General features: G+C 42.3%; 58 protein-coding genes (1 of these 58 running past the window's edge). 28 read left to right on the top strand and 30 right to left on the bottom strand.

What is annotated here, in order from left to right:
* A protein-coding gene (locus tag ACO1R6_RS11135) for a DUF3109 family protein (protein WP_486264760.1) crosses the window boundary here: on the top strand, positions 1–375 show its 3' portion. Its footprint begins 204 nt before the window's first position; the window shows 375 of its 579 coding nt (coding positions 205–579); its start codon lies beyond the left edge, outside the window; it ends in the stop codon at positions 373–375.
* Positions 376–459: 84 nt separating this feature from the next.
* On the opposite strand, the gene accC is transcribed toward ACO1R6_RS11135, so the two are convergent.
* The 9 genes from accC to ACO1R6_RS11090 form a co-directional block, all read right to left on the bottom strand.
* A complete protein-coding gene (gene accC / locus ACO1R6_RS11130) occupies positions 460–1,803 on the bottom strand; it encodes an acetyl-CoA carboxylase biotin carboxylase subunit (RefSeq protein ID WP_486264758.1) in 1,344 nt (447 codons plus the stop codon).
* Between the two features lie 104 nt (positions 1,804–1,907).
* A complete protein-coding gene (gene accB, locus ACO1R6_RS11125; RefSeq protein WP_486264756.1) occupies positions 1,908–2,411 on the bottom strand; it encodes an acetyl-CoA carboxylase biotin carboxyl carrier protein in 504 nt (167 codons plus the stop codon).
* Between the two features lie 3 nt (positions 2,412–2,414).
* Positions 2,415–2,978, bottom strand: coding sequence for an elongation factor P (gene efp, locus ACO1R6_RS11120; protein ID WP_486264754.1), 564 nt, complete (start codon positions 2,976–2,978; stop codon positions 2,415–2,417).
* Positions 2,979–3,124: 146 nt separating this feature from the next.
* A complete protein-coding gene (locus ACO1R6_RS11115) occupies positions 3,125–4,129 on the bottom strand; it encodes a beta-ketoacyl-ACP synthase III (protein ID WP_486264752.1) in 1,005 nt (334 codons plus the stop codon).
* A gap of 29 nt (positions 4,130–4,158) precedes the next feature.
* Positions 4,159–5,100, bottom strand: a complete 942-nt coding sequence (plsX, locus tag ACO1R6_RS11110; protein WP_486264750.1) for a phosphate acyltransferase PlsX — start codon at positions 5,098–5,100, stop codon at positions 4,159–4,161.
* Positions 5,101–5,157: 57 nt separating this feature from the next.
* Positions 5,158–5,352: a 50S ribosomal protein L32 gene (rpmF, locus tag ACO1R6_RS11105; RefSeq protein WP_486264749.1), complete on the bottom strand. Its 195-nt coding sequence runs from the start codon at positions 5,350–5,352 to the stop codon at positions 5,158–5,160.
* Positions 5,353–5,383: 31 nt separating this feature from the next.
* Positions 5,384–5,929 (bottom strand): YceD family protein, encoded by a 546-nt coding sequence (locus ACO1R6_RS11100; RefSeq protein WP_486264747.1) that lies wholly within the window; start codon positions 5,927–5,929, stop codon positions 5,384–5,386.
* A 69-nt stretch (positions 5,930–5,998) separates the two neighbouring features.
* Positions 5,999–7,021 (bottom strand): 4-hydroxythreonine-4-phosphate dehydrogenase PdxA, encoded by a 1,023-nt coding sequence (gene pdxA, locus ACO1R6_RS11095; protein WP_486264745.1) that lies wholly within the window; start codon positions 7,019–7,021, stop codon positions 5,999–6,001.
* 50 nt (positions 7,022–7,071) lie between these two features.
* Complete coding sequence (locus ACO1R6_RS11090) at positions 7,072–8,433, bottom strand: leucyl aminopeptidase family protein (RefSeq protein ID WP_486264743.1); 1,362 nt, start codon at positions 8,431–8,433, stop codon at positions 7,072–7,074.
* A 402-nt stretch (positions 8,434–8,835) separates the two neighbouring features.
* On the opposite strand from ACO1R6_RS11090, the gene rsmA reads away from it, so the two are divergent.
* The 6 genes from rsmA to ACO1R6_RS11060 all read left to right on the top strand — a co-directional run bounded on the left by rsmA (position 8,836) and on the right by ACO1R6_RS11060 (position 14,418).
* Positions 8,836–9,615 carry a 16S rRNA (adenine(1518)-N(6)/adenine(1519)-N(6))-dimethyltransferase RsmA gene (gene rsmA / locus ACO1R6_RS11085; protein ID WP_486264741.1) on the top strand — a complete coding sequence of 260 codons (780 nt, stop codon included), beginning with the start codon at positions 8,836–8,838 and terminating at the stop codon, positions 9,613–9,615.
* Between the two features lie 4 nt (positions 9,616–9,619).
* On the top strand, positions 9,620–10,972 hold the full coding sequence (mgtE, locus tag ACO1R6_RS11080; protein WP_486264739.1) for a magnesium transporter: 1,353 nt from the start codon (positions 9,620–9,622) through the stop codon (positions 10,970–10,972).
* Positions 10,973–10,986: 14 nt separating this feature from the next.
* Positions 10,987–11,982: an NAD(P)-dependent oxidoreductase gene (locus ACO1R6_RS11075; protein WP_486264737.1), complete on the top strand. Its 996-nt coding sequence runs from the start codon at positions 10,987–10,989 to the stop codon at positions 11,980–11,982.
* 309 nt (positions 11,983–12,291) lie between these two features.
* A complete protein-coding gene (gene greA / locus ACO1R6_RS11070) occupies positions 12,292–12,765 on the top strand; it encodes a transcription elongation factor GreA (protein ID WP_486264735.1) in 474 nt (157 codons plus the stop codon).
* Positions 12,766–12,770: 5 nt separating this feature from the next.
* Positions 12,771–13,163, top strand: a complete 393-nt coding sequence (locus tag ACO1R6_RS11065) for an HIT family protein (protein WP_486264734.1) — start codon at positions 12,771–12,773, stop codon at positions 13,161–13,163.
* A 112-nt stretch (positions 13,164–13,275) separates the two neighbouring features.
* The gene (locus ACO1R6_RS11060; RefSeq protein WP_486264732.1) at positions 13,276–14,418 is read left to right on the top strand and encodes a sugar phosphate isomerase/epimerase family protein; all 1,143 of its coding nucleotides are present in this window, start codon (positions 13,276–13,278) and stop codon (positions 14,416–14,418) included.
* A 38-nt stretch (positions 14,419–14,456) separates the two neighbouring features.
* On the opposite strand, the gene ruvC is transcribed toward ACO1R6_RS11060, so the two are convergent.
* Positions 14,457–15,026, bottom strand: a complete 570-nt coding sequence (gene ruvC, locus ACO1R6_RS11055) for a crossover junction endodeoxyribonuclease RuvC (RefSeq protein WP_486264730.1) — start codon at positions 15,024–15,026, stop codon at positions 14,457–14,459.
* Between the two features lie 180 nt (positions 15,027–15,206).
* Between ruvC and ACO1R6_RS11050 the strand changes: the two genes are divergently transcribed.
* From ACO1R6_RS11050 to ACO1R6_RS11040, 3 genes are read left to right on the top strand one after another with little or no spacing between them, the layout of a single operon-like run.
* Positions 15,207–15,797: a DUF4202 domain-containing protein gene (locus ACO1R6_RS11050; protein ID WP_486264729.1), complete on the top strand. Its 591-nt coding sequence runs from the start codon at positions 15,207–15,209 to the stop codon at positions 15,795–15,797.
* A gap of 18 nt (positions 15,798–15,815) precedes the next feature.
* The gene (locus ACO1R6_RS11045; protein WP_486264727.1) at positions 15,816–16,913 is read left to right on the top strand and encodes a ComEC/Rec2 family competence protein; all 1,098 of its coding nucleotides are present in this window, start codon (positions 15,816–15,818) and stop codon (positions 16,911–16,913) included.
* Positions 16,914–16,936: 23 nt separating this feature from the next.
* Positions 16,937–17,374 (top strand): Dabb family protein, encoded by a 438-nt coding sequence (locus tag ACO1R6_RS11040; protein WP_486264725.1) that lies wholly within the window; start codon positions 16,937–16,939, stop codon positions 17,372–17,374.
* 211 nt (positions 17,375–17,585) lie between these two features.
* On the opposite strand, the gene cobA is transcribed toward ACO1R6_RS11040, so the two are convergent.
* Positions 17,586–18,311 carry a uroporphyrinogen-III C-methyltransferase gene (cobA, locus tag ACO1R6_RS11035; RefSeq protein WP_486264723.1) on the bottom strand — a complete coding sequence of 242 codons (726 nt, stop codon included), beginning with the start codon at positions 18,309–18,311 and terminating at the stop codon, positions 17,586–17,588.
* A 97-nt stretch (positions 18,312–18,408) separates the two neighbouring features.
* Positions 18,409–19,212 carry a hypothetical protein gene (locus tag ACO1R6_RS11030; protein ID WP_486264722.1) on the bottom strand — a complete coding sequence of 268 codons (804 nt, stop codon included), beginning with the start codon at positions 19,210–19,212 and terminating at the stop codon, positions 18,409–18,411.
* Between the two features lie 497 nt (positions 19,213–19,709).
* Between ACO1R6_RS11030 and ACO1R6_RS11025 the strand changes: the two genes are divergently transcribed.
* Entirely contained in the window at positions 19,710–20,708 is a 999-nt protein-coding gene (locus ACO1R6_RS11025; protein WP_486264720.1) for a lysylphosphatidylglycerol synthase domain-containing protein, read from the top strand.
* A 76-nt stretch (positions 20,709–20,784) separates the two neighbouring features.
* On the opposite strand, the gene ACO1R6_RS11020 is transcribed toward ACO1R6_RS11025, so the two are convergent.
* Positions 20,785–22,284 carry a Gfo/Idh/MocA family protein gene (locus ACO1R6_RS11020; RefSeq protein WP_486264718.1) on the bottom strand — a complete coding sequence of 500 codons (1,500 nt, stop codon included), beginning with the start codon at positions 22,282–22,284 and terminating at the stop codon, positions 20,785–20,787.
* Between the two features lie 241 nt (positions 22,285–22,525).
* Here ACO1R6_RS11020 and ACO1R6_RS11015 point away from each other — a divergent pair, with 241 nt between their 5' ends.
* From ACO1R6_RS11015 to ACO1R6_RS10995, 5 genes are all read left to right on the top strand, one after another.
* On the top strand, positions 22,526–23,659 hold the full coding sequence (locus ACO1R6_RS11015) for a glycosyltransferase (RefSeq protein ID WP_486264715.1): 1,134 nt from the start codon (positions 22,526–22,528) through the stop codon (positions 23,657–23,659).
* Positions 23,660–23,748: 89 nt separating this feature from the next.
* A complete protein-coding gene (locus tag ACO1R6_RS11010; RefSeq protein ID WP_486264713.1) occupies positions 23,749–24,006 on the top strand; it encodes a hypothetical protein in 258 nt (85 codons plus the stop codon).
* Positions 24,007–25,179, top strand: a complete 1,173-nt coding sequence (locus ACO1R6_RS11005; RefSeq protein ID WP_486264711.1) for an ABC transporter permease — start codon at positions 24,007–24,009, stop codon at positions 25,177–25,179.
* Positions 25,172–26,395 (top strand): PP2C family protein-serine/threonine phosphatase, encoded by a 1,224-nt coding sequence (locus ACO1R6_RS11000; RefSeq protein ID WP_486264709.1) that lies wholly within the window; start codon positions 25,172–25,174, stop codon positions 26,393–26,395. The genes ACO1R6_RS11005 and ACO1R6_RS11000 overlap by 8 nt, the downstream gene beginning before the upstream one ends.
* 138 nt (positions 26,396–26,533) lie before the next feature.
* Complete coding sequence (locus ACO1R6_RS10995; RefSeq protein WP_486264707.1) at positions 26,534–27,676, top strand: putative sensor domain DACNV-containing protein; 1,143 nt, start codon at positions 26,534–26,536, stop codon at positions 27,674–27,676.
* A gap of 18 nt (positions 27,677–27,694) precedes the next feature.
* On the opposite strand, the gene ACO1R6_RS10990 is transcribed toward ACO1R6_RS10995, so the two are convergent.
* Positions 27,695–28,285, bottom strand: a complete 591-nt coding sequence (locus tag ACO1R6_RS10990) for a DUF4142 domain-containing protein (protein ID WP_486264706.1) — start codon at positions 28,283–28,285, stop codon at positions 27,695–27,697.
* Positions 28,286–28,564: 279 nt separating this feature from the next.
* On the opposite strand from ACO1R6_RS10990, the gene ACO1R6_RS10985 reads away from it, so the two are divergent.
* Both ACO1R6_RS10985 and ACO1R6_RS10980 read left to right on the top strand, forming a co-directional pair.
* Complete coding sequence (locus ACO1R6_RS10985; protein WP_486264704.1) at positions 28,565–29,326, top strand: GLPGLI family protein; 762 nt, start codon at positions 28,565–28,567, stop codon at positions 29,324–29,326.
* Positions 29,327–29,346: 20 nt separating this feature from the next.
* The gene (locus ACO1R6_RS10980; protein WP_486264702.1) at positions 29,347–32,094 is read left to right on the top strand and encodes an outer membrane beta-barrel protein; all 2,748 of its coding nucleotides are present in this window, start codon (positions 29,347–29,349) and stop codon (positions 32,092–32,094) included.
* Between the two features lie 144 nt (positions 32,095–32,238).
* Here the strand turns inward: ACO1R6_RS10980 and ACO1R6_RS10975 are convergent, their stop codons facing one another.
* From ACO1R6_RS10975 to ACO1R6_RS10945, 7 genes are all read right to left on the bottom strand, one after another.
* Positions 32,239–33,159 carry a helix-turn-helix domain-containing protein gene (locus ACO1R6_RS10975; protein WP_486264700.1) on the bottom strand — a complete coding sequence of 307 codons (921 nt, stop codon included), beginning with the start codon at positions 33,157–33,159 and terminating at the stop codon, positions 32,239–32,241.
* Between the two features lie 18 nt (positions 33,160–33,177).
* On the bottom strand, positions 33,178–34,071 hold the full coding sequence (locus ACO1R6_RS10970; protein WP_486264698.1) for an NmrA family NAD(P)-binding protein: 894 nt from the start codon (positions 34,069–34,071) through the stop codon (positions 33,178–33,180).
* Positions 34,072–34,227: 156 nt separating this feature from the next.
* Entirely contained in the window at positions 34,228–35,247 is a 1,020-nt protein-coding gene (locus tag ACO1R6_RS10965) for an aldo/keto reductase (RefSeq protein ID WP_486264696.1), read from the bottom strand.
* Between the two features lie 63 nt (positions 35,248–35,310).
* A complete protein-coding gene (locus tag ACO1R6_RS10960; protein WP_486264694.1) occupies positions 35,311–36,171 on the bottom strand; it encodes an AraC family transcriptional regulator in 861 nt (286 codons plus the stop codon).
* Positions 36,172–36,586: 415 nt separating this feature from the next.
* Positions 36,587–37,429 (bottom strand): SDR family oxidoreductase, encoded by an 843-nt coding sequence (locus ACO1R6_RS10955; protein WP_486264692.1) that lies wholly within the window; start codon positions 37,427–37,429, stop codon positions 36,587–36,589.
* A 99-nt stretch (positions 37,430–37,528) separates the two neighbouring features.
* On the bottom strand, positions 37,529–38,425 hold the full coding sequence (locus ACO1R6_RS10950) for a helix-turn-helix domain-containing protein (RefSeq protein ID WP_486264690.1): 897 nt from the start codon (positions 38,423–38,425) through the stop codon (positions 37,529–37,531).
* Positions 38,426–38,774: 349 nt separating this feature from the next.
* Positions 38,775–39,614 carry an AraC family transcriptional regulator gene (locus tag ACO1R6_RS10945; RefSeq protein ID WP_486264689.1) on the bottom strand — a complete coding sequence of 280 codons (840 nt, stop codon included), beginning with the start codon at positions 39,612–39,614 and terminating at the stop codon, positions 38,775–38,777.
* Positions 39,615–39,723: 109 nt separating this feature from the next.
* Here ACO1R6_RS10945 and ACO1R6_RS10940 point away from each other — a divergent pair, with 109 nt between their 5' ends.
* The 8 genes from ACO1R6_RS10940 (at position 39,724) to ACO1R6_RS10905 (ending at position 46,495) form a co-directional block, all read left to right on the top strand.
* The gene (locus tag ACO1R6_RS10940) at positions 39,724–40,293 is read left to right on the top strand and encodes a sugar O-acetyltransferase (protein ID WP_486264687.1); all 570 of its coding nucleotides are present in this window, start codon (positions 39,724–39,726) and stop codon (positions 40,291–40,293) included.
* Between the two features lie 191 nt (positions 40,294–40,484).
* Positions 40,485–40,970, top strand: coding sequence for a cupin domain-containing protein (locus ACO1R6_RS10935; RefSeq protein ID WP_486264685.1), 486 nt, complete (start codon positions 40,485–40,487; stop codon positions 40,968–40,970).
* 27 nt (positions 40,971–40,997) lie between these two features.
* The gene (locus ACO1R6_RS10930; RefSeq protein WP_486264683.1) at positions 40,998–41,483 is read left to right on the top strand and encodes a cyclophilin-like fold protein; all 486 of its coding nucleotides are present in this window, start codon (positions 40,998–41,000) and stop codon (positions 41,481–41,483) included.
* A gap of 109 nt (positions 41,484–41,592) precedes the next feature.
* Positions 41,593–42,774: an NAD(P)-dependent alcohol dehydrogenase gene (locus ACO1R6_RS10925; protein WP_486264681.1), complete on the top strand. Its 1,182-nt coding sequence runs from the start codon at positions 41,593–41,595 to the stop codon at positions 42,772–42,774.
* An 18-nt stretch (positions 42,775–42,792) separates the two neighbouring features.
* A complete protein-coding gene (locus tag ACO1R6_RS10920; protein ID WP_486264680.1) occupies positions 42,793–43,539 on the top strand; it encodes an SDR family oxidoreductase in 747 nt (248 codons plus the stop codon).
* 104 nt (positions 43,540–43,643) lie between these two features.
* Positions 43,644–44,633 (top strand): aldo/keto reductase, encoded by a 990-nt coding sequence (locus ACO1R6_RS10915; protein WP_486264679.1) that lies wholly within the window; start codon positions 43,644–43,646, stop codon positions 44,631–44,633.
* Positions 44,634–44,673: 40 nt separating this feature from the next.
* Positions 44,674–45,069: a (R)-mandelonitrile lyase gene (locus ACO1R6_RS10910; RefSeq protein WP_486264677.1), complete on the top strand. Its 396-nt coding sequence runs from the start codon at positions 44,674–44,676 to the stop codon at positions 45,067–45,069.
* Positions 45,070–45,436: 367 nt separating this feature from the next.
* Positions 45,437–46,495 carry an NAD(P)-dependent alcohol dehydrogenase gene (locus tag ACO1R6_RS10905; protein WP_486264676.1) on the top strand — a complete coding sequence of 353 codons (1,059 nt, stop codon included), beginning with the start codon at positions 45,437–45,439 and terminating at the stop codon, positions 46,493–46,495.
* Positions 46,496–46,624: 129 nt separating this feature from the next.
* On the opposite strand, the gene ACO1R6_RS10900 is transcribed toward ACO1R6_RS10905, so the two are convergent.
* The 6 genes from ACO1R6_RS10900 to ACO1R6_RS10875 all read right to left on the bottom strand — a co-directional run bounded on the left by ACO1R6_RS10900 (position 46,625) and on the right by ACO1R6_RS10875 (position 52,016).
* Positions 46,625–47,362 carry an SDR family oxidoreductase gene (locus tag ACO1R6_RS10900; protein ID WP_486264674.1) on the bottom strand — a complete coding sequence of 246 codons (738 nt, stop codon included), beginning with the start codon at positions 47,360–47,362 and terminating at the stop codon, positions 46,625–46,627.
* A gap of 78 nt (positions 47,363–47,440) precedes the next feature.
* Complete coding sequence (locus ACO1R6_RS10895; RefSeq protein WP_486264673.1) at positions 47,441–48,007, bottom strand: Crp/Fnr family transcriptional regulator; 567 nt, start codon at positions 48,005–48,007, stop codon at positions 47,441–47,443.
* 213 nt (positions 48,008–48,220) lie between these two features.
* Positions 48,221–48,775 (bottom strand): HEPN domain-containing protein, encoded by a 555-nt coding sequence (locus ACO1R6_RS10890; protein WP_486264672.1) that lies wholly within the window; start codon positions 48,773–48,775, stop codon positions 48,221–48,223.
* Positions 48,775–49,968, bottom strand: a complete 1,194-nt coding sequence (locus tag ACO1R6_RS10885; protein ID WP_486264670.1) for a GmrSD restriction endonuclease domain-containing protein — start codon at positions 49,966–49,968, stop codon at positions 48,775–48,777. The genes ACO1R6_RS10890 and ACO1R6_RS10885 overlap by 1 nt, the downstream gene beginning before the upstream one ends.
* A gap of 232 nt (positions 49,969–50,200) precedes the next feature.
* Positions 50,201–50,965 carry an SDR family NAD(P)-dependent oxidoreductase gene (locus ACO1R6_RS10880; RefSeq protein WP_486264669.1) on the bottom strand — a complete coding sequence of 255 codons (765 nt, stop codon included), beginning with the start codon at positions 50,963–50,965 and terminating at the stop codon, positions 50,201–50,203.
* Positions 50,966–51,059: 94 nt separating this feature from the next.
* Positions 51,060–52,016 (bottom strand): helix-turn-helix domain-containing protein, encoded by a 957-nt coding sequence (locus ACO1R6_RS10875; protein WP_486264668.1) that lies wholly within the window; start codon positions 52,014–52,016, stop codon positions 51,060–51,062.
* A 303-nt stretch (positions 52,017–52,319) separates the two neighbouring features.
* Between ACO1R6_RS10875 and ACO1R6_RS10870 the strand changes: the two genes are divergently transcribed.
* Positions 52,320–53,093, top strand: coding sequence for an SDR family NAD(P)-dependent oxidoreductase (locus ACO1R6_RS10870; protein WP_486264667.1), 774 nt, complete (start codon positions 52,320–52,322; stop codon positions 53,091–53,093).
* A 70-nt stretch (positions 53,094–53,163) separates the two neighbouring features.
* Positions 53,164–54,081, top strand: a complete 918-nt coding sequence (locus ACO1R6_RS10865; RefSeq protein WP_486264665.1) for a helix-turn-helix domain-containing protein — start codon at positions 53,164–53,166, stop codon at positions 54,079–54,081.
* Between the two features lie 451 nt (positions 54,082–54,532).
* On the opposite strand, the gene ACO1R6_RS10860 is transcribed toward ACO1R6_RS10865, so the two are convergent.
* From ACO1R6_RS10860 to ACO1R6_RS10850, 3 genes are all read right to left on the bottom strand, one after another.
* Positions 54,533–54,928: a response regulator gene (locus tag ACO1R6_RS10860; protein ID WP_486264664.1), complete on the bottom strand. Its 396-nt coding sequence runs from the start codon at positions 54,926–54,928 to the stop codon at positions 54,533–54,535.
* 158 nt (positions 54,929–55,086) lie between these two features.
* Entirely contained in the window at positions 55,087–55,812 is a 726-nt protein-coding gene (locus ACO1R6_RS10855; RefSeq protein ID WP_486264662.1) for a sensor histidine kinase, read from the bottom strand.
* A gap of 56 nt (positions 55,813–55,868) precedes the next feature.
* A partial coding sequence (locus ACO1R6_RS10850) for a PAS domain-containing protein (RefSeq protein WP_486264660.1) occupies positions 55,869–57,671 on the bottom strand: 1,803 nt, incomplete at its 5' end.

The following is a 57,671-nucleotide window of genomic DNA, read 5'->3' as shown; positions in this document are numbered from 1 at the left end:
CAAGGACTGTACATAAAGGATTGGGAAGACGATTATTCTACAACTACCATTGGCAACCGCGAGTGCGCCTACGCTATTTATGATGAAAACCTGACCTTAAAATGCGGCATAGAGCAGGCTTACCTCGATGGAAAGATTTCCTGGAAAAAACCGATTTCCTGCCACTTATATCCTATCCGGATTACAAAATACGATGGCTTTGAAGCTTTAAACTACGATAAATGGCAGATCTGCAGCCCGGCTTGTAGTTTTGGGGCGGAATTAGGGGTGCCGGTCTATAGATTTTTGCGGGAGCCATTAATCCGGAAATACGGTTCAGAATGGTACCAGGAACTGGAGGAAATAATTGCCGAAGAAGAAAAAGTAAAATCCTGAAGCGTAATTATTAAAAAGTATACAGTTAGCTTAACAAAAAGCCCCGAATTATTCCGGGGCTTTTTTGTTAACAGTTTGGCTTATTTATAAATTACTAAAGTCGTAAGTATCCAGGTACTTGGTGGTAAAGTTACCGGATTTAAAATTTTCATCATCCATCATTTTCAGGTGGAACGGAATAGTGGTTTTTACGCCTTCAACTACAAATTCGCTTAAAGCCCGCTTCATTTTAACAATAGCTTCTTCGCGGGTTTGGGCACAAACAATTAATTTAGCAATCATAGAGTCGTAATTGGGCGGAATGGTGTAGCCGGCATACACGTGGGTATCTACCCGTACGCCATGACCACCCGGTATATGCAACGTGGTTATTTTACCCGGCGACGGTCTAAAACCATTGCCAGGATCCTCGGCATTAATCCGGCATTCTATGGCATGCATTTGCGGGTAATAATTTTTACCCGTAATAGGCACCCCGGCCGCCACTTTAATTTGCTCTTTTATTAAGTCGTAATTAATTACTTCTTCCGTAATGGGGTGTTCTACCTGAATACGCGTATTCATTTCCATAAAGTAGAAGTCCTTGTTTTTATCGACCAGAAACTCAATGGTACCAACACCTTCGTACTGTATAGCATTGGCGCCGGAAACTGCCGCTTTACCCATAGCATCGCGTAGTTTATCGTCGATGAAAGGAGAGGGGGTTTCTTCAATTAATTTCTGGTGCCGACGCTGAATACTGCAATCGCGTTCTGATAAATGACAGGCTTTGCCAAACTGGTCGCCTACTAACTGAATTTCTATGTGGCGGGGCTCTTCTACAAACTTTTCCAGGTACATGCCATCGTCGCCGAAAGCTGCTTTGGCTTCGGTACGGGCACTGTTCCAAGCCTTTTCAAACTCATCGTCTGAATTGATAATGCGCATACCGCGGCCACCACCACCAGCCGTAGCTTTAATAATTACCGGGTATTTAATTTTGTTCGCAATTTTTATGCCTTCTTCCACCGATTTTAATAAGCCCTCGGAGCCCGGTATGGTGGGTACCCCCGCTTTTTTCATGGTTGCTTTGGCCGATGATTTATCGCCCATGGCGTTGATCATTTCGGGGGTGGCACCAATAAATTTTATACCATTTTCCTGGCAAATGCGCGAAAAATCGGCATTTTCCGATAGAAAGCCGTAACCCGGGTGTATGGCGTCGGCGTTGGTTATTTCGGCAGCCGAAATAATGGTTGGAATATTCAGGTAAGAAGAAGCGCTGGGCGGCGGTCCGATACAAACCGCTTCGTCGGCGAAGCGCACGTGTAAACTTTCTTTATCGGCCGTAGAATAAACAGCAACCGTTTTAATGCCCATTTCCTTGCAGGTCCGGATAATCCGGAGGGCAATCTCGCCGCGGTTAGCTACTAATATTTTTTTGAACACAGATTTAGAATTAGAAATTAAAAATTAGAAATTAAAAATTGAAATCTTCAAAAATGCCCAATGCCTTCGCCTTGCAGCATTTTTAATTTTTAATTCATAATTAATTAGCTTGGGTCTACCAAGAACAATGGCTGGTCGTATTCTACCGGTGATGCATTATCTACCAATATTTTAACTAATTTACCCGAAACCTCCGATTCAATTTCATTAAAGAGTTTCATGGCTTCAATAATGCAAATAACCTGGCCCTTCTGGATTTCATCGCCCACATTTACGAAAGGTGCCGAATCTGGAGAAGAAGACTGATAAAGGGTACCAATCATAGGAGCTTTAATGGTTACATACCGGCTTTCATCGGTGGTAGCTGCCGGTTTAGGTGTGGCCGGGGCCGTAATGCTGGCTGGGTCGCTTACCATATTTAAGGCCGTATGGGCCTGAGCCGCTGGAGCCGGAGCCATTGCGGTTGGCGCTTCCGATACGTAACGGATTTTAGGCGTATCCGCGTCGCGCTTTACCGATAATTTAAATTCTTCCGTTTCTATGTCAACTTTATTCAGGCCAGATTTGGCAATAAAGTCGATTAGTTCTTGTAGTTCTTTTGGTTTCATATCCTATTTAACACGTTCGGCGTACGTATATGTACGTGTATCTACTTTAATCAATTCGTCCTGTTCGATAAAGAGCGGCACCTGAATAGTGGCCCCGGTTTCTACAATGGCGGCTTTAGAAGCGTTGGTAGCCGTATCGCCTTTTATGCCTGGCTCCGTATAAGTAATTCTGAGTTCTACAAATGGCGGTATTTCACAGGTAAGCGGCGTTTCTGTTTCGGCATGAAACAAAATGGTTACTTCCTGGCCATCTTTAAGTAAATCGGCAAAAGGCACCATCCGTTCTTCCAACACTACTTGTTCAAAAGTATTGGTATCCATAAAGGTGTACCCAAATTCGTCTTTAAATAAAAACTGGTGCGGCCGTTGTTCTACGCGGGCAGTGGTAATTTTAACGCCGGCGTTAAAGGTGTTATCAATTACTTTCCCGGTTTTAATATTTTTTAATTTTGTTCTTACAAAGGCGGGGCCTTTGCCCGGTTTAACGTGCTGAAATTCGGTTATAACATATAAATCGTTGTTATATTCCAGGCATAAACCATTTTTAAAATCCGCAGTAGTTGCCATTATGGGTTTTAATTATAAACTGATATTTGGTAGCGAAAATTTGAACTAATACAAAGGTAAAAAACTACCCATACCGGACAAGATTATTTTAACCGGATAGGTATAAGATAAAAAAGCCCTAAATCTGCATTTAGGGCACTATGGGTTTAGGCCGGGTTGGTATCGTAAGCCCATTTGATGTAAATCGAGCCCCAGGTAAAGCCGCCGCCAAAAGCTGCCAGTATAACGTTATCGCCTTTTTTTAACTGAGGTTCGTAATCCCACAAACACAAGGGTATGGTACCACTGGTGGTATTGCCGTACCGGTCTATGTTAAGCATTACTTTATCGCTGCCCACATTCATGCGTGCGGCGGTAGCATCAATAATTCGTTTGTTGGCCTGGTGTGGTACTAGCCAGGCAATATCGTCGCCGGTTAAATTATTCCGCTCCATTACTTCAGCGGCTACATCGGCCATGCCCTTTACGGCAAATTTAAATACCGTAGTACCTTCCTGGAAAACATAGTGTTCCTGGCGCGCTATAGTGTCGGCCGAGGCCGGATAACGGCTACCGCCTGCTTTCATGTTCAGGAATGCCGCTCCGGAGCCATCAGATTTTAATATTTCGTCTAAAACACCATACCCTTCGGTATTGGGTTCTAACATTACAGCGCCACCACCGTCGCCAAAAATTATACAGGTAGTCCGGTCTTTATAATTGATTATCGACGACATTTTATCGGCGCCCACAATAATTACTTTTTTATACCGGCCAGATTCTATATAATGAGCGCCGGTAGCCAGGGCAAAAATAAATCCCGAACAGGCAGCCTGCAAGTCATACCCAAAAGCATTTACCGCACCTACGGCATGGCAAATAAGGTTAGCCGTGGCCGGAAAAACCATATCGGGGGTAGTGGTGGCACAAATAAGTAAATCAACTTCTTCGGGCCGGGTATTGGTTTTGGCGAGCAAATCTTTAACCGCGATGTTACACATATAAGATGTGCCCATGCCTTCGCCTTTCAGAATACGGCGTTCCCGGATACCGGTGCGCGAAACAATCCATTCATCGTTTGTTTCTACCATGGTTTCCAGTTCTTTGTTTGTTAAAACATACTCTGGAACGTATCCGCTTACGCCGGTAATTGCAGCAGTAATTTTGGTCATATAAAAAGCAAAAGCCTAAACCGGATGGTTTAGGCGCTATAAATTTCTTTGAAATGTTCGAAAATATTCGCTCTTACCAGGTCTGAAGCCAGGTTAAGCATGTTGGCCGTTGCTACCGGGCTGGATACACCATGCCCGATTACCACATTGCCATTTACCCCTAAGATGGGGCTGCCGCCTACTGCTTCGTAGTTAAAGCGGTTAAAGAAAGGATCGACAATATTTTTGCTGGCCATAATATCGTAAATAGATTCGGCCATTTTTAAAATAACATTGCCGGTAAAACCATCGCATACAATTACGTTGGCTCTGTCGTTAAATAAATCGCGGCCTTCAATATTGCCCACGAAGTTAATAGTTTTATTCTCTTTTAAGAGCTGATAAGCAGCCTGGGTAAGTACGGTTCCTTTTCCTTCTTCTTCGCCCAGGTTCATTAAACCTACTTTTGGTTTATTTATACCCAGTACATATTTGGCATAAACATTACCAATTTCGCCAAATTGATTTAATACTTCGGGTTTGCAATCAGCATTGGCTCCTACATCCAGAAAAATGCCGGTACTACCATCGAGCTTAGGTAAGAGGTTGGCAATACAAGGCCGGATTACCCCTTCCACCGCTTTCACGCTAAACATAGCGCCCACCATCATAGCACCAGTATTACCAGCACTACAAAAGGCATCTACTTCTCTGGTTTTAAGCAAATAATACCCAACTCCAATGCTGGAGTTGGGTTTTTGCGTTAAAGCCTTGGTGGGATGTTCTCCCATTTGGATAACCTCCTCGGCATGAACAATAGCAATACGGGTAGAGCTGTAGCCCCTTTTTTCTAAATGCGATTTAATAATATCTTTCTTCCCAACCAGTACAATAGTAATATCATCACTTAAGTTTTGAGAAGCCAGAATGGCACCGTCAATAATAGCGTCAGGCGCAAAGTCGCCGCCCATAGCATCCAGGGCTATTTTCATGAAAATTTGGTTAAAAATTACACACTCAGAAAAAGGCAGCCGGGTTGTAAGGCTGTATTAGGCAACAGAGGTATAATTTTTTATAGCTAATTTGCCTTTGTGGTACAGATCGCCGTCTACAACATAAGCATAGTGGTAACGGTGTACCGTATCAGTGGTTGGGCAAACCGCTAATTGTTTTTCGCTTAATTTGTAATGCGTTCTTCTTTTATCTCTTCTGGTGCTGGAAATTCTACGTTTAGGATGTGCCATTTTTTATCTACTAATAAACTTTACTTTTTATTTAATTTTTACTTAAGTTCTTTAATATATCCCACCGCGGGTCAGCGGGGGCGTCCGGGTCATTTTCCGTTTCGTCGTCCTGGCCAGTACCTGAGGCGGTCGTATAAACCAAAATATCGCCTTCCTCAGAATAATCCACTTCAAACCGCGGGTGTAATTTCTTCATCGGAATAGCTAACCCAATAAAATCGAACAGGTGCTGGGCCAGATTAATGTTTTGGGTATCGTGCGTGATTTGCAAAACATTTTCGTCTAATTCCATTTCCTCTTCGCCGTATTTTACGAGCAAATTCTGCTCAATTGCCACCGGATAATCAAAATTTTCCAGGCTGCGGTCGCAGGTTAAGTTTACTACGCCTTTAATCTGAAAAGCCAGGTTTAACAACAGCGGCGATTTATCTAATACTACATGGGCCGTTAAATTGCCGCCATTTACCAGGTTATGGTCAAATAAGGCAAAAAAATCGTCCTGCAACTGGAAATCATACTCATGTTTTTTATCCTTGAGCTTTACCAGGTTTATATCGTATTCGTTCAGCTTCTTCACAATCCGGTTTTTCTAAACAAAGCGCAAAATTAGTTAAATTATCTTAATTTAAAAAATAAACATTAAGATTTAAAACTGCGAAACCGGTACAACTTGTCGTTTCCGGATTATGTCGCAAGCCAGAAATAAGGCTTCCCGGAAAGAGGTTTCGTTGGCCAGATTTTTACCAGCAATATCGTAAGCGGTCCCGTGGTCGGGGGAGGTACGCACCACCGGCAAACCGGCGGTAAAATTAACACCCGTTTCAAAAGCTAAGGTTTTAAACGGAATTAAACCTTGGTCGTGGTACATGGCCAAAACAGCATCTACCTGCCGGTAATGGCCCGTGCCAAAAAAGCCATCAGCCGGGAAAGGACCAAATAATAAATAGCCTTTTTCTTTAAGCTGCCGCAAAGCCGGTATAATAATTTCTGCTTCTTCTTTACCCAATAAACCATTTTCGCCGGCGTGCGGGTTTAAGCCCAACACCGCCACCCGGGGTTTCTGAATACCAAAATCTTTCTGCAGCGATTCTATTAACAAGGTAAGCTTTATTATCAGGAGCTCGGGGGTAAGGTTGTGCACTACCTCTTTTAACGGAATGTGACCGGTTAATGTGGCTACCCGCAAGCGGTCGCTAACCAAAAACATTAAGCTTTCGGGCGCATCAAAAAAAGAAGTTAAAAATTCGGTATGGCCCGGAAATTTAAATTCATCGGTTTGGATATTGTCTTTGTCGATAGGGGCGGTTACCAAACCATCTATTAAACCAGTTTTAAGATCCAGACAGGCAGCTTTTAAAGATTGTAAAGCGGCTTTGCCGGATTGCGGCGTTGGTTTACCGGGCGTTAATTCAAAGTCTTCTTCCCAAACATTCACTACATTTACCCGGCGTAAATCCAGGTTTTCGGCAGTTTTTAATTGCTGAAAAGAAAAATTTTCGAGACCCAGGCTTTTGCGTAATTTATTTACCAGCGGCCCGGAACCGTAAATGACGGGCGTACATAAATTGAGCAATCGGTTATCGGCTAAGGTTTTCAGGACCACCTCGGGCCCGATGCCATTTACATCACCGATACTAATGCCAATTTTAATTTTGTTTTTATTTTCCACGTGTTTGTTCTGATAGTTGGCGAATAACCGGCTACAAATATATAATACGGTTATTCTTTGGTGTTGGAATGGTTCGTTAAAAATTGATATAAAAGCCGCACCCCACTACCTGTACCATTTTTACCCCGGTAACCATCGCCCGCCGGAATATAAGCCGTACCTGCTATATCTAAATGAATCCAGTTGTAACTGGTAAAATATTCTAAAAATTTGCCGGCCGTAATGGCTCCGGCATCGGCCCCGCCTAAATTTTTAATATCTGCTATATCTGATTCTATTTGTTTCTGGTATTCTTCCCACAATGGCAACTCCACCAACCGTTCGTATACTTTATCACCGGCTTTCTTAAATGCCTGCACCATTTCTTCGGGCGCATTGCTCATCATGACCAATCCTTCTTTGCCAACCGCCCGGGCTGCTGCGCCGGTTAAGGTAGCTAAATCTATTACCAGTTCGGGGTTGTACTTCTGGGCAAAACTAAGCGCATCGGCTAATATTAAACGGCCTTCGGCATCGGTGTTCAGGACTTCTACAGTTTTGCCGCTGTACATGGTAATTATATCGCCCGGGGCAAAAGCCCGACCACCCGGCCGGTTATCGGTGGCTGGTATTAAGCCTATTACGTGTACAGGAACTTTGTTTTTAGCCAAAGCGTGCATGGCACCTACTACGGCGGCGGCACCCGCCATATCCGATTTCATCCAATCCATGCTGTTGGGTGTTGGTTTCAGGCTTAAACCGCCGGTATCGTACACTACTCCTTTGCCCACTAATACATATGGTTTAGTATTACGCGGGTTTTCGGGTTTCCACTCCAGAATATTAAAGGTAGGCGGGTCCAGGCTGCCCTGGTTTACGGCTAATAATCCCCCCATTTTTAATGCCCTGATTTGCAACTGATATAAAACCTGGGTGGTAAAACCGGCGGCATCGCCAATGGCGGCTATCTGTTCACTAAACATTTCGGCCGATTGATTATTATGCGGCTCATTTACCAAATCGCGGGCCAGGCAAACACCGGCCAGTACTTCGTTCAGTTCCTGTACTTCTTTCTCCGAAACGGTTTGATCGGTAATAACAATGGTGTGCAGGGTAGTGGCGCTACCATTTTCGGATTTATATTTAATAAATTCGTAGTTGCTCAGGTAAATGCCTTCGGCCAGATACGGCGATGCTTTGGTATACGTCCGATCACTTATCTGAATTTGCTCTACTTTATCTTCTTTCAGTTGTTTTTGTAAAGTATAGCCGGCTTTCCGGAGTTCTTCGTGGTAGGCGTGTACGTTGGGTTTTGCCGGTACCACTACTATATAATGCCGGTATGTATAGCGGTTTATTACTAACAATTTGCATTTTTGGCCTAGTTGCTGGCGTAAATATTCCTTTTCTTCCGGGCTAAAATCCTCGGGCATCTCTGCTAAATCTGGCCCAATTATTACTGCAGTGTCTTTATTTTTGTTTAATCTTGTGTCGTATTTCAGCTGGGTTGGCATAGGAATCGTATCTTTAACCGGCAATTTAACAAACTTTAATATTACGCAGACTTTAATCCGTAATGTTATCAAATTATTCCCTGGTCCGGAAAGGTACTAAATTTTAGCGTTTTGTTTTAAAGCACTCTTAATTATAAAGAAGATTTTTGGCAAACGCTTATAATGATAAAGTGTTGTAAAAACACAAATAATTAAAAGGCAATGATTTAGCCAGGTAATTTGCATTAAAATAAAACCGAACCAGTTTATACCGGTAAAATAAATATTCTGGATAGAACCTAAATAAGAACGAAGCAAGCTGCTTGGTTTAAAATAATATACATGCAAAAGGTAAGACCTAAAAAACACCTTGGTCAACATTTTTTAGCCGACCAGGAAATTGCCCGCAATATTGTGGGTTTGCTGCAGTTGCCCCGGGCTACGCATCAGGTACTGGAAATAGGCCCCGGCATGGGCGTACTTACCCAATATTTAATCCCGCAAAAAAACTTAGAACTGACCGTAATAGATATTGATGCTGAATCTATTGTTTACCTGAAAGAGCATTATCCGGCATTACGGGGCAAAATAATTCAGGCCGATTTTCTGAAAACAGATTTAGGCGGCATTTTTCCGGGGCATTTAAGTATAATTGGCAATTTCCCGTATAATATTTCGAGCCAGATATTTTTTAAAGTATTGGATCACCGGCACCAGGTTACCGAAGTAGTGGGCATGTTGCAGAAAGAAGTAGCCGAACGGATTGCCGCCCCACCCGGTTCTAAAGTTTACGGTATTTTAAGTGTACTGCTGCAGGCATATTATACTATCGAGTATAAATTTACGGTGCCGCCGCATGTTTTTGAACCACCGCCCAAGGTGCAATCGGCGGTAATCAGGTTAGAGCGCAACGATACGGTACAGCTTAATTGCAACGAGAAAAAATTTATTGAAGTAGTAAAGTTAAGTTTTGGCACCAGGCGTAAAACTTTACGAAATTGCCTGCGGCCCTACCAATTACCTGAAGCCGTAACCCAAGCCGAAATATTTAATAAACGCGCCGAGCAATTATCAGTAACTGATTTTGTAGAATTAACCAGGCTGATAGAAGCGAATACCTGAGATTATGCCATTTGAGATTACAAAAGAATACGTAGAACAGATTGAGGAAGCGGTAGAGCAGAAAAACTCGGAATTTATTATTTCGAGTATGGAAGACTTGTATCCGGCCGATATTACCACGGTGCTGTACGAGCTGAATACCGAGCAATCTAAATACGTGCTCGATTTGCTGGACCCGGAAGTGGGCGCCGAAATATTAAGTGGCCTGGATGCGGATGTACGAACCAACTTTCTTAAAAATTTCACAAGCGAAGAAGTAGCCCGCTACGTAAACCTGATGGACTCGGACGATGCCGTGGACATCCTGAACGAGCAGAAAGTACAATCGCGCGAAGAAATTATTTCGTACCTCGACAACGAAGAAAAAGCCGCTGACATTATTGACCTTCTGCACTACGAAGAAGATTCGGCAGGTGGTTTAATGGGGAAAGAACTCATCAAGGTAAACGTAAACTGGCAGGTACGGCAATGTATTGAAGAAATCAGGCGGCAAGCCGAAAATGTAGAGCAGGTATACGCCATTTATGTGGTAGACGACCGTGACCTGCTGGTCGGCCGCATTGCCATGAAAACCCTGATTTTATCGAACGATCACACGCCCATTGCCGAATTATTCGATGATGATGTCATCGCGATTGAAACCTACCGCAAAGATACCGAAGTGGTAGACGTGATGCAGAAGTACGATCTGGAAGCCATACCGGTAGTAGACTCGCAGGGTAAATTAATGGGCCGTATTACCATCGACGACGTAATAGACGTAATTCAGGAGCAAGCCGAAACCAATATTCAGCTCATGTCGGGTATTTCGGAAGACGTAGAAGAAGATGATAGCGTTTTCCGGTTATCGCGCGCCCGTTTGCCCTGGCTCATTATTGCCATGATCGGCGGTTTATTGGGGGCCAGGTTTATTAAATTATTCGAGTCTGAGATTGCCCTTATTCCGGCTATGGCCATGTTTACCCCGCTTATTACGGCCACCGGCGGCAACGTAGGCATTCAATCCTCGTCGCTTATTATTCAAACCTTAGCGAGTAAATCAGTTATATTCGATAACCTGACCCAACGTTTACTAAAAGTATTGCTGGTAGCGCTACTCAATGCCGTGGTAATTTCGTCGATGGTAATGGGTTTTAACCTCCTGTTTAAAGAAGAAACCAAGTTGGCCATTGTGGTATCGGTAGCCTTATTTAGTGTGGTATTGTTATCGTCTATAATGGGTACCATTACCCCCATGATTCTCGATCGCTTAGGCATTAACCCGGCGGTAGCGGCCGGCCCGTTTATTACCACCGCCAACGATTTACTTGGTTTAGCGGTTTATTTTTTAGTTGCCCATTTACTTTTATTGCCTTAATATTTATTTACACCATGACACCCCCGACCCTAAACTGCCTTATTATTGATTTTATGCATCCGACCATTGTACCGATGCTGCAGGAAATAGGTGTTACACCCGATTATCGCCCCAATATTACCCCCGCCGAAATAATAGAGATATTACCGCAATACAACGGCCTGATGGTGCGCAGTAAAATCTTTATCTCGGCCGATATAATTGCTGCCGGTACTAAATTAAAGTTTGTGGCGCGGGCCGGAGCCGGCGTCGATAATATAGATGAAGCTGCCCTGGCCAGCAAAAAAATCGCTTTATTAAATGCGCCCGAAGGCAACGCCGATGCGGTAGGAGAGTTTACTTTGGGTTTGCTGCTGGCTTTGTTCCGGAATATTGTTAAAGCCGACGATGAAGTACGGGCATATAATTGGCAACGGGAGGCCAACCGGGGCGAAGAAATAATGGGCAAAACCATTGGCTTAATTGGTTATGGCCACATGGGGCGCGCCTTTGCCCGGCGTTTAAGTGGGTTTAGTTGCCAGGTTTTGGCTTATGACCGCAACGACGGCTTGGCAGCCGATGCGTACGCCACCCTGGTGCCTTTAGAAGAAATTTATGCCCAGGCCGATGTAGTAAGTTTTCATATACCTTTCTTACCCGAAAACCGCCACTTCGGGAACGCCGATTTCTTTAACCGTTTTCAGAAAGATATCTGGTTGCTCAATACCGCTCGCGGCGAAGTACTGGACCAAACGGCGGTGGTGCAATTTTTAAAAACCGGGAAAATTAAAGGAGCCGCCCTGGATGTACTGGAAAACGAAAAGTTGGCTACCTTAACCCCGAAACAAAGAGAAAACTTTAATTATTTAGTTGAGGCGCGTCAGGTAATTCTAACGCCGCACATTGGCGGTTGGACGCACCAGTCTTACATCAAAATAAACGAAGTATTGGTGCACAAAATAAAAAATTTGCTGCTAAAATCTGGTGCTAGTTCAAGCCAAAGTACCTCATCCAATGCAAATATTACTTAAGATAGCTCTGTTAACTGAAGTGCCATTAACTATTTAAATTTAATAGTTAACGGCTGTAATATAATAAAGTAGAATTTACCTGCTTATTCACACTTTTTAGTCATTAATCTCGACTTTTAAAGTTTTATTTTCGTATTAGGGCTATATTTCTAAGGCAAATTATTCCGTTATAAATAATAATCTGAATAGGTAGCCGGAAAAAACTTATGTAACCAAATTCAGATAATTTTTATATCTTGCGTTAAGAACGGTCGGCAACAGACCGTTCTTTTTATTTTTACATGCTATTAGATAACTGATAATACTATTATGGGAAAAGTTTCTTATTACACTGCCGAGGGTTTGCAGAAGTTGAAAGATGAACTCGCTGACCTAAAAACCAAAGGCCGGTCTGAAGTAGCCAGGCAACTGGCCGAGGCCCGCGACAAAGGGGATTTAAGTGAAAATGCAGAGTACGATGCGGCCAAAGATGCCCAGGGCCATTTAGAACTCAAAATAGCTAAACTCGAAGAAGTTGTAGGCAATGCCCGGCTCATCGACGATTCGAATCTGGATATGAGCAAAGCCTTGATTTTATCGAAGGTTAAAATTAAAAACCTGAACAACGGCATGGTAATGGACTACTGCCTGGTTTCGGAAGAAGAAGCCAACTTGGCCGCCGGTAGAATATCGGTTAAATCGCCGATTGGTGCTGGCTTGTTGGGCAAATCGGTTGGCGATGTTGCCGAAATTACGATACCGGCCGGCAAAATTAAGTTTGAAATTCTGGAAATATCGCGTTAACCGGTATGGATTCAATATTCACCAAAATAGTTAGGGGCGAAGTTCCGGCCGAAAAAATAGTAGAAGACGATCGTTTTCTGGCTTTTCTGGATGTTTTTCCGTTGCAGAAAGGCCACACTTTGGTAATTCCGAAAGAGCAGGTTGATTATATTTTTGATTTAGACGATACGCTACTGGCCGATATGCAAATATTTGCGAAAAAAGTAGCGATTGCGCTTAAAAAAGCTACCGGCTGTAAGCGGGTGGGTGTGGCCGTAATTGGTTTGGAAGTTCCGCATGCGCACGTGCATCTAATTCCGATTAACCAAATGAACGACATGAACTTTAGCCAACCAAAACAAAAATTTTCCTCGGAAGAAATGGCCGATATTGCCGCAAAAATCCGGGAACAGCTTTAATCAACTTAAATAAAAAAAAGTAAGACCTTGCAGAAAGTATCTGTAAGGTCTTTTTTATTTTAGCCCGGCTTTATAGATTTAAAACCAAAACCACTTACGCTGATAATAATTTATGCAAACACCTAACAATCCTATTTGGCTCATGAGTTCGGCCTTTGATAAACTTACCTTATCGGATTTAATTGCCCGCGCTCAAATTATAGGCGTGCAGGGGATTGACTTATGCGTGTTCCGCCGCGATGGTACCCGCCAGGACCACGTGGCTACGCATCTGGATTACGAACAATTTACTTTAGACAATGCCAAGCGTACTATAGCAACGTTTAATACGGCTGGTTTAAAATTATCGGTGGGTGCTTTTGAAAACCTGATTGGCGGTCCGGAAGCGGAACGGCACAAAAATCAGGATCATTTATTAAAGCTAATCCGGATTGCACATTTGTTGGGCGGGAATGCCAATGGCGTAATGGTGGGTACGTTTGTTGGGTATAACCACGAATTAGGTAATCAGGAATATGGTTTTCAGAAAAACCTGGAAGAATACGCGCGGGTATTTACGCCAATTATTAAATACGCCGAGGATTTAGGTGTAACCGTTCTGTACGAAAATTGCCCCATGGAAGGTTGGCGTTCGGCTGCTCATACGGGTACTTTTAATAATTTAACGGGCGTGCTGGCGGCGCGTAAGCTCATGTATGCCCTTATTCCCAGTTTGGCGCACGGCGAAATATATGATCCCTCGCACGATGTTTGGCAGCACGTAGACCCAGTAGAGGTAATGCAGGAAACCGATTTTACAAGGTTACACCGTATACACGTAAAGGCTACGCGTAATTTACAGAACCGGGTACGTGCGTATTGGGGCGGTATGTACCCCATGCAAACCGTAGACAAAGCTTTGGCCGAAAAGGCCGGCGTTCCGGTTCCGGCCCACGATTGGGACCGGCATAATTACGAAGCCATGTTACCGGGCTTTGGTGGTTCCGACAGTATGGATTGGCGGGCCTTTGTAGATATGATTAAAGCCAAAGGTTTTACCGGTCCTTTTGAAATTGAAAATGAAGCTAAAAATTCAAAAGATACCGGCAATTTAGAAGCCATTACGCAAGGTTTTAAAGGAGCGGTTTACGCTTTAATGCCCATGCTGTGGCCGCTTACCGAGGCGGGTTACCAGTTTAACCATACAGCGCAAAAACCTTTAGCCGAAGTAACTACCCGCGATATTCCCGTGGTTACCATGGACCAGCTTACCTAAATGTAAAAGAGAGTAAAATTACTCGTTTACCTGAGTAATTATTTAATCCGATTCGGGTTTTCGGTCAGGAAGCTTTTCCAGGATTTGGTACCGGCCTGTGTGTTGTTACCTTTTTGGTAATGGTGGCACAACGCTACGGCCAAGGCATCGGTGGCGTCAAATAATTTAGGCAACAAAGGTAATTTTAAGGTTTGTTCCAGCATGTTGGCTACCTGTTCTTTAGAAGCGTTACCGTTGCCGGTTATAGATTGTTTTATTCGTTTAGGGGCGTATTCTACGTAAGGAATATCCCGCGATAAAGCGGCCGCAATGGCCACGCCCTGGGCACGGCCTAATTTAAGCATCGATTGCACGTTGTTCGAGTAAAACTGCGCCTCAATGGCCATTTCGTCGGGTAAATACTGGTTTATCAGGTCTAAGGTACCATCAAAAATGCGCTTTAATTTAACCGCGTGGTTCGTTACCTTTTTTAAGTTTATGGTATCGTAAGTAATAACTTTTACTTTAGCACCACTTACTTGTATTAAAGCGTAGCCCATAATAGTCGTGCCGGGGTCCACGCCCAAAATGAGTTTTTCCGTTAAAAGGGTAGGAGTTGATTTAATCATGTAAATACAAAGCTACGAACATAAAGGCAGCTTCTAAAATTCACTAAGTTTAAAGGAAAAAGTTTACCTTTAACTTTACAGCATTATAAGGTTAAGCAAACCTTAATATTTAGTAAAAATCAAAGCAAGCATAGTGTTATAAATGAATGATTTATACGCAGCTAATTCAGAATAAATAATATGATTACGGATAAATCCAGGTTTGCAGCGGCCATTAAGAAATTTGATGAAGTAAATAGCGAAGACCCGAACGTTGAAATGTGGGAGGGGAAAGCTTACCCGAAAGAAGTTTTGTATGCCCAACGCATGACCGCGTGTTTAAACCAGGTAGCACCCGACGCATCCGAAGCCCTGCAACTCGCCGTCCGGTGCCAGCATATTAGGCGGTGGGCCATCTCGCGCCAGGATTTTCCGTTGGGTGTGCAGGGTTATAACAAGTGGCGCAACAGTTTAAAAAAGTATCACGCCGAAGTTGCCGGCCAAATATTGATTGAATTAAATTACCCCATTGAAATAATTGAACGGGTGCAGTTCCTGGTTCAGAAGCGTCAGTTAAAAATAGACCCCGAAGTACAACTTCTGGAAGATATTATTTGCCTGGTGTTTATGCAAAATTATTTTCTGCCCTTTGCCCAGCAGCATCCCGAAGAAAAGGTGATAGACATTGTACAGAAAACCTGGGTAAAAATGACGCCGCAAGGCCAGCAGTTGGCCCTGCAATTAGATTTGCCGCCTATGGCGCAGGATTTAGTAGCCAAAGCTTTAGCTTAAATTATTAAATTAGAATTTATGATAGACAAGCGCTTTTTTCTGGCCGGAATTTACACCCTTGGAGCCGCGTTACTAACCAGTTTTGCGCCACCATTGCACCAACATAAAAAGAATAATTTAACTGATGTGGCCGCTCCGGCTAATCTGACAATGTATTGGATTGATACGGAAGGCGGAGCTGCCACTTTAATTGTTACGCCGGCCGGCGAATCGGTGCTAATTGATTCGGGTAACCCCGGCGGACGCGATGCCAACCGGATTGTAAAAGTAGCCCGGGAAGTAGCCGGCCTGAAACAAATTGATCATCTGGTAACTACCCACTGGCACAAAGACCATTATGGCGGCGCGGCCGAAGTAGCCCAGCAAATATCCATTGGGGAGTTGCACGACAAAGGTATTCCGGATAATTTACGGGAAGATGCAAACTTTGCAGATAATATTAAGCCCTACAGGCAAATAGCTGTACAAAAGCGGACCCAGCTTAAGCCCAACACAAATATTAACTTAAAGCGTTTAGCCAAAGGCTTACCCAATTTAAACCTGCGGGTAGTAGGGGCCGATAAAAAATTTGTACCGGTAGCGGCCCAGGTTAAAGCCGGAACTACTTGCGCAGAAACCACCACCAAAGCCGAAGACACCTCCGATAATGCCAACAGCCTGGTACTGGTTATGGATTACGGCCCGTTTCGTTTCTTCGACGGCGGCGACCTGACCTGGAATGTTGAAAAAACCTTGGTGTGCCCGCAAAATTTAATCGGAACGGTAGATGTTTACCAGGTAAACCACCATGGTCTGGACCAAAGTAATAACCCGATATTAATTAAAAATCTGGCTCCTACGGTTAGCATCATGAACAATGGTACGCGTAAAGGCTGTGGCCCGCAAACGGTTACTGCGTTGCGCCAAACTCCATCCATTCAGGCGGCATACCAGGTGCATAAAAATATCCGGGAAGATGCCGAATTTAATACCCAGGAAGAATATATTGCCAACCTGGAAGAAAACTGCCAGGCCAACTTTATAAAACTTACCGTGGCGCCCGACGGCAAAAAATACACCGTAAGCATACCGGCTAAAAACCACGAAAAAACATTTACTACTAAACTAAACCGTTAACCAAAACCAAACCCCTCTTATTCATGAAAATTAAATTGCAGGTGTTGTTTACAGCGCTTTTATTAAGCGGTTTAACTACCGCGGCCTTTGGCCAGACCCAACCAAAAACCAAAGCTAAACCTTCCCAACCTTTAACCATTATGGATTCTAACGTCGGATTATTACGCCACGTCGTAATATTTAAATTTAAAGATAGCTCTACGCCCGAGCAGATAAAAGAAGTAGAAAGAGCTTTTTCGGCGCTGCCGAGCAAAATTAACACCATTGTGGGTTATGAATGGGGAACCAACGTAAGTCCTGAAAACCACGCCCAGGGCTATACCCATTGTTTTTTGGTAACCTTTAAAGATGCCGCAGGCCGCGATTTTTATTTACCGCATCCGGCGCACAAAGAATTTGGCAAAATATTGGGGCCGCACTTAGATAAAGTGCTGGTTATCGATTTTGTCGGGCAAAAATAATATTTAATTACTTATAAAAAGCAAGGCCGTACTAGCACAAGTATTACGGCCTTGCTTTTCAATATTTATTTTAATTACCAGACTTAATCCTTAGCCCAATAAAATATTTCTTATTCCAGGTTATACCCTTCTTACTTATAAGCAAATTTTGAACAGCCGGTTTGTTACCATTTGGCCTTTCTCACGCAAAATTATAAACTTGCATTAGCTTTTAAAAATGTAAATCTACAACCTGCCCGATTACAATTATTGCCGGTGAACCTAGTTGTTTTTCCTGGGCAATTTGCGTAATGGTTTCTACTGTGCCCAATGCCAGCTGCTGGTTAGGCCGGGTGCCGTTCTGAATAATGGCTACGGGCGTTTGGCTTTTTCCTACCGCTTTAAATTGCTGCATTATTTCGCCCAGATTTTTCATCCCCATTAATATTACCACGGTGGCCGTAGACTGCGCCGCTAACTGAATGTCGCTGGAAATGTGGCCCTGGGTAGTAGCGCCCGTTATCACCCAAAAGCTTTCGCTCACGCCTCGGCTGGTTAAAGGAATATTACAAGCAGCAGGTACGGCTACCGAGCTGCTAATGCCCGGTACTACTTCTGTGGCTATGCCGTGCGCATTGGCATGCAGAATTTCTTCGTAACCTCGCCCAAAAATAAACGGATCGCCGCCTTTTAGCCGCACAATGTGGCCGTACTTTAGGGCGTAGCTTACAATTAGTTTATTTATTTCTTCCTGCGCGTACTCATGGTTGCCCGATCGTTTTCCGACAAATAACTTGGGGGCTGCCGCCGGAGCCAGGTCCAGCAACTCCGGATTAATTAAGGCATCGTACAGTACGGCATCGGCTTGGGCAAGGGCCTGGGCACCTCTTATGGTAAGCAAATCGGTAGCGCCCGGACCGGCACCAATTAAGGTAACTTTTGGCTTTTTGGCTGGCATGAAATTTTGCCGGTATTGATGTGCGGCAATATTAAGAGATTTATGGCAGGCAAACAAGCCTAAATTGCGCACTCAAATTTACTTCCGGCATATACTCTTATCGTAAAAGTAAATAATCTTCTAAAGCCAGCGCATCGGTTAGCAGGTAATGTAATTGCCGCCGCAGATTTTTGTATGCTGACATGGTTTTCAGCAACTGCCGGTTCCGGGGCCGGTTAAAATTTACGTTTAGGTTCTCGGCTACTGTACCGGTTTTTACCGGGTTCATAATCAATATCCGGTCGGCCATAAAAAGAGCATCATCTAGGTTTTGCGTTGCGTAAATAATGGTCCGGGGTTTAGGCTCCGAGTCTTGCAGGTTTAGTAAACTGATATGAAGTAAAGATTTATCGGTTTGGCTTAAAGGGTCAAACAGGTTATCGAGTAAAATTACCTGGTAGCCGGTGGCAAAGCGCATAGCCAATTTAGCCTGCTGCAACACAATGCCGGGTGCCTGGATCGGTGTTAAAAACTGATAAGCACCCAAACCCGCCGCCTTTAAATATCCTTTGGTAACCGATTGTTTTTGCGGATACGTTAAATGCGGCTGGCAAATTTTTACTACTTCGTAAACTTGGTCATAAAAATTTTGCAACGGAGATAAAGTTTGGAAGTAGTTAGAGGCAACTGGCAAATTATATTTCCGGAATGGTGTGGCCGCATAAACTTTTGTAGACGAAGGGTGCTGCTCCGGAAATAAATGCGCTAACCAATTCTGGCTACTTAAGCGCGAGCCCAGCAGAATAATAATTTCACCTTCGCAATTACTAAGATTAAAATCAGGATTAATTTGGTAACGGCCGTTGTTTACGGGTAAAACTGGGCCTAAAGCCTTTATTTCGTAGTAGCGCATTATTTTCATAAGCCTGAATTTTAAAGATATTCTACTATGGGGTTAATAAAATTTATACCTTTTAATTTGTGCCTTTCCGTGAAAGCAGCATTTAGTTTTAATATTAGTGTTTGTTAGACAATTTTTTGCATGACTAAAGCACTGCTTTCACCGGAAAGGGCTTAATGTTTTACTTACCTATCTATTTTAGATTAGTTTAAAATTAATTTAAAGTTAGATTATTAATTAATTAGCAGATATGCTGTTTAATTAAATATTATATAGTAAAACTAAATAAAAGGTTTAAAATTAACAACGAATGATTTAAAATATAGTAATTATTCAAAATAAGCCTTTCTAATTGATGTCTCCTGAGAAAACTTTTAATAAAATTAAATAAAAGCCCTCAAAAATTTAAGAGGTCATTTTAGAATTACTAAGGCAACATCTTTAATAAAAGTCAAAATTAACTTTAATCTTTGCGGGATAAACAATTAAATATTTACTCAGCATAAACAAAATTTGTATTGGGCAATAAGTTTAGATTACCTCCTTGGTTTATTCTTTTAGGCAAAGGATTAATTGTAGTTAGTACTTTTTATCTACTCTACGAAGCCATTCTTACTGAAAATACCCAGCCCGAAACCTGGATACTCTCTTTAATAAGCATTCTCCGGAAAGGTGAGGGGCAAGCCATTGTTTGGGCGGCTTTGCTAATCTTAATCAATTGGGGATTGGAGGCCCGCAAATGGCAATACTTGGCTGCAAAAGTTGAAAAAATCAGCTACTGGTCGGCTTGTAAGGCCGTTTTGGCGGGCATGAGCCTGGGGTTTATAACTCCTAACCGGGTGGGCGACTATGCGGGCCGAATTATGGCTTTGCGCAGTCGGCAGCGTTTAGAAGGTTTAGGCGCTATTTTCTTAGGCCGGTTTTGCCAGTTAACCATTACGGTGGCAGTGGGTTCGGTAGCTGTTCTGTACTTTCTGGCCCAATACAACCAGATTCATGTACCTGTTTTGGTAAGTATGGCTTTTAGCCTGGTTTTGGTAAACGGCTTATTGGCCATGCTGCTTTTCCAGCCGCAAATAATGGTAGCAGCGGTTTTGGTAGTACCGGCTTTAAAAAAATATATCCGGTATTTATCCGTAATTACGGCTTACTCGGCTTCTGAAATATTTCGTTTACTTCTTCTATCGTTTTGGCGCTACCTGGTATTTGTGGGGCAGTTTATGTTGTTGCTATATGCTTTTGGCGTACAGGTAAGCTGGTGGCAAATGGCTTTGGGTGTAAGTGGCACCTTTTTGCTTAAGTCGGTGGTGCCTTCGCTCAGTGCGCTCTCAGATTTAGGTATGCGGGAATTATCGGCCATCTATTTTTTTAATTTAATGGGCCAGTCTAAACTGCAGGTAATGAGCGCCAGTTTAAGTTTGTGGTTTTTAAATATAGCCTTGCCCAGCTTAACGGGTTTAGCCTTTGTAGCCAGTGCCAAGTGGCAATTAAAAAAAGATAAAAAGGTTAAATTTTAACCTTATGGTTACTCCTTTAAAAAGTAAAAGCGACCAGGTATTATCCTAGTCGCTTTTGTTTAGAAAACATTAATTTTTAAGCCTGTAAGCTCCAGCCCTGCCGATATTCACGGGTAACGAATTTATCAGCTTCCGGCGCATTGGTAAACTTCATGTTCACGGAATCCCACATTAATTTTTTGCCGGGTACGCGGGTGGCAATCATGCCCAACAGCATGGTTTCGGTTAAAGGAGCCGAATAATCGAAGCTGGCCGATGGTTGTATTTTGCCGTTTTTGGCGCAACGAACCCAATCCATTTCGTGGTTTTCGTTTTCAATGCGCGGAATGGTTTTGGCGGGTTGTTTGTAGCTGGCCATGCGCGATGCCGGTAATAAACGCGGGTTATCGCCGTACGTTTCGTGCATTAATTTTCCTTTATCACCCACAAATAATACCCCACCAGCTTTATTCATGTTTTCCTCCGGGCCTAACTCGGCGGGTTTAGGCGGCATTAAACCACCATCAAACCAAACCAAGGTAACGGGCGGTTTATTACCGCGGGCCGCAAATTCGTACGTAACCATGGTGCCGCTCGGGTAAGTGCCCGGGTCATTGGCGGTTCCGCCAAAAGGCGTGCTGGTTGCTTCTATACTAATGGGAGCGCCTAATTGTAGAGCCCAATTGGGTTGGTCTAACAAGTGAGCCCCCATATCGCCCAGGGCACCAACGCCATAATCTACCCAGCCCCGCCATTTAAACGGATGGTAAGCCGGGTTGTAAGGCCGCATAGGAGCGGGGCCCACAAATGAATCCCAGTCCAGATTAGCCGGTACAGCTACAGTTTCCTGGGGCCGCGCAATACCCTGGGGCCAGATGGGCCGGTTGGTCCAGGCGTATACGGTTCTAACAGCGCCAATAGCGCCATCGTTTACCCATTCGTGAATTAACCGGGAGCCTTCGCGGGAGTGCCCCTGGTTACCCATTTGGGTTACTATTTTGGCTTTGCGGGCTTCTAGCATGAGTGTACGGGCCTCGTGTACAGTATAGGTAAGCGGTTTTTGTACGTACAAATGTTTTTTACGCCTAATGGCTTCCATGGCAATAACGGCGTGGGTATGATCGGGCGTAGCAATAACAACGCCATCAATATCTTTACCCATTTTATCGAACATAACCCGGTAATCTTTAAACTGCTTGGCTTTAGAAAATTGAGAGTTTAAAAAATTAAAGTTTTCTATTTGCTGGTTTATATTGGCTCGATCTTTTTCGGTTTTGGCACTGGCTAATCTGTTCTGGGCATTCTTAATATCTGTCGGAATTTTAGCGTAAGCTTTGCCGGCAAAATCCCAGTCTACATCGCAAAGAGCCACAATATTCTGGCTTGCTAAATTGAGCAGGTTAGCGCGGCCCATGCCACCCACACCAATACCCGCAATATTCATTTTGTCGCTAGGGGCAATAAAGCCTGGCCCGCCTAAAACGTGTCGGGGAAAAATATAAAACGAAGCGGCAGCGAGGGCAGCCCCTTTAATAAACTGGCGGCGGCTATTCTGTGGTGATTTTTCGTCGGGGTTCTGCAGTAGTTCTCCTGTCATGGTAATGGGTTTTTAGTTGGCTGAGATTCTATTCGTTAGAATTTTTAATTGCGGCTTAAGTTATTAATAATTTTAAACTTTAAAATTTTATCAGCCGGATATTTAATGCAGTAATGACAGAAGAAGTAACCTGGGGCCCTGGTTAAAGCCGAAGAAGCATACAACCGGTTAATTTTTTACTAAAGTTTAATGTGTTTATTTTGTCCGGATTAATGCTTTTGGGTCAATTATAAGTTGTTTTATGTGGATGCTGTTGGGGTTACTGGTATTTCTTTACGGGTGGGTAATCCTGCGCCGGTGGTGGGCCTGGCTTAAACTTAAGCCGGTGGTGGTTCCGGCAACCTATCAACCCAAAACAACCCTTTCGGTAATTATTGCCCTTCGAAACGAAGAAACCCATATTTCAGATTTACTCCAAGATCTAAATAATCAGCAATATCCGGCACACTTACTGGAGGTTATTTTAGTAGATGATCACTCAGAAGACAGCACGGTTAAAGTAATATTGGCCAAAGCACCGGAATTTAAATTTAAATACCGCCTGGTAAAACTAAGCGAAGTAACTACTTTAACCGGCAAGAAAGCCGCCATTGGCAGCGGCATTGCATCGGCGGCCGGCGAATTACTTGTATTTACCGATGGCGATTGCCGCGTGCCACCGCAATGGCTCCAACACCTGGAATATTTGTACACCAGCCGCCAGGCCAAATTTATCAGCGGCCCGGTTAGGTACCACCATTCCAATAATATTTTTAAGCAAATGCAATTATTAGAATTTGCCAGCCTGATTGGCACCGGGGGGAGTTCTATTGCTTTGGGCAAGCCCAACATGTGCAACGGGGCCAACATGGCTTATCCGCGGGAAATATTTAATCAGATAGGCGGTTTTAGCGGCAACGACCACATTCCGTCCGGCGACGACGAATTTATTATGCACAAAGTGCAGCGACTTTATCCGGGTAAAATATTCTTTTTAAAAGCCAGCGCTGCTACGGTTGTTACCGATGCCAAATCTAGTTTAACCGATTTTCTGGCCCAACGCACCCGCTGGGCCAGTAAGTGGCCCGCTTACCAAAAAGCAAATATTAAAGCACTGGCTGTTTTGGTTTTTAGTATAAATTTTGGTTTATTTTTGGCAGCTTTAGCCGTGCTACTGGGTTTTGCCGAATATAAGCCTTTGCTTTTATTACTAAGTTTTAAGATACTGATAGACATATTATTTTTGGTGCCGGTGTTACAGTTCTTCCGGAAAGGTAAATACTGGGTTGGCATTATTCCCTTACAAATCATTTATATCCCTTACGTAGTACTAACGGCTTTAGCCGGTTTAAAAGGAACGTATAGCTGGAAGGGTCGGCAAATCCGTAAAAATTAGTTTGCAGCCCGGTTACATAGATAAAAAATAAAATAGCGTGGAGCGGTCAGAATTATTGCCAGCAAACACATAACTAATTTAAAGATAAAATGAACGATATTGAGTACGATATTCTGGATGAATTATATTTTGTAACGCCCTTCCGGGATATTGCCACCGCTGTAAATATAGAAGAAGATGAGTTGTGCCGGCATTTACAAGAGCTAGTAAATAAAGGCTACGTGAAAGCTTTTTACCCCGACCCGGATACCGAAGTAGAATTAGAAGCAAATCAGTTTCGGCAAAACTGCCCTAAATATTTTTTCTTGGCTACCAAAGCCGGGCTCATGCTGCATAATTCACGCTAAATGGCTGTTAAAACTGGCATAGTGTCGGCGTCTCGGCCTCCTTCTTTTTATATTCGGCAACGCCTTTGGCGCAATAAACCCGCTATGGCCGGCTTGTTTGTTATTTTACTAGCCGCAGGTGCAGCTATTTTGGGCTATCTCATTTTACCTGATGCTACTCCCAACGCAAACGATTCTATTGTGCAGTTACAAAAGAAGCCGCCTGGTTTTACCGTAAAAGTGCTGCGCGTACTAAACCCCAATATTCATACAGAAGAGCCGGCTTTAATCTATAAAATGCTATGGGGAGCCGAGAAAACTTTTACTGAAATTCCGATTGGGCCTTATTACCTAACCGGAGATACCTTGGTAGCTGAGCCGTATATTAAAATGAAAGCCTTGCCGCAGGAAAATATTAAGTTGGCTTTAAGCCAGTTGGTACCCGTCGACTCGGGCCAGGGTACTAAACCAACCGTACAAAACGTTGTGGGTACTAAGCATTACCTGTTAGGTACCGATAGGGCCGGGCGCGATGTACTTAGCCGTTTAGTATTGGGTACACGTATTTCGCTCGGTATTGGGTTAGTAGCGGTATTAATATCCGTATTAGTAGGTATTTTAATTGGCGCTATTGCGGGGTATTTTGGTGGGGTAGTAGATAAAGCTATGTTGTTTTTAATGACAGTGGTGTGGTCGGTGCCCAGTATCATGTTGGTAATCGCTATTTCATTGGCGCTCAACAGCAAAGGCATTTGGGTATCTTTTGTGGCCGTAGGCTTAACCATGTGGGTAGATGTGGCCCGGGTAGTACGCGGACAATTTTTAAGTTTAAAAGAAAAGACGTATATTGAGGCTGCAAAAGTGTTGGGTTTGCCCCGGCACCGGATTATATTGAATCATTTGCTTCCCAACATGACAGGGCCGCTTATTGTAATAGCCACCGCTAATTTTGCCTCGGCTATACTCATGGAGGCTGGTTTAAGTTTTTTGGGGCTGGGGGTGCAGCCGCCAGCTCCATCCTGGGGAATGATGGTCAGTGAAGGCTTTCAACTAATTGGAGCAAAAGCCGGTCTTTTTTTAATATTATTTCCGAGTGCTCTGATAAGTTTATTGGTGTTGAGTTTTAATTTGCTCGGAAACGGGCTACGTGATGCATATGACCCTAAAATCCTCCTTACCAGTTCCCATGGCTGAAGCCGCGGCCGTAAAGAAGGAATTAAACCTGAAAAAACTGGAGCTTTCGGCCTTACTGGAAATTACCCAGGCCATAAACGCCAATATTTCTGAATTTTCGCTTTATAAAATATTCCATTTTACGCTGCTGGCCCAGTTGCACATAAACCGGTTAACCTTGTTTGTGCACGACGATGCCTGGGAATGCAAAGTTTGTTTTGGTACCACTTACAACTTTAAAAACCTGGAAGAGCTGCCGGCCGCTGTTAAAGGTATTACGGAGATTAGCTACATTTCTGATTTAAACCTCGATGCCCGCTGGCAGGAATTTGAAACCGTAATCCCGGTTTTTCAGAACAACAAAATACTGGCCTTTGTCATGATTGGCAATTCGCTGGCTTATTATTCTGATATTGCAGCACTTTCTTTTGTGCAGACCATCAGCAATATAATTATTGTGGCCATGCAAAACCGCAAGTTGGCCCGCCAGCGTTTAGCCGAAGAAGCCATCCGGAACGAGATTAAAATTGCCCGCGAAGTGCAAACCATGCTGTTCCCCAAATCGCTGCCCAATAACCAACAGGTAGCGGTGCACGCCAGCTACATTCCGCACTCTTCCATTGGCGGCGATTATTACGATTGTGTTACCATTAACGAAGACCAGTTTTTGTTTTGCGTGGCCGATGTTTCCGGAAAAGGCGTACCGGCATCTTTGCTGATGTCTAACTTTCAGGCGGGTTTACGCACCATTTTGCGCCAGACCAACGATCTGGTAAAAGTAGTAAACGAATTAAATTACCTGATTTACAACAATGCGATTGCCGAAAAATTTATTACCTCATTTTTAGGTATTTACAATCGACAAACCCGCGAATTGCAGTACATCAATGCCGGTCATAATGCCCCCATTATGCTTTACCAGGATAATTCTTACCAATTATTAACCGAAGGCAGTACCATGTTGGGCATTTTTGATGAACTTCCTTTTATCTCGGTAACCCGTTTTCAGGTACCGCAAAAATCTTTATTGCTCTGCTATACCGATGGGCTAACCGAGGTATTTAACCAAAATGAAGATGAATTTGGTATTGATAATACCGTAAGCTTTTTACAGAATAACCGCTTTTTAAGCTTGCCTAAATTGCACGAATCTTTACTCGATGAAATAAAAATGCATAACCAGGGAAGTACCGCTTTCCAGGACGATATTACCTTACTTTCCTGCCGTTTTAAATAATATACACAGGCTAATAAATTACTATTTGGTTAATTTATTAGCCGAGTGATATTTCTATTTATTTGTTTAATTAAAAGTATAAGCTGGTTAATTGCGCCGCTAACTAACGGTTTCTCCATAAACCGCTTTTAAAAATATATGACCCCCGACACAATGTATCCGGCTGCACGCAACTTAGCCGAAATTCTTCAAAAACATTTTGCCGAACACTTTGCGGAAGCTCGCCGGTTAAAACGCATCCATTTGGGCAACGAACCCACGGCAGAAGTAATCGAGAAAATTGTTGATACGGCTTTTTGGGCCAGCTTGCGGCGCGAAGAAGGCCATTCGCCCAAAATATCGCTGGTTTATTTAAACCCGGAACTTGCCGGGCAAATAATGCAATTTGAGCAGCAGCTACCTTTAACGCCAGACGTACTTACCAAATTAAGTCCGGCTGTAGAACGCCCGGGTATACACCTTGGGGTTTGGAGCGATGGTGGCGAATTATACGTTTGGGGCGCCGTGCGTTCTATCCCGGGCTTATGTTTTGTGCTGGAAGTAGTAGAGCCGGGTTTATTGGTAATTAAGCACCGGCGGCTCGATGGCTTCGGTAAATTTGCGAATGTGGCCGTACTAAAAGGCCAGCAAATTAAAATTATTGATGAACACAGCGCCAGCCTGAAAGAATGTCCGGCTTTAATTTCGTCGCTGTTGGGATTTACCACGCCATCTTTGTGGAATCATTCGGTTAACGTTTTAATTCAGTTGGCTATATCTATGCGGGCGCACGGCCGGGGAGGAACTTTACTGGTGGTACCGGCCAACAGCACTTCCTGGACCGATTCGATTATTCAACCCATTCCTTATTCTGTTTTTCCGGCTTACGAAGGTTTGGCCACGCTCATGCAACAAGACCCGAAGGAGAGAAGCCAGAATATTTGGCTGGGAGCTTTGCGGCAAGCCGTAGATGGGGTGGCCGGTTTAACGGCTGTAGACGGCGCTACCATTATTAGCGATACCTACGAGTTATTGGCCTTTGGTGCCAAAATAGGGCGACCCGAAGGCCACGCACCAGTAACCGAAATGCTGGTAACGGAGCCGGTAATCGGTAGCAAGGCCCAAATCATTCATCCGGCTAAAAACGGCGGCACCCGGCATTTATCGGCGGCGCAATTTGTGCACGATCAACGCGATGCCATGGCTTTGGTAGCGTCGCAAGATGGGCGCTTTACCATTTTTGCGTGGTCGCCGTGCGAGTTAATGGTGCAGGCCCACCGGATAGATACTTTACTTTTATAAATCTGAAAATCAGCAATATTATTTAAGAGAATTTTTAATTTCCTGGGCCATTTGTAAGTGCTGCCGCAGGGCGGGCAAAGTTTTTTCGGCAAAAGCTTTTACCTCGGTGTCTAATTCATTGTTGCTGGCAGCTTCGGTAAAAAGTTTTATATCTTCCTGGTGGTCGGTTACCATCATATCCATGTATTTCCGGTCGAAGGTTGCGCCTTGTAACTCGGCTAATTCGTTAATATGTTTTTGGTGTTTTTCGGCGGGGGCTGCCGGTACCACAATATTTTTGGCGGTGCCTAGTAAATTTAGTTGCTCGCTGGCTTTGACGTGATCGGTTTCCATTTGTTTGCCAAATACCTTTACCTGGTCGTTCTGACTTTGCTTTTGCGCCAGTTTACCCAAAGCAATTTCGGTTAAACTACCGCTGGCAGCCTCTACCATAAAGTCAGAAGCCACTTTATGTTTTTCTTCGGCTGCGCCCGAAATATCATTTTTCTGGGTAGCCTTATTTGTTTGCTCCGCGGTTTCAATCGAAGTTTTATCCGACGAACCAGCGTTACACGCCAAAGTTAAATAACCTGCCGAAATGACCAGGAAATGAATTATTAATTTTTTCATAATCAGTTTTATACAATTTAGAGCGTTTGGCTATACGGGTTAAAATAGTTACAGGTTAATCTTAATAGACAGTACAGAATTTTAATTTTAATACATCAAGATAGCTCAACTATAAATTGCACCCCCAGTAAATGAAGTACCATTCTAAGCACCTTAACTGCCGGTAAAACAGCTAAATAGTTTAAAATAAACTTAAAAAAATACCGTAATATTTAATAAAAATATTTGCACAAATATTAATATTCTCTATATTTAATTTTCTTATTTAAAGCCCTCCTCATGAAACTAATTTTACTTAACCTCTGCTGCAGTTTCTTGCTTTTGAGTTATTCTGTGCAGGCGCAAACTACCACCGAGGGGGTTATTACTTACGAAATTAAACAAACAATTAACCGCCCGTCAGGTATGGCCGGCCCTAATGCGCCAAACGGTTCTGCTAAAACAATTAAGCCAGGCACGGCTCCGTCGCCCACCTATAGTACAACTAAACATGTATTAATATTTAATGCCCAGCAATCTTATTTTAAACCTTACGTGGCCGAAGAGGAAGATTTAGATATGGAAGGGAATACGCGTTTTAATAGTATACCATCTAAAAACGAAACGTATATAGAGGCCAACAGCTTTAAAAAAATAGCAGTAAAGGAATATAGCGGCAAAATTTATTTAATATCCGATACCTTAAAAATATTGCCCTGGAAATTCGGGAAAGAAACAAAAGATATTTTGGGGTATTCGTGTAAGCAAGCTACTTACGTAAATCCAACTACAAAACAAACAACAGTGGCCTGGTACACCGAAAAATTACGTCCCTCTTTAGGGCCGGAGTCTTATTGCTCATTACCCGGAACCATCTTAGAAATAGATACAAATAGCGGCAATAGGGTAGTGCGGGCGCTTTCTATAGACTTACGGCCTTTACGCAAACGTGAGCTGGTAGAACCCACCAAAGGACAGAAAAAAACCGAGAAAGAATATGCAGCTATGGTGGCCGAAGAAATGAAGAAAATGAGCGGCAAGAGTAAAGAAGTAAAAAAATAAACTAAACATATTCCTGTTGCATGAAACATTTTCTACTGCTGGTATTTTTACTGGCGGCCCAGACGGCATTTGCCCAAAAATTCTCAATTAAAGGTAAAATCCTCGACGAAAAGGAGTCGCCGTTGCCGGGAGCTACTATTTTAATCTTGCAGGAGAAAGATTCATCGCTGGTAAATTATTCTACTACCGATGGCCTGGGTTCTTTTGGTATCAATAATATAAATAAAGGCACCTATTTATTAAAAGCTACCTTTGTAGGGTTTGTCCCTTACTTTAAAACTATCAATCCGCCTACCGATAAAAACCAGCTAGACCTGGGTTTTATAAAAATGGTGCCGGTGGCTGCCCAACTAAACGAAATACAGGTACAAGGCGAACGCAACCCTATTGTATTTAAAAAAGATACCGTAGAATACAACGCCGGTTCTTTTACCACGCAGCCCAATGCCAACGTAGAAGAATTGCTTAAAAAGCTGCCCGGCATAGAAGTAGAAACCGATGGTTCTGTAAAGGCGCAAGGCGAAACAGTAACCAAAATAACCGTAGACGGCAAAGCGTTTTTTGGCGGGAATATGCAAATGGCTACCAAAAATTTACCTGCCGATGCTATTGATAAAGTACAGGTAGTAGATCAGAAATCGGAAGCCGCTAAATTTTCTGGGGTAGAGGATGGCCAGCGGGAAAAAGTAATAAACTTAAAACTAAAAAAAGACCGCCGGAAAATGGGGTTTGGCAAAGCCACAGGTGGCGTAGGTACCGACCAGCGCTATTCCGGTAAAGCTATTTACAATAAATTTGATAACGGCAACCAGTTGTCTTTTCTGGGCATGACAAATAATGTAAATGAAACCGGGTTTTCGTTTCAGGAACAATACGAATTTTCGGGTGGTACGCAGCGCCGGAGCTCCAATAATAGTGTAAATTATAGCAACAATGGCTTACCTACCAATTTCGGTAATAACCGCAATGGCCTGAATACAACCGCCGCGGCGGGCATAAATTTCTTTAACCAGCTTAATAAAAAACTTTCGGTTAATGGTTCGTATGCTTTAAACCGGGGCATCAGCGATATTATAAATGAATCTTACAACGAAAACTACCGTCCCAATAATCCTACTTTAATAACCTTTAGCGACGGAACTTCGGCAAACCGGAATATTGGCCACTCCGGCAATATGATCATTGAGTATAAAGATTCTTTAAATACCGCCCGGTTAACGGCCACTACCGGTTACAATATTTATGAATATGCTTCTAACAGCTATTCCCGCCAGGAAGAAGAAGGTATTGCCGAACCCCTCACTTTAAGCCGGTACATTAATAACTCAGAAAGTAACAACTATAATATTAATTCTAATTTGTTTTTAGGGCATCGGTTCCAGAAAAAAGGCCGTTTTATAACCACTACTACCAGGCTAACTAAAAATTTAAATAATTCAGAAGCAGGCTCGGTAAATAATATTACCAGGCGAGGCAGTATTACTACCGATACGGAACGGCAAAATATTAACGAAACGGATAATTTTAATTATGGCGTTCAGCTTGCGTATACCGAACCATTGGGCAAACGTAAATATTTACAAGCCAATTACAATTTTAGCAACCGGCGCGATGCTTCTGACTTTAGATCCTATGATGTAATGAATGATAGATTGCAGTTGAATGAGTTTTTAAGTAATTTATATAGTACCGGCTATTTATACCAACAGGTAGGCTTAACTTTTAGAATGAACCGGGATAACTTTAATTTAAATATTGGAGCAAATGGGCAGCGCTCAGAACTAAGCCGAAAAGTAGAATTAAAGGACGGCAACATTACCCGTAACTTTAGGAATATTTTACCTTTAGCCTCTTTCCGGTATTCTTTCTCGCGTTATAAATCTTTAGATATAGAATATAGGACTTCTATGCAAGAACCCCAGGTTCATCAGTTGCAGCCAATCGTTAATAATTTAAATGAACTGTATATTTACGAGGGCAATCCTAATTTAAGACCAACTTTCAGGCACCAGAATAGCCTCTTTTATAATAGTTATGTTCCGGGGAAAAATACTTCATTTTATGCCAATGTTAATTACACGTATACTACCAACCCCATTGTAAATTCGGTTACCATTAACGAAGGCGTAAGAACCAGCCGCTACGTAAATGTGGCCAACGAAAGCTATGCTTATAGCTCTATAGGTTATAATTTCCAGATAAATAAAATTCACCGGATATCTATAGGACCTCAAGTAAATTTACAACAGCGGCGAAATATGTTTGATGGTGTTGTTGGCAATGTTAATCAACAAAGTAAAGGCGGCAATGTAGGCTACACTTTAAGACTAAACGATTTTGCTAATTTTAGCTTAAAGGCAAATCTAAATTTTGGCAGCACCCATTACGATTTTGAAAGCTACCAGAATCAGACTTTTATTACGAACAATTACACCGCCACCACTTATATAAAATTTTTAAAGAAATTTAATTTTAACGCTGATTTTAACTACTACAGTTATAACAGTTCTTTGCCTAATTCAGACCTGTCTATTCCTCTTTTAAATTTTTCTTTATCGCGTTTTGTGCTGGCCGATAACAAAGGTGAAGTTAAATTAACCGGCACCAATTTACTGAATAAAAACCTGGGCATTAATCAGTATGCTTACGATAATTACTCTTTCCGGAATAGAACCAATTCTATTGGCCGGTATATTATGCTGAGCTTTACTTACTCTCTTAGTAATGCAGTAAAAAGCGCGCCCTCTGTAATAATTAAAAGCTATTAGAACTGGTGTAATGGGGCTGTGTTTTGGATAGCAACAACTTGTAAATACTCAGTTACATAACAGCACAGCAAATAGCTTTAACTTATTATTTTGTTAGGAATCTTCTGCCTGAGATAATAATACAGGAAAATACATAAAAAACGATTAGTTATACGATTGCCGGAATTCCAGCGGCGACAAATTGGTTTTGCTCCGGAATAATTTGCTGAACGACTGCGAATGCTCGAAGCCCAAAGCAAAGGCAATTTCACTTACCGATAAGGTGGTAGTAGACAATTGTTCTTTGGCCTTTTGAATAAGTTTTTCGTGGATGTGCTGTTGGGTGCTTTGGCCGGTTAAGGTTTTTAGTAAGCTGCTTAAATAATTTGGCGATACGTGTAAAGCCTCGGCAATAAATTGCACGGTAGGTAAGCCTTTTTCGGGTAACGCTTCGCTGTTAAAATAATCGGTTAGAATATCTTCCAGCCGGTTTAATAACTGGTGATTGGTAATTTTGCGGGTAATAAACTGGCGGTGGTAAAACCGTTCGGCGTAAGTAAGCAAGAGTTCAACCTGGGCAATAATAACCGGCTGACTAAATTTATCGGAATTACCTAAATATTCCTGCTGAATATTTTGCAGGAGGTTGGTCATGGTTCCTTCTTCTTTCGGCGATAAGAATAAAGCTTCGTGCACAGCATAATCAAAATAATCGTAATGCCGGATGGTGGTGGCCAACGGCGTATTCCATAAAAAGTCGGGGTGGAGGAGCAACATCCATCCCGACCGTTTTACTTCGTTTTCCGGACTGGCTTCCACGCCGTAAACCTGACCAGGCGCAATAAAAAACAGAATACCTTCGTCAAAATCGTATTGCTGCTGCCCGTATTTAAATTTAATATTAAAGTTCCGTTTCAGGGCAATCGAATAAAAGTCCAGCACATAGTTCTGCGGCCCGTGCCCGTGGGTTTGGGGCACCGATTCAAAATTAATAACACTAATTAACGGATGTTCCGGTTTAGGGAGCCCCATGTGCTGGTGGTATTCGCTGATGGTTTTAAACCGGTGCGGATGCGTGGTCGCCATATTTCAAATTACTTAATTTTAATTAAAAGCAGCCGCAAATTCCCGGGCAAAATCTTTCATTTTTACTTTACCCATAACAGCCGGACGGTTGTAAAAATAATCTTCGGCCAATATACCGGTTTCCAATCCGTTATACATTTGAACCAAACCGGCTGCAATTTCGGGGTTCATGCCGGCTGCTTTTAAACCATTTTCTACTTCTTCGTCTTTAATTAAAATCCATTCTAAATCCGGTTTACCAATAGCAGCCCCCAAAATAGTTACCGTTTCGGTGCCGGTTAATTCTTCGCTGGCTATGTAGCGAACTTTAGGACCTCCGGAAGGTGTTAACAGCTCTTCTGCTGCTACTTCTGCAATATCTTTCGTCGAAACCCAGGGTATCTTATTTGCTCCTCCATAATTGGCGGCAATAAAACCCTGCTGTTTTATCATATCGGCGTAGCCATAAAGGTTGTAATAAAAAGAAGCCGGGCGTAAATGGGTAATGCTAATAACCGGAGGCAATGCGTTCAGGATTTGCTCTACATCGTGGGCGCCCCGCAAAATGCCATTACCTGCTTCTAAATGCGCACCAATGCTGCTTAAGTTTACCACCCGTTTCACGCCCGATGTTTGAATAGCTTGCGCATAGTTTTGGCCAAGCTGGCGGTAATAAGCTAATATATCCAGGCTTGGATCGAAGTAATTATTAGGTGGCACCATGGTATATACGGCATCGGCACCAGTAAAAGTAGCGGTTAAAAAATGTACATCTTCCAGCGAGCCAATGGCGGCGGTTGCGCCCAGTTCCGCAATAGCGTTGTGCTTGTCCGGGCTGCTGCTGATAACTGTAACAGCATGGCCTTTTTGTACTAAATTCTGGGTTAAGGGTTGGCTAATGTGGCCCAAAGAGCCGGTTACAACAATTTTCATACGTTTTTGCTTTTGGTTTACAGAAGCAAAATTCCGAACTTCTGTATTTCTTCTTGTAGCCGAATCTATGGTTGTTGTAGCCGTTTATAATCAAAGAAACAGGTTAAAAATACGCTCCAATTGTATCTAATAAATAATTCATTTAGAATTGTTATTTTATTTATTTAAAGCGTTCAAGAACCTTTCCGGATAACGGGTTCCCGATACAATGCCGGCGGGCATAACGGCGTCAATAGTTTGTAAGTCTTTAGCAGTTAGCTGCACGTTTTCCGCGGCAATATTTTCATTAAGATGCTTGATGCGCTTAGAACCCGGAATCGTAATAATATCCTCTCCCTGCGCCAAAACCCAGGCAATGGCTAATTGGGCAGGAGTGCAGCCTTTTTCGATAGCCAGTGACTTAATTTTTTCTACCAATTCCAAATTTTTATAAAAATTTTCGCCCTGGTAGCGAGGCATGTGGGCCCGACTATCTTTAATATCTTCTGGCTTTTTAAATTCTCCGCTTAAAAAGCCCCGGCTTAAAGGTGCGTAAGCCACCAAACCAATGCCTAATTCCCGAATAGTAGGAAGAACTTCCTGTTCAATATCCCGGCTCCAGAGCGAGTATTCTATTTGCAATGCGGTTACCGGATGAACAGCAGCTGCTTTCCGGATGGAATCGGCAGATGCTTCGGATAAACCAATGTACCGGATTATGCCTTTTTGTACCAGATCGGCCAGGGCACCCATGGTTTCTTCCACTGGTACGTTCGGGTCTATTCTGCCTGGCGTATATAAATCAATAAAATCTGTTTTTAGCCGGCGCAAACTGTAAAAAACCGCGTTTTGCAAATAATCCGGACGGGCATTTACAGAACCCGGCCCCATTGCCCTGTTAGGACCGGGAGCCAATAGTTGGCCGGTTTTAACCGAAAGAAAAGCTTTATTCCGTTTACCCTTAATGGCCTGCCCAATCAGTTCTTCATTATGCCCGGCAAGATAATAATCGGCGGTATCTAAAAAGTTATGGCCCATTTCCAGCGCCCGCTCAATGGTAGCAATGGCTTCTTTTTCGTCGGATTGCCCGTAAGCGCCCGACATACCCATGCAGCCTAAGCCAACGGCCGATACTGCTGGCCCGTTTGTTCCTAATATTCTGGTCTTTTTTTGATTTGGTTCTATTGCTTTGTTCATCGTTATATATTTTTGATGCACAAAGATGAACAGAACCTGGCGGAAGAAGCCGGACAAAACATATTAGTTCCCGGACAAATCCTGAAAGAATTCGGCTATGGTTTTACCAGTAACTTTTTTAAATAGCCGGGAAAAATATTCCGGGTCGTTAAAACCAAGTTCAAAAGCCAGTTCTTTAATGGACGAGCTTTCGGCATAATACAACCGGCGCCTGGCTTCTAATATTAAACGGTTCGTAATAAATTCTTTGGGAGAAAGTCCGGAGTAGTGCTTCACAATTTGATATAAACCACTGGTATTAATAGCTAATTCTTCGGCTATATTGCTGATGGTCGGATGATTAGTCAGGTTATTTTCTACAAAAACCTTGAAGTTGATATATTTAGAAAGTTTTCCGTTGGTCGGGTTTGGTTGTGTAGCAAAATAGGCGGTGTTTATTTCGGTGAGCAAGCTGTTCAGATGAGCCAGAATCAATTCCGGCTCCGTTTCGCTAATGCTTAAAAGCTGGAGCAATATTTCAAAAATAGCTTTCAGGCGTCGGGCCGCTGCCGGGGCAAAACTTATTTTTTGATTGTTTAAAGGATTTACCAGGAACGGATATTGTTTAGGTAACCGGGAAAGGCAGCTTTCATCAAAACCTATTTTAAAGTAGTCAGTACCGTGTTGGGCATTAGGCAGCTCGTGTACCTGGTGCGGCAATATAAAAAGTAGCTCCTGGTTATTAACTTCAAATTGCTGCAGGTCTACGCTATGGCGGGTACAGCCATCCAGCATAAAAAGAAAAAAATAATACGGCGTGCGATGGACATTCCCAAAGTTAGCTGCAGCTTCGGGCGATAAATGGCCAAAATCCGGTGAAACGATGCGGATGGGTAATTTATCGTTCTGCTTATAATGATTCAGGAAAGAGTCCATGTTCTCCATAAAGCAAAAGTAGGTAAATATTACTAGTGGTTAATGACTTACATGTTCGGAGTTATGCCTTTAAAAATACCGCAGTAACTTTCGCGCTTAAATGAGTCTTCGCAAACCCTTTTACCAGCTATCGCTTTTGTGCTACTTATTTACTTAACTGGATTAAAAAAGTGGAGAAATGTTTATCTGCCAGATTTTTCGATAAAATTGTAAAAGAATACTCTTACTAATCCCCGCCACTCCTAAGTCATTGACCCGATAACTATGCGGATATAATTCTACCGGAATGGCGGGGGAAAAGATAGTTTTTAAGGATTTCTACAGCCGCTAATTTTAAACCTAAATATTTCTCTAAAAAGTTTTTCGAAATGACATTTATTCAGGCTTGTTCCTCAGCCAAACGGACCTTCTATTAAAACTAAAACTAAAAAGCCGTAGAAGTACCTAAAGCTTCAAAAGCGGCTAAATCCTGCTGAATAATATTTATTTTAGTTTGCGCCATATCGTAGGCATCCTGGCCTAAAAACAAATGTACCGGTGGGTTGGGGTTGGCCGCTACAGCCATTAATACGTGGGCGGCTTTTTCCGGGTCGCCGGGTTGGTTGCCTTGTATTTGGTTTTCATGCAAGGCTTCTACTTGTCGGGCCGAGGTATAAGCCGCGATAGGTTGCTGCGGCAAGTTAAGCGAACCTTTCGACAAAAAATTGGTGCGAAAATAACCGGGATAAACCACGGTAGCCGTTATGCCAAATTCCTTTGCTTCGGCGGACAGGCTTTCGGTAAAACCTGCTACGGCAAATTTAGTAGCACAGTAAATGCCCCAGCCCGGAAAATTACCAATAAACCCGCCAATAGAGGCAATGTTAAATATAGCACCCGCTTGCTGCGCCCGCATTTGCGGCATTACCTGCCGGATTACGTTTAACGCGCCAAATACATTAACATCAAAATTTTGCCGCGATTCGGCGTCGCTTAATTCTTCTAAGGTGCCTAACTGGCCGTAGCCGGCGTTGTTTACCACTACATCTAGCCGGCCAAATTTATTTATGGTTTGGGTTACGGCAGCGGCCACACTTTGCTCGTTTACCAAATCTACAGCTAAGGCTAAGAAGCTTTCTGATACAACGTTTACGGCCTGCGTTAATTCTTCGGCGTTGCGGGAAGTGGCGGCTACCTGGTAGCCTTGGGTTAATAATTTTTTTACCAGCGTTAACCCTAATCCTTTAGAAGCGCCGGTTACCAGCCAAACTTTTTTGTTGTTGTCCATTTTCTGAATCTTTTATCGTTTTTAGATGCAGCAAAATTAGGCAAGACAACCCCGTTGGCAGATGCGCAGAGCAAACCAATAATTGCAAAAATCAAACATCTACACCGCTCTAAAAGATTTAGGTGTTAGTTGGGTATGTTTCTTAAAAAAATTTATAAAATGCGGCGGTTCTTCAAAGCCTAAACAATACCCGATTTCCGAAATATTCCAGTTGCTGTGTTTTAATAAAGCTTTAGCTTCCTGGGTGATGCGCTCGCCTACAATCTGGGAAGTGGTTTTACCCATCGTTTCTTTTATGGCCCGGTTTAAATGGTTCACGTGTACTGCCAACTGGTTCGCAAAATCAATCGGGGCCCGCAGTTTCATCCGTTGGCCCGGCGACTCAATCGGAAATTGCCGCTCCAGCAACTCCATAAACAAGCCCGCAATACGCGTAGACGCGTTCTGATTGGTGTATAAGCCGGTTAGCGGTTGCATTTTCTGCGCCAGATGCACCAGTTCAAACACCAGCGTCCGGATGGCATCGTACTTGTATATATAATCCGATTCTATTTCGGTTAGTATTTTTAAATATATTGCTTTTACCTTTTCTAATTCGTCATCGGTTAAGAAAAAGACAGGATGACCGCCCGGCTTAAAAACCGGGTATTCTTTAATATTGCCAAATTGGCTAAAGAAAGTTTCGGTGAAAATGCAAAAGTAACCCGACTGTTCTTCCGTTAAATATTCCCAGTTATAGGGTATTTGCGGATTCGCAAAAAACAAGGCCTGTTTTTCAATATCAATGGTTTTGTCGGCGTAGTGCACCCGGTTTTTACCAATTATCAGGCTGATTTTAAAGAAATCTTTCCGGCTGTAGGGGATGGTTTGCGCATATTTGCAGATAAAGTCCTCCAGTTTAAAAATATTAAAGTGGCCCATCTCCTTGCCTAAGTTATCGGGCATCCAGTTCAGTTTTATCTGATAAAAATCTTCGATGGTTTCCGTCTTGTTCATAGCGCAAAGTTACAAAAATCAAACATACGTAAAAATAGGGTTAGAGGAAAGATTAATTGCGTGTGCTTAAAGTTTAGGTAAGTTTGCAGTGGTCGGTTGAGATAAATAATCGGAACTGAATGCAAGTACCATCCTGTTTGTGCACTACTTTACCAGTTTCTGCAGGATTATTTAAATCGCTAAACCCCTTTATTGACAAAATCTGTTCCTTTATAGACCTTGGGCTGGCATTTCTTATTTTTCATTTGCTCGCTTTTGTGAAAAGGGATTTCGAGTTTATTTAACCTACCTATTAATAATAGCTAAAGCGATTAAGGATTTGGGAAATATTGAGAAGTTCTGATTTCATTTATAAATCTGCAACGCGCTGCCGATATTCTCTAGGTGAAATACCCAGAACCTTCCGCACATATCTGGTAAAAAAAGACCGGCTGGAGAAATTCATTTCGTCGGCAATCTCCGAAATATTTAAGTTCTTATTTTGCAAGAGTACAATTATTCTTTCCCGGGCATAACGTTGTATCCATTCGGAGGCGGTTATACCAGAATTTTGTTTACACACAAAATTTAAATACTTGGACGTAATATTTAAACGGTTAGCATAAAATTGCACCTCCCGTTCCTGCATACAATGTTGTTGCACCAAATACATAAACCGGTCATACAACGACCCACTTTCTAACGTTCGTTTCCGGTGCTCATATTCATTGGCAAAGGTGTGCCACATTTCCAAAATAAATAACTGCATCTGCAGTTTCAACACTTCCGCATAAAAACGGTGTTTGGTTTTCAAAAATTTCTCGTGCAGGAGCCTGAAATTGGAAAGCACTCTTTGCTTGTCAATTTCTTCATTCAGATGCAAGATGGGGTTTTCTTTGGAGTGCAAAACCACATCAATACTCCAGCTCTGGTCGGGAATATTAGCAAACAGGAAATCTTTCTCTACCAATAAAATAATGGCTTTAAACTTTTTCGAAACAGTTAGTTCCGCCAGCTTGCTATCGGCAAACCAAAATACAAATTCGCCAGGGTTACAGGTATAGGTTCTGTCATTAAAAATAAAGCTTAAATTTCCAGCCTGGCAATAAATATGGGTATGATACTGGTGCAGGAACCCATCAGACAAGGGCATATTTCCCCGAGCTTCAAATAAAACAATCCTATCGTCTGTTGCTTTTTCTAATTCCATAATCCTGATTTTACCAACCATAAGTAATATTTGACATTATCTGCGTGATTAGTGTAACAAATAACGTAATTTTTAAGGATAAATTTGTCATCTGCAACGTTAAAGGAACATGAAATCGAAAGACTCAGAAATTTTTAAAAGGCTGTTAAATGGCGAGCCTGTTCCATTTACCGATTCAGAATATTTTAAAATTATAGAGGCCTGTAATGAGACCAGGAAGTTGCTTATACAATTAAATAATGAACCGGATACCATGGAAATCAGGAAGTTACTGAGCGGGATAATTGCAACGGAAGTTGATGTCAGTACTACCCTTATTCCGCCCTTGCAAATTAATTATGGCAAGAATACCAAAATAGGCAAAAATGTATTTATCAATTTTGATTGTACCTTTTTGGATTTGGGGGGCATCGAGATTGAAGATAATGTGATGCTGGCTCCCAAAGTAAGCTTGTTGTCCGAAGGCCATCCGGTATCAGTTAACGAGAGACAAACCCTGACGGCAGGTAAGATTCATATAAAGAAAAATGCCTGGATTGGCGCAAACACCACCATTTTACCAAGTGTTACCATCGGCGAAAATTCGGTAGTGGCCGCCGGGGCGGTGGTGTCCAAAGATGTACCCGCTAATACTGTAGTTGGTGGAATACCCGCCAAATTTATTAAAACAATAGCTTAATAACTGGTTAATCAGCTAGTTATTTCGGATTAATTAGCTGAGCTGATTTATACAACTGAACCAATATCATTCCATTTAATAAACTATCAACCTATTTCCAAGAGCATATAAAACCGGTAAAGCCACAGAACCGGTGAAGGCTCCTGTGGTTTGGTAGGTAAAATTATTAATCATTTCTAAAATATACCCTGATGAAATATCCTCTAATTGTTCTATTCACTTTTTCAATTTTGCTGCATTTAAATGCGCATGCCCAGGTAAAAAGGAAGGCTGCCATTCCGGACTCCAACGCCATTTTCCCGAAAGGTGAATTAGGACCGGTCCAGAACTTTACCGGCAAGGCCTGGAATTTTGGTTTAGTAGCCAATGACAGCATCTACAACACCCTGATGGGCAATGTCTATTTTGAGCCGGGTGCCCGGAGCAACTGGCACATTCATCCGGCCGGGCAAATACTGGTTATTACCGATGGCGAAGGTTATCACCAGATAAAAGGGCAACCCCGCCAAACCATCAAAAAAGGTGATGTAATCAAGTGTCCGCCCAATGTAATGCACTGGCACGGCGCCAGCCCAAAAAGCGGCATGCAGCAACTTTATATTTTACCCAATACCGAAAAAGGAATTGTGCAATGGCTGCACCCGGTTTCGGATGAAGAATATACCAAGGTTAATTAAAGTGCTGGTAATTAAAGCCTAACTACTATGAAATATTCACTCTTAATTATTTTCTCGCTTTTATTCATGTCGGCCAGTTTTGCCTCTTGTAAAAAAGAAACGTCTGCGCCCAACACCTCCCAACCCGAGACTATTAACGGAAATAATAGCACCAACCCAACCGGAAGTAAAATGAAAATAAAAATTGGCACCAGCACCTTTATCGGCACGCTTTTCAATAATACCTCGGCTGCCGCTTTTAAAGCTTTGTTGCCTTTAACTCTGAATATGCGCGACCTAAATAGCAACGAGAAATTTTTTGATTTTGCTAATATTTTGCCAACCAACGCCGCCAACACGGGAGCCATTCAAACCGGCGATTTGATGCTTTACGGCAATAAAACCTTGGTACTTTTTTACAAATCATTTTCTACCTCCTACAGCTACACCAAACTGGGGCGCATCGATAATGCATCTGCCTTGCAAACGGCATTAAACGCTGGGAATGTAGCCGTTACGTTTGAACTGGAATAAATTTTAACGGTGTAACCAGAAGAACTAAGCTATTTTACAGAAGCCTGGTTTCCAAAAGCAATCATAGGAAATACAACATTAGAAATAGAAATAAAAATAAATCATAACTATGCAAGACCATAATCAATCATCCAGAAGGAAATTTATGCAGAAAACGGCAATGGCAGGTGCAGGATTAATGCTTGCTAATCCATTACAGGTTTTTTCTTTATCCAGGCAGCCATTTGTGCTGGGTAAAAATATTAAATCGAAAGGCTACGCCGGCAAAGACGAACATGGAAAATTAACTTCTTGGAACTTTGAACGCCGGGCCGTTGGCGACAACGATGTGTTAATTAATATTAAATATTCGGGTATTTGCCATTCCGATATTCATACCATTAAAGGACATTGGGGCAAACAAACTTATCCGCAAGTACCCGGACACGAAATAGCCGGCATCGTTGCGGCCGTGGGTAAAAACGTGACCAAATTTAAAGTGGGCGATAAAGCCGGAGTAGGTTGCATGGTGAACAGTTGTATGCAATGCGATAGTTGTAAAAAGGGGCAGGAACACCACTGCGAAACCACCGGAATGGTTGGAACTTATGGTACACCTGAACCATCATCGCCTACGGGTATCACCCAGGGAGGATATTCTAATAACATCGTCGTAACCGAACACTTTGCCATCAAAATTCCGAAGGATATTGACCTGCAATATGCCGCGCCATTGCTTTGCGCGGGCATCACCACTTATTCACCGATGATGCAATACGATGTAAAAAAGAATGACAAAGTAGGTGTGGTAGGCATTGGCGGTTTAGGACACATGGCCATTAAAATAGCCGTTTCAAAAGGTGCGGAGGTGTATGCTTTTACCACTTCTCCGGCCAAGGTTAACGATATAAAAGGGTTTGGTGCTAAAGAAGTTATTGTGGTGGATGCAGCAGATAAACTAAAACCCTGGAAAGGTAAGTTGGATTACATGATTTCAACGGTACCATACGCTTACGAAATGTCAGGCTATATTGATTGTGTAAAGCCTTATGGGTATTTCACCCAAGTTGGGCAGCCTGTTAACGGGGCACTCGCCATCAATAACTTCAACATGATTTTTAACCGGGTAAATTTTAACGGTTCGCTCATTGGCGGTATTCCGGAAACCCAGGAGGTGATGGACTACTGTGCTAAACAAAAAATCTATCCGCAAATCCAAATGATTAAAGCCACAGAGATAAATGATGCCTGGGAAAAGGTGGTGAATAAAGAAGCCCGTTACCGGTATGTTATTGATGTGGCAACCATTTAAAATTAAAAATATTCAATTTTGGAAAATAATATCGAAGGTAAAGTAGTAGTAATTACAGGCGCAAGCAGTGGCCTGGGCGAAGCGGCAGCCAAGCACTTGTCGGCGCTGGGTGCAACGGTTGTACTAGGCGCCAGAAGAGCGGACAGAATTGAAAAGCTGGCTCAGGAGCTCCAGGACAATGGTGGAAAAGCCCTTGCCTTTGCTGTAGATGTAACGCAACGGGAACAGGTAATGAGCCTGATGGATGCAACTGTTGAGCAATTTGGGCGGGTAGACGTCTTACTCAATAATGCGGGTATCATGCCCCTATCACTGGTGGAGAGCCTCCATGTCGATGAATGGGATAAAATGATAGACGTTAATCTGAAAGGAGTGCTTAATGGTATCGCTGCCGCTCTCCCTTACATGAAAGAGCAGAAGTCTGGACAAATTATCAACACGGCTTCTGTAGCTGGTCATAAAGTATTTAGTGGCTCTGCGGTTTACTCTGCTACAAAATTTGCCGTTCGTGCCTTAACAGAAGGCTTACGTATGGAAGTGAAGCCCTACAATATTCGGACAACAATTGTTTGTCCCGGTGCAGTTAAAACAGAGTTGCTGGAGCATATTACAGACGCAGGTGTTCGGCAGGCCAACCAGGATTATGTAGGTGCGGTAGGCCTTAACCCGGACTCGCTTGCCCGGGTGGTCGCTTTTGCCATCAGCCAGCCGGAAGATGTAGACATCAACGAAATAATCTTCCGTCCTACATCCCAGGAACTTTAAAATAAATTGTGCTTGTAGCGGTCATAGACTGTTGTGGCGCAACAATAAGGAGGCGGGTAAGTAGACTAAAAGTTGCTATTTAATTTATTAAAAAAAATACAACGATGCAAAAAAGAAAATTAGGCAATAGCGGGTTGGAAGTTTCTGCTCTCGGTTTAGGGTGCATGGGCATGAGCTTTGGTTATACGCCCCTTCCGGATAGAGACGAAATGATTAACCTAATCCGCCAATCGGTTGAAAAAGGCGTTACCTTCTTTGATACCGCGGAAGTATATGGACCTTTCACCAATGAAGAACTGGTTGGGGAAGCCCTGAAACCGTTTAAAGGACAAGTAGCTATTGCGACTAAGTTCGGCTGGAAAGCGGCGGCTGATGGGAAGTGGTCGGAGTTAGACAGTCGCCCGGAAAACATCAAACGGGTTGCAGAGGCGAGTTTAAAGCGGTTAAAGACCGATGTTATTGATTTGTTCTACCAACACCGGGTAGACTTAGATGTGCCCATTGAAGAGGTGGCCGGGGCGGTAAAAGATTTAATTCAGGAGGGGAAAGTAAAGCACTTTGGACTTTCCGAAGCCGGTGCCGAAACCATCCGACGGGCGCATCTGGTGCAACCAGTAGCAGCCCTGCAAAGCGAATACTCTTTGTGGCACCGAAAACCCGAAGAAGAAATTATTCCCACCCTCGAAGAACTGGGCATTGGCTTTGTTCCTTTTAGCCCTTTGGGTAAAGGTTTTCTGACCGGAAAAATTGATAAAAACACCCAATTTGATAAAGGTGATTTCCGAAACACCCTGCCCCGCTTTCAGGAAGAAAACCGAAAAGCCAATCAGGCCATGGTAGAACTGCTGCATACCATAGCCACCCAGAAAAACGCCACCCCCGCCCAGATAGCTTTAGCTTGGCTTTTAGCCCAAAAACCCTGGATTGTTCCTATTCCGGGTACCACCAAACGCCACCGCCTGGAAGAAAACCTGGGAGCCGTGAATGTGGAACTTACGGATAATGACTTACGCCAGATTAATGAAGCTGCTGCACATATTCATATCCAGGGAAACCGGTACACAGAAGCGGGCGAAAATATGACGGGGCGTTAAATATTGGTAAAAAGAGGAAATTAATTAACAATTTAAAAAAATGGAAATTACAAGAATTGGAATGCAGCCATCGGCCAAAGGCCCCCAAGATTGGTTTACCGGAGCCGTAAGAATTGACCCGCTATTTAGTGCCAACGAAGCCAGGAGGGGAGCCGCCGCCAGCGTTACATTTGAGCCGGGTGCCAGAACCGCCTGGCATACCCATCCCTTAGGTCAAACATTAATTATTACTGCCGGTTGTGGTTGGGTACAAAAAGAGGGTGGCCCCGTAGAAGAAGTTCATCCCGGCGATGTAGTTTGGTTTGAACCGAACGAAAAGCATTGGCACGGTGCTACCGCAACTACCGGCATGACGCATATTGCTATCCAGGAAAACTTAAATGGGAAAGTTGTAGACTGGCTGGAGCAGGTTTCTGAGGCAGAATATCGTAAGTAATTTTGGGTATATAATAACAGTAAGGTTTGGTAACTGGAAGGGAAATTCTAGTTATTCTGGTGGCTTAATTTAGCAGAAGGATTAAAAATGACAGTTTAAAATATTTGCTATTAACCTGCCCGGATAATTAAAATATCTAAGGCCCAGTTTGGAGTTATGAAACCTGTTAGAACTCTGCCCTTGCCCTGTGTTTTCACCGGCAAGCAATCAGGCGGATACAAAGAGATTGGCGGTAATTACACCACCAATGGTGGCTGGAAGTAATTTTGATGAAAAATCTAAACAAGTTCAGGAGGTAAAAGGTTAACACCCGTAAGCCATAATCATCCTTTTTAAAATATAATCCGACTATATAAAACTGTAATAAATGGAACTAAAAGAGATAAAAGCATTCGGCACGGAGGCCGCTGAAGCACCTTTAAACCAAATAAATATTAACCGCCGGAAACCAACGCCGCATGATGTGGAAATAGAAATTTTGTTCTGCGGCGTTTGTCACTCCGATTTACATACGGCCCGCAGCGAATGGGGGCCGTCTATGTACCCGTGCGTACCCGGCCACGAAATAGTGGGCAAGGTGGTAAGTGTAGGTGGCCACGTAAGTAAATTTAAAGTAGGCGATATGGTGGGCGTGGGTTGTATGGTCGATTCTTGTCAGGAGTGCCAGTATTGTACCGAGGATTTAGAACAATATTGCGAAAACGGCATGACCGGTACCTATAATGCACCGGACAAGAACCTGCCCGGTAACCCGACTTTTGGCGGCTATTCCGAAAGCATTGTGGTACACGAAAACTTTGTCTTGCGCATACCTGATAACCTGGACCCTGCGGCAGCTGCACCTTTGTTGTGCGCCGGCATTACTACGTATTCGCCGTTACGCCACTGGAAAGTAGGACCCGGCCAGAAAGTAGGTATTGTGGGAATTGGCGGACTGGGCCACATGGGCCTGAAACTGGCCAAAGCCATGGGTGCCCAGGTTGTAGCCTTTACCACCTCCGAATCTAAATTTGAAGAAGCCAAACGCTTAGGCGCCGATGAAGTAGTTTTATCAAAAGACCCGGCGCAAATGGCGGCTTATCGCGGCAAACTGCACTTTATCCTGGATTGCGTTTCGGCGGAGCACGATATTAATGCTTATTTAAGTTTGCTGCGGGTAGATGGTTCGCTGGCCTTGGTGGGGGCACCGGAACAGCCGCTGCCGGTAGCCGCTTTCAGCCTGATTCCGGGACGTAAAAGCTTTGCCGGTTCCATGATTGGCGGTATTGCCGAAACCCAGGAAATGCTGGACTTCTGTGCCGAGAAAAATATTCCGGCCGATATTGAAATGATAGACATCCAGTATATTAATGATGCGTACGAACGCTTGCTGAAAGGCGACGTGAAATATCGGTTTGTGATTGATATGGCTTCTTTGAAAAAGTAATATTGCTTGTTTTGGAGATGATAGTTTAAGCATATTTTAAACTAAATAAAAAAAATAACGATGGCGCGGCATGATGTCTGCGCCATAGTTATTTTATATTATTAGGGTTTTTACTTAGCAGGCGGTTTATTACCACGGAATTTCGCCGGTTTCCGGATTGGTTTCTTCGCTGAAAAACTTGCCGGTGGGGCCGCTTTCGTCGATTATGGCATATTTTACAATGCGCTTGCCGGCTTCTGCCACGTCGCCGCCCTGGTGGTTGGTAAAGTCGGTTTTGGTGTAACCGGGGCAAACGGCATTTACTTTGAAGGCTGTATCGCGTAGCTCATAAGCCAATTGCACGGTATACATATTCAGGGCGGCTTTAGACGAAGCGTAAACGGCATATTTGGCGTACGCATAAGCCGGCCAGTTAGGGTTGCTTTGCAGCGAGAGCGAGCCCACGCTGGTACTTACGTTTACAATGCGGGGTGCCCCTGATTTTTGCAATAAAGGCATAAAGGCTTGCGTAGCGCTTATTACGCCGTAAAAATTAACCGCCATTACTTCTTTAAAATTTTCCAAACTGCTTTCCAGGGCACTTTGCGGGAGCTCGCCGCTAATACCCGCATTGTTTATCAAAATATCTAAATGGCCTCTTTCTGCTTCGATAAATTGGCTGGCCGCCAGCAGGGTTTCGGGTTGGGTAACATCCAGGGCAATTGCCTGCATATTAGTTAAACCGCTGTTGGTTAAATTTTTTACAATCGCCTTTCCTTTTTCTAATTCGCGGCTTCCTACATAAACAAATATTCCTTGTTGCGCGAGTTGTTTGGCGGTTTCTAAGCCAATGCCTTTGTTGGCGCCGGTAATTAATGCTGCTTTCATTTTTTTAATATTTTAAATTACAGCAGCAAAATTGACTGGTTAAAAAATAATTTGATTTACCATTTGGTAAAAAGCAATTTAGCGAATATTTTTCCGGATGCGGCTTAACGATTGTTGGGTAACGCCTAAGTAAGACGCAATGTAAGTTAAAGGCACCCGGTTAGAAAGGGTAGGGTAATTGGCCATAAATTCTAAATAACGCGTGGTGGCATCCTGCGAAATAACCGGGCCTTTCCGCGATTTCAGATACAGGCATTTCTGCACCATCTTGTTTTTAATCGCGTCCCAACCCACGATGGTATGGGAAAGTTCGTCCCAATCGGGTCTCGAAAACACCATTAACGTACAGTTGGTACTGGCCTGTATATATTCCGAAGAAGCCGTATTGGCCTCAAAATTAACATAATCTACTACCAGGCTGTTTTCTGAAATAAAGCACCTGGTAATTTCTTCGCCCTGGTTGTTGTAATAACAACCGCGCATTACGCCTTCTACCACAAAACCCACCTGGTTCGGAATTTTACCAGCTTCCGAAAAATATTGGTCTTTTTGCAGGTATATTTCGGTTACCTTTTTCTCGATGAGGGCTATTTGTTGCGGGTTCAGGCTACCAAACTCTAAAATATAGGCTATTAAATCTTTCACGGGCCCAAAGTTAGCAAATGGCCGGAAGGGTTATTTACCATTTGGTAAAAAGTGTTTTTGGGTTTAGCTGAAAGGTTGATTTTTATGGTAGTTTAGGAATTATTTAGTACGCCAAACAGCGGTTGGCTTTTCAGAAAGTACTAAGAGTGCTGCGCTAACTCTACGCACAAGGGTAATACATCAACCTAGCATTTTATTACTAACTGACATTCTTTAATCAGTTTCTTCTTGTTCTACTTGCTTAATTAATTCATTTTTTATGGTTTCTATAAAATACAATGAGTTTTGGTACAATTTGTAAATTTCATCTGCTGTTTTGTCTATTACAACTTCAGCAAAATTTTGATGAACCATTTTGTTTCTTTCACGCCCAATCTCTAGAAATGATTTAATCGCTTTATCAAGATTTTCATCCTGTTTGACTTTTTGGGACATTCGAGCTTTGAAGTCGTCGCCAAACAAGCCAAAAAAGGTGTTCGCATTTGCTGATTCCCAACTGAAATATGTATGATATTGTCGACTAACTGCCTTTTGCTTGATAATAGAGATTACCAAGTCATTATTGCCAGTATGTGATTTTGCAAACTCAATAACTGTATCAGATATTTCCTTCTCAAAAAAACTAGCTGAGGAAAGCAATATTGTTTTTCTAAAGCTGTTTTCAGCCTCATTGTAAAAGGTAAGCTGTTGTTGACTTCTCAAGTAATCAACTAGCGAATTACCACTCTCGTATTGCTGGTCAATTATCGTTTGAATACCCTCTGCCATTAACTTAAAATTTGTTTTGCTAATCTTAGTCTCTCTTCGACATTTGCTTTTCCAGCAGTATTATATTGTGTCGATTTAATAAAGTCAATGTTATTTTTTAAATTGTCTATTTTTTCTATTGTGGTTTTCTTTATGTTTAGATTACTATTTTTTGCGGCATCTTGACATAAAGCAACAAAAATCGACTCGAAAACTGTAATGCTAAATTTACCTGAACTCGAAATAAATGCTTTAGGATTGATAGAAACAATATAGTTGCAAAATGTTTCAAATAGTTGTTGGAAATAGGGTAGTGAATTTGGATTAAACGTCTTTGATTTTTTTGAAAACTGGTTTAGGAATCTTGTCATAGAAGGCTTGTAACTATCAGAATCTAATAACATAGCAAACCCTCTTAAGAGAATTTCTACATCCTTCATATGTATATCAGGCTGAATTTGGTCTAATAGAACTCTCCAGTTTCTATACATGTTAATCTTGTATAGATTATTATAAAACTTAGAGTGATATAAACTTGTCCTTATTTCTTGAGGTTTGAGAACTACTCCTCCAGAATTTAATCTGTTGAAAATTTCAAACATAGCAGAATCGTCATCAGTAGGAAAATTTTGTTTTATCATTATATTCCTAACTGTGCGCATATCAAAACTGCTTTTGAATTCGCCTAAAGTTGCGTAGTTCAAACCGTGTATCTTATTTTTTTCGGTCTGTCCTCCCTCGTTAAGTTTCAATTTGAAGTCGTCAAAAAACTCATCACTATGTAGTATTTCATCTGGAAACTTCCCATTTTCATCAAATATTTGTCTTAGCTCGAATCTTTTTTCCTTTTTGGGAAATCTCATTTTAATAAAAAAATATAAGGTCAGTAATCTTTGCTGACCATCAATCACCAAATAACTATTTCTACCCTCTTCGTAAAGAAAAACTTGAGGAATAGGCAATCCAATTATTATTGACTCAATAAGTTTAGAAGCTCTTTTGATGTCCCAAACATAATTTCTTTGGAATCCGGGAATTTTAAACAGGCCAGACTCAATAAAGTCCATTATTGTTTTGGTATTAAAGTCATTTGGTGTAGAAGTGACGTCGTATTCTCTAAATGAATAACCTATATCATCCTCGCTGTCATCTTGATACCAAGTCTGTTCTATCATATCTTTTATTTCTTGCTCCATATTTTCGTTATATTTCAATTTTTTTAATTATGATATGCTTATAGATAACTGATTTATAAAAGCAACTTTAGCGCCTATACCGCTAAAATAAGAAATAGACACTATTATGTATATCTATTTTATTATTATATTATTATTTCGAAAATAGGTTGAAATAAATCAGTGCCAGTAAAAAAACAAAAAAGGACTGCCAAGTGTAAACCTAACAATCCTTCTAAATAATATCTGCTTAAATTCGTAAAACCAGCCTTTACAAATTTATCCCACCCGCCACTTCAATCCGTTGACCGTTAATCCAGCGGGCGTCTTCGGTGCATAAAAAGGCGACTACGCCGCCAATATCTTCGGGCAAACCAACACGGCCCAAGGCAGTCAGGCTGGAAAGGTGGTCGTTTATATCTTTATTGTCGCGGACGCGGCCGCCGCCAAAATCGGTGGCAATGGGGCCGGGCGCTACTACGTTGGCACCAATGCCGCGCGAACCTAATTCTCGGGCCAGGTAGCGGGTAAGTCCTTCCACGGCACTTTTGGTAGCACCGTACGCCGAAGAACCCGGGTTAGAAAAGCGCGCCAAACCGGAAGAAATATTAATAATGCGGCCACCCTCATTTATAAACGGCAACGCTTTTTGGGTTAAGAAAAACACGCCTTTGTAATGAATATTAATCATCTCATCAAACTGCTCTTCGGTGGTATCGGCAAAGGCTGCGTACAGGGCGGTGCCGCCGTTGTTAATCAGGAAATCGAAATTGGGGCTGCCGGTTTGTTCGGTTAAATACGCAGTTACCTGGCTAAAGAAATTAGGGAAAGATTTGGTGTCGGCCACGTTTAATTGGAAAGCAGCGGCTTGTTGCCCCAAGTCTTTTATTTCGGCTACTACTTTTTCGGCTTCCTGTTGGTTGCTGTGGTAGGTAAGCACTACATTAATGCCTTTTTGGGCCAGGCGCAGGGCCATGTCTTTGCCCAGTCCGCGGCTCCCGCCGGTTACCAGGGCTATTTTACTTTTTGTAGTCATCGTCTTAAATATTTATACTACAAAATTACGGCAGGAGGTTAGGCAGGTGGTTACGCCGTTCAATCTTATATTTGCAAAAATCAAATATTTGGTATTAAGCCCGGAAATTTACCGGCGACAAACCGGCCTGTTTTTTAAAGAAATTAGAAAAATGCGCCACTTCTTCAAAACCCAGGGCGTAAGCAATCTCCGATACGTTCCAGTCGGTTTGCTTCAGCAATATTTTGGCTTCCTGCGCCAGGCGGCCACTAATAAAATCGGTGGTGGTTTTGCCGGTATTTTCTTTTAATACTTTGTTCAGGTGGTTTACGTGGATGGCTAATCTGTCGGCGTAATCTTTAGCGGTGCGCAGTTCCAGGCGCTGACCAGGGGAGGTTACGGGAAATTGCCTCTCCAGCAACTCTACAAATAAACCGGCTACGCGCGTAGTGGCATTTTGGGCAGTATGCGTGGCAATATCGGGTTGCAGTTTCTGCCCGAAATGAATCAGCTCCAGCACGTAATTGCGCAGTAAATCGTATTTATACACGTAATCAGAAGCTATTTCCCGGAACATTTTTTCGTAAATAGTTTCCAGTTCTTTTACCTGGTTCGCTTCTAATTGGAAAACGGGGTAGCCACCGGCTTTAAAAATCGGGAGTTCGTCTAATAAAATGCCGGTAAGCGAAGCATTTAAAAATTCACTTGTAAAAATGCAGAAATACCCGGATTGCTGCTCGTCTTGGGGTATATAATTGTACGGCACCTTGGGCGAGGCAAATAACAAGCCGTGCTGCTTAATCTGGATTATTTTATCGGCGTACTCGGCGCGGTTGTGCCCGTTTATTAAGCTTATTTTATAATACGTACGCCGGTTGTAGGGCATTACTTTCGTTTCTTTTACCTTCTGCCGCATACTCGCAATACTAAATACATTAAAATGCCCGATTTCTTTATTAATGCGGCCCGGCAAAATGGTTTCGAGTTGCGTTTCGTTTACAAAACCCATTTCGCGGTAAAAATCCTGCAAAGAAGCTACGCCAGTCATACTACAGTTAGTTGCGATATTCAAATATAAGCAATTTTAATAGGTATTAATATTTATACTAACACCTTATAGAAGCTTTTTATTTTTTGAATACAAAGTAATTTGCCAATTAGAATATTTCGGAAGGACTTATTTGGATGGATTATCTAAAATCTCAAGATTTTCTAAGTGAATATTTAGTAAAAATTTCTAAGTCAAAAATTTAATGCTGGCTTAAAAACCGTAAGAGTCTTTTTTGTTTTGGTTATTAATGTCCTTGATTTGGTTACAATTGGTAACGCCTTAACAGACGACCTTTGCTTTACTGATTTACGAATCTTTAAACTTATGGAAAATCAAATCAAGTCATCAACAAACAATCCGCCGGTTGCCCTGGTAACCGGCGCAAACCAAGGGGTAGGTTATCAGATTGCCAAAGCACTAGCCGAAAAAGGCTATACCGTATATGTTGGGTCGCGTAATCTGAACAACGGCGAAAAGGCCGCAATGGAAATTGGGGCCAATGCACAGGCCATACAACTGGATGTTACCCAGCAACCCACCATAGATGCCGCAGTAGCGCACATTAAAAAAGAACAAGGCCATTTAGACTTGCTCGTAAACAATGCCGCTATTGCCCACGCGGGCAAACCCGGACGCACTTTAGAAGATGCAACCGCCGCCGGCCGGGCTACGACTGCCTCCCTGGATGAGGTCCGGACCGTTTGGGAAACCAACGTATTTGGGGTTATAGCCATTACGCAAGCCATGTTGCCTTTGCTGCGGAAATCATCGGCCGCGCGTATTGTTAATGTTTCCAGTGGCTTGGGTTCCCTCACCTGGGTTTCAGACCCGGCTTGTTGGGCCAGGGAGCATTTTGGCGTGGTGTATGCGGCCTCTAAAACGGCCCTTAATGCAGTTACTATGGCTTTTGCCATCGAGCTCGAAAAAGAAAACATCAAGGTCAACGCAACCAGTCCTGGTTTTACGGCCACCGCGCTGAATAATTTCCAGGGCACCGATTCGGTTGAGGTAGGTTCGCGCGAACCGATCCGGGTAGCCCTGGAAACCGACGGCCCGACGTCGTCTTTTACCGGTCCGGATGGCCCTCTTCCTTGGTAATAGCTTAATTCTAATTTTAATTTATGACCGGCAGCTGACCAGTTGCCGGTCATCCTTATTATCTTTCAACATGAAAAGTGACATGCCAAAAGTTCCCAATTTAGAATCTATACCGGAAATACACCGGTTGCTGGGTTTGCCGGGGCCGGTTCATCCCTTAATTACTTTGCTGGATGGTACCCGAGAGCAAATTGACATGAGCCGACTGCCGGTCAGTTACGTCTCACATTTTTATAAAATATCTTTTATTACTAAACTGGGTGGCAAGTTCCGATACGGACAGGGCTATTATGATTTTGACGAAGGCAGCCTTTTATTTACAGCCCCTAACCAGCTTATAGGCAGCACAGATAAATATAAGGATAGTGCAGGTTATTCGCTGATTCTCCATCCTGATTTTTTGCAAGGGTATCCGTTGGCTAAAAAAATTAAAAGTTTCGGATTCTTTTCTTATGGGAGCAACGAGGCACTGCACCTCTCGGAGCCCGAAAGAGCCACCATGCTGGCAATCTATAACATTATTCAGCAAGAATTAAACAGCCGGATTGATGACTTTAGCCAGGAGGTAATTATCTCCCAACTCGAATTATTGTTGAGTTATGCCAAGCGCTTTTACAAGCGCCAGTTTTTAACCCGGCAGGCGGTTACCAGCGATTTGCTGCAACAACTAGAAGAGCTGCTGAATATTTATTTTGAGGAAGACCAGCCATTGAGCCAGGGCGTGCCTACTGTGCAATATTTGGCAGATAGATTAAATTACACACCTAATTATTTAAGCGATATGCTGCGGTCGCTCACCGGCTTAAACGCGCAACAGCATATCCATCAAAGGCTTATTGAAAAATCGAAAGAATTACTCTCCACCACCAACCTGACCATCAGCGAAGTGGCTTATCAGTTAGGCTTTGAGCATCCGCAATCTTTCAGCAGGTTATTTAAAATAAAAACCCAGCTATCGCCGGTGCAATTTAAATCAGCTTTTAATTAGAGCTAAATAGACTATGTTTTAGCAGAAGTACTTTAAGACCTCATTAAACTTATGAACTATGGTATAAATAGATAAAGCGTAAATTTAAATAGGAGGGATGCTCATGCTCTAAGACATAGGAAAATTTGCTAACGGATTAATTATTATCGACAAAATATCATCGAAAGAACTGAATGCTATTACTATAGAGGAATTGCGTTTCAAACAAACTAATCAATTAACATGGTAATCTTTTTATTTTGCAGTTTTAAGTTGAAGCTTCTTTAATAATCTATTAAGAATAATTTTGATTAAAGCTTTTGATGAGATGCCAAACCTACAATTTTATGCGAATAAGCGTCGCTAATTCAGGAGTTTACCGTTTTAGCTCATAACGTTATTTATGTAAAGTCTCTCATATTAATTCCAGAATTCAACATAAAAACAGGTTTTTGATAGGGTGGATAATCACTTAGGTACTTTTATATTCCAATTGATAAAGTATTGTTTGTATATCCTCCTGTTTAATTACTTTATGGATTAAACCTCTAACTAATTCATACTCTTGGGACTTAGCTGTATCAGAAATATCCAATGAGGAAGTAAGTATATAAATGTGGCACCGACCTAATAATTGCTGTTTGTAAGGCGCAAGTTCATCTAAAAATTCCCAACCGCTCATACCCGGCATGTTCAAGTCCAAAAATATAACCCAGGGTATAGTGGTTGGCATTTCCTCTAAAATAGCACTTAAAGCTTCTTCAGCCGACAAAAATGATGAAACAAACCCTGGAAAACCTGCTTGTATTAAACTGTGTCTGGTCAAGAAAATACTCATGTCATCATCATCTATAAAATAGGTCTTCATACTTCAAATTTTAACTACTTCACAAATATCTCAACTTTAAAAATCAATAAAATCGAATGCTGTTTTAAGATGCAGGTATTAAATTAGAGAAATTTTCTATTTATCCAATTTAATACCGGTATCTTAAAACAGCTAAACTTACATCAACTAAATAGCAGTTAATTATTTTTAAACTTAATCTTAAATTCAGTTCCGTTATTTATTTCACTGGAAATTGAAATCTCTCCTCCCAGGGTTTGCACTTGGGTTTTCACCATAAATAATCCCATTCCTTTTCCTTCAATATGCAAATGAAAGCGTTTGTACAGGCCAAATACCTGGTCCTTTTTTTTAGCTAAATCTATACCTAATCCATTGTCTTTAAAGCTGATTATTAGTTCATCTTCCACTATCTCACTTTTAATTTGGATGTTAAGTGGCAAATCGGGACGTCGATATTTAATGCTGTTGGAAATTAGATTATAAAATATGCTATGCAGATAACTTTTAAGGGTAAAAAATTCAGGAGCGGCTTTAAAGTCGGTGTTAATTTGTACGCCTTCTTTTTGTATCAGGCCCTCGATACTTGCTTCAATATTAAAAACCAATTGGGCCAGATTTACAACTTCTTTCTTTTCAGCGATGTCTTTTTTTACCTGAAGGATGCTGTTAAGGTCCTTAATTACATTATCAAGCCGTTGCGCATTCAAGTGCAAACCTTCTAAGCATTTTTTCTTAAGCTCAGGCGGGCTGTCATCCTGGTTCAGTATATTGGCCAGGCCTGTAATAGTTGCTACCGGGGCCCGTAGGTTATGCGAAACAATGTAGGAGAATTGTTCCAGTTCTTTGTTAGCCGAAACCAATTCTTTGGTATAGTTTTGAAGGCTTTCGTTTAGCTGGAGCAATTTAATATTCGATAATTTACGTTCCGTTACATCTTTAAAATAAACAGATAAGCCATTTACAGAGGGATAAATATTAAACTCCAGCCATTTATGGTTAGATTCAGAATAGATTTCGAAATTTTGAACTGTATTATCAGCCAGGACTTTGTGGTAAAGAAAGTAAGGGGGGAATCTACGGCAGCGGGAAATATGTCCCACAGGCTTTTATTTATAATTTTAGACCTGGGACAGTTTAGCAATCTTTCGGCCTCTTTGTTCCAATAAGTTACAATCCAGTTAGAATCTAAGGCATAAAAAGCATCTCCAATACTTTCCAGAATATTGGCCTTTTCTTCAAAAGCTTTTAAAACCGCTAACTCGGCTTTTTTAGTTTTATCTATATCTTGCAAACTTCCGAATATCCGGATACATTTACCTGCTTTAAATTCGGCTTTACCAATATCCCGCACCCATTTTTTATTTCCTTTAGCGGTTATAATCTCTAGTTCTATATCGTAGGGCATATTATTTAGAACTGCTTCTTGGAGAGCCAAAGTCATCATTTCCCGGTAAGCACCTTCCTGGAGAAAGGCTAGCTTTATATCTAAACTGGGAATAAACGCTTCATCTACCTCGTATATTTCCCGCATCACCGGCGACCAGTAATGGAAATCTGCGGTTAAATCTGCCTCGTAACTACCAATCCGAGCCAGTTGCGTAGCTTCTTTTAAAAGTTCGGCTAATTTCTTTTGCTCCGATATATCCGAAACCATAGCTAAAGAGCCTTTAAAAATGCCCTCTTCATCAAAAATAGGATTAGCCGAGATTTTGGCCCATATTATGCTGCCGCTTTTAGAAACGAATTTAGCATCTGTATAATCGGGCTTTCCCGCTTTTAAATTTTTCAGCCCTGTAGCTGCCTTTTGCCAGCCTTCTTCATCTATAAAAGAAAAAATTTCTTTCCCCAGCATTTCCTCTTCTGAATATTCGAAGATATCAACCATCTTTCGGTTCACAAAGGTAGTTAAGCCATTTTCGTCTAATAACCATATTCCTTCCTGCGCCGTTTCTACAATCTGGCGATATTGCTTTTCGCTTCTTTCTATTTTTTTGCTCGCCTGTATTTGCTCGGTAATATCTACCCCTACACACTGAATTTCAGATGGAATGCCCTGGGCGTTTGTTAAGCAGATAAAATCCCAAATAGTATTTCTTACGCCACCATTTTTTAGGGGCTTATCTATTTCCACCTGAAATACGCGGTTCGGGTTATCTAAACACTTTTTACTTATGTCTATTATGCGTTGGTGGTGGTACTCTTTCGTGGAACTCAGCGGTTTCTTACCAAGAATTATGTTATCCGGGTATAACCAACTAAAATCTTGGGTATACTTGTCGTTACAATAAGTGTACTCGCCTTGTAAATTAGTTCTGAATAAATAATTAGTCTGGGATTGAACAATACCTCGGTGGCGGGCTTCGCTTACGAGTAATTGCTCTGAAGCTACTTTCCTTTCGGTTATATCCTGAAAAGTTCCTCTAAAAAATAATGGTTTTTGCTTATCGTCTTTTACGACAGAGCCCCTTACGTGTACCCACTTTAGTGTGCCGTTGGGTGTAATAATCCGGTGCTCCACATCCAGGTCTGCTTTGTCGACAAAAGAAGTGGTATATTTATTTTTAACCATCTCTTCATCTTCCGGATGTATAGCGGCCTTAATCGCATCCCCAGTGAGCGGAAAAGTGTTCTTATCCCATTCAAATATTTTATATACCTCATCTGTCCAAAAAATTTCCTTATCTTTAATATTGTAATCCCAATAACCAAGGTGGGCAATACTCTGGGCAATTAAAAGTTTGTCACGCGTATCTTTCAGCTT

It is taken from the genome of Adhaeribacter sp. (genome assembly GCF_057359045.1).
This window is presented reverse-complemented; position numbering and strand designations above follow the sequence as displayed.

Excerpts from the sequence above, each read along its gene's own strand:
- accB (WP_486264756.1), bottom strand. The coding sequence starts at position 2,411 with ATGAAACCAAAAGAACTACAAGAACTAATCGACTTTATTGCCAAATCT.
- efp (WP_486264754.1), bottom strand. The coding sequence starts at position 2,978 with ATGGCAACTACTGCGGATTTTAAAAATGGTTTATGCCTGGAATATAAC.
- ACO1R6_RS11115 (WP_486264752.1), bottom strand. The coding sequence starts at position 4,129 with ATGACCAAAATTACTGCTGCAATTACCGGCGTAAGCGGATACGTTCCA.
- plsX (WP_486264750.1), bottom strand. The coding sequence starts at position 5,100 with ATGAAAATAGCCCTGGATGCTATGGGCGGCGACTTTGCGCCTGACGCT.
- rpmF (WP_486264749.1), bottom strand. The coding sequence starts at position 5,352 with ATGGCACATCCTAAACGTAGAATTTCCAGCACCAGAAGAGATAAAAGA.
- ACO1R6_RS11090 (WP_486264743.1), bottom strand. The coding sequence starts at position 8,433 with ATGCCCGAGGATTTTAGCCCGGAAGAAAAGGAATATTTACGCCAGCAA.
- rsmA (WP_486264741.1), top strand. The coding sequence starts at position 8,836 with ATGCAAAAGGTAAGACCTAAAAAACACCTTGGTCAACATTTTTTAGCC.
- mgtE (WP_486264739.1), top strand. The coding sequence starts at position 9,620 with ATGCCATTTGAGATTACAAAAGAATACGTAGAACAGATTGAGGAAGCG.
- ACO1R6_RS11075 (WP_486264737.1), top strand. The coding sequence starts at position 10,987 with ATGACACCCCCGACCCTAAACTGCCTTATTATTGATTTTATGCATCCG.
- greA (WP_486264735.1), top strand. The coding sequence starts at position 12,292 with ATGGGAAAAGTTTCTTATTACACTGCCGAGGGTTTGCAGAAGTTGAAA.
- ACO1R6_RS11065 (WP_486264734.1), top strand. The coding sequence starts at position 12,771 with ATGGATTCAATATTCACCAAAATAGTTAGGGGCGAAGTTCCGGCCGAA.
- ACO1R6_RS11060 (WP_486264732.1), top strand. The coding sequence starts at position 13,276 with ATGCAAACACCTAACAATCCTATTTGGCTCATGAGTTCGGCCTTTGAT.
- ruvC (WP_486264730.1), bottom strand. The coding sequence starts at position 15,026 with ATGATTAAATCAACTCCTACCCTTTTAACGGAAAAACTCATTTTGGGC.
- ACO1R6_RS11050 (WP_486264729.1), top strand. The coding sequence starts at position 15,207 with ATGATTACGGATAAATCCAGGTTTGCAGCGGCCATTAAGAAATTTGAT.
- ACO1R6_RS11045 (WP_486264727.1), top strand. The coding sequence starts at position 15,816 with ATGATAGACAAGCGCTTTTTTCTGGCCGGAATTTACACCCTTGGAGCC.
- ACO1R6_RS11040 (WP_486264725.1), top strand. The coding sequence starts at position 16,937 with ATGAAAATTAAATTGCAGGTGTTGTTTACAGCGCTTTTATTAAGCGGT.
- cobA (WP_486264723.1), bottom strand. The coding sequence starts at position 18,311 with ATGCCAGCCAAAAAGCCAAAAGTTACCTTAATTGGTGCCGGTCCGGGC.
- ACO1R6_RS11030 (WP_486264722.1), bottom strand. The coding sequence starts at position 19,212 with ATGAAAATAATGCGCTACTACGAAATAAAGGCTTTAGGCCCAGTTTTA.
- ACO1R6_RS11020 (WP_486264718.1), bottom strand. The coding sequence starts at position 22,284 with ATGACAGGAGAACTACTGCAGAACCCCGACGAAAAATCACCACAGAAT.
- ACO1R6_RS11015 (WP_486264715.1), top strand. The coding sequence starts at position 22,526 with ATGTGGATGCTGTTGGGGTTACTGGTATTTCTTTACGGGTGGGTAATC.
- ACO1R6_RS11010 (WP_486264713.1), top strand. The coding sequence starts at position 23,749 with ATGAACGATATTGAGTACGATATTCTGGATGAATTATATTTTGTAACG.
- ACO1R6_RS11005 (WP_486264711.1), top strand. The coding sequence starts at position 24,007 with ATGGCTGTTAAAACTGGCATAGTGTCGGCGTCTCGGCCTCCTTCTTTT.
- ACO1R6_RS11000 (WP_486264709.1), top strand. The coding sequence starts at position 25,172 with ATGGCTGAAGCCGCGGCCGTAAAGAAGGAATTAAACCTGAAAAAACTG.
- ACO1R6_RS10995 (WP_486264707.1), top strand. The coding sequence starts at position 26,534 with ATGACCCCCGACACAATGTATCCGGCTGCACGCAACTTAGCCGAAATT.
- ACO1R6_RS10990 (WP_486264706.1), bottom strand. The coding sequence starts at position 28,285 with ATGAAAAAATTAATAATTCATTTCCTGGTCATTTCGGCAGGTTATTTA.
- ACO1R6_RS10985 (WP_486264704.1), top strand. The coding sequence starts at position 28,565 with ATGAAACTAATTTTACTTAACCTCTGCTGCAGTTTCTTGCTTTTGAGT.
- ACO1R6_RS10980 (WP_486264702.1), top strand. The coding sequence starts at position 29,347 with ATGAAACATTTTCTACTGCTGGTATTTTTACTGGCGGCCCAGACGGCA.
- ACO1R6_RS10975 (WP_486264700.1), bottom strand. The coding sequence starts at position 33,159 with ATGGCGACCACGCATCCGCACCGGTTTAAAACCATCAGCGAATACCAC.
- ACO1R6_RS10970 (WP_486264698.1), bottom strand. The coding sequence starts at position 34,071 with ATGAAAATTGTTGTAACCGGCTCTTTGGGCCACATTAGCCAACCCTTA.
- ACO1R6_RS10965 (WP_486264696.1), bottom strand. The coding sequence starts at position 35,247 with ATGAACAAAGCAATAGAACCAAATCAAAAAAAGACCAGAATATTAGGA.
- ACO1R6_RS10960 (WP_486264694.1), bottom strand. The coding sequence starts at position 36,171 with ATGGAGAACATGGACTCTTTCCTGAATCATTATAAGCAGAACGATAAA.
- ACO1R6_RS10955 (WP_486264692.1), bottom strand. The coding sequence starts at position 37,429 with ATGGACAACAACAAAAAAGTTTGGCTGGTAACCGGCGCTTCTAAAGGA.
- ACO1R6_RS10950 (WP_486264690.1), bottom strand. The coding sequence starts at position 38,425 with ATGAACAAGACGGAAACCATCGAAGATTTTTATCAGATAAAACTGAAC.
- ACO1R6_RS10945 (WP_486264689.1), bottom strand. The coding sequence starts at position 39,614 with ATGGAATTAGAAAAAGCAACAGACGATAGGATTGTTTTATTTGAAGCT.
- ACO1R6_RS10940 (WP_486264687.1), top strand. The coding sequence starts at position 39,724 with ATGAAATCGAAAGACTCAGAAATTTTTAAAAGGCTGTTAAATGGCGAG.
- ACO1R6_RS10935 (WP_486264685.1), top strand. The coding sequence starts at position 40,485 with ATGAAATATCCTCTAATTGTTCTATTCACTTTTTCAATTTTGCTGCAT.
- ACO1R6_RS10930 (WP_486264683.1), top strand. The coding sequence starts at position 40,998 with ATGAAATATTCACTCTTAATTATTTTCTCGCTTTTATTCATGTCGGCC.
- ACO1R6_RS10925 (WP_486264681.1), top strand. The coding sequence starts at position 41,593 with ATGCAAGACCATAATCAATCATCCAGAAGGAAATTTATGCAGAAAACG.
- ACO1R6_RS10915 (WP_486264679.1), top strand. The coding sequence starts at position 43,644 with ATGCAAAAAAGAAAATTAGGCAATAGCGGGTTGGAAGTTTCTGCTCTC.
- ACO1R6_RS10910 (WP_486264677.1), top strand. The coding sequence starts at position 44,674 with ATGGAAATTACAAGAATTGGAATGCAGCCATCGGCCAAAGGCCCCCAA.
- ACO1R6_RS10905 (WP_486264676.1), top strand. The coding sequence starts at position 45,437 with ATGGAACTAAAAGAGATAAAAGCATTCGGCACGGAGGCCGCTGAAGCA.
- ACO1R6_RS10900 (WP_486264674.1), bottom strand. The coding sequence starts at position 47,362 with ATGAAAGCAGCATTAATTACCGGCGCCAACAAAGGCATTGGCTTAGAA.
- ACO1R6_RS10890 (WP_486264672.1), bottom strand. The coding sequence starts at position 48,775 with ATGGCAGAGGGTATTCAAACGATAATTGACCAGCAATACGAGAGTGGT.
- ACO1R6_RS10880 (WP_486264669.1), bottom strand. The coding sequence starts at position 50,965 with ATGACTACAAAAAGTAAAATAGCCCTGGTAACCGGCGGGAGCCGCGGA.
- ACO1R6_RS10870 (WP_486264667.1), top strand. The coding sequence starts at position 52,320 with ATGGAAAATCAAATCAAGTCATCAACAAACAATCCGCCGGTTGCCCTG.
- ACO1R6_RS10865 (WP_486264665.1), top strand. The coding sequence starts at position 53,164 with ATGAAAAGTGACATGCCAAAAGTTCCCAATTTAGAATCTATACCGGAA.
- ACO1R6_RS10860 (WP_486264664.1), bottom strand. The coding sequence starts at position 54,928 with ATGAAGACCTATTTTATAGATGATGATGACATGAGTATTTTCTTGACC.